This window comes from Pseudomonas sp. PS01298 (genome assembly GCF_029959745.1).
In the GTDB taxonomy this organism is placed as follows: domain Bacteria; phylum Pseudomonadota; class Gammaproteobacteria; order Pseudomonadales; family Pseudomonadaceae; genus Aquipseudomonas; species Aquipseudomonas aylmerensis.
On record NZ_JASCPP010000022.1, the window covers coordinates 1 to 57671 of the forward strand.

Annotated in this window: 47 protein-coding genes (1 of these 47 running past the window's edge); 17 read left to right on the forward strand and 30 right to left on the reverse strand. The window is 61.7% G+C overall.

The genetic code is table 11. The annotated features are described in order from the left end of the window. Positions 1 to 187: 187 nt before the first annotated feature. The gene (locus tag QMX97_RS10810) at positions 188 to 2563 is read right to left on the reverse strand and encodes an RND family transporter (RefSeq protein WP_065907861.1); all 2376 of its coding nucleotides are present in this window, start codon (positions 2561 to 2563) and stop codon (positions 188 to 190) included. A 16-nt stretch (positions 2564 to 2579) separates the two neighbouring features. Further along, on the reverse strand, positions 2580 to 3608 hold the full coding sequence (locus tag QMX97_RS10815; protein ID WP_177343960.1) for a YCF48-related protein: 1029 nt from the start codon (positions 3606 to 3608) through the stop codon (positions 2580 to 2582). Positions 3609 to 3999: 391 nt separating this feature from the next. On the opposite strand from QMX97_RS10815, the gene QMX97_RS10820 reads away from it, so the two are divergent. Beyond that, entirely contained in the window at positions 4000 to 5115 is a 1116-nt protein-coding gene (locus tag QMX97_RS10820) for a Gfo/Idh/MocA family oxidoreductase (RefSeq protein WP_065907858.1), read from the forward strand. A gap of 574 nt (positions 5116 to 5689) precedes the next feature. On the opposite strand, the gene QMX97_RS10825 is transcribed toward QMX97_RS10820, so the two are convergent. The 10 genes from QMX97_RS10825 to QMX97_RS10870 all read right to left on the reverse strand — a co-directional run bounded on the left by QMX97_RS10825 (position 5690) and on the right by QMX97_RS10870 (position 19362). Further along, positions 5690 to 7396, reverse strand: coding sequence for an AMP-binding protein (locus QMX97_RS10825; RefSeq protein ID WP_065907856.1), 1707 nt, complete (start codon positions 7394 to 7396; stop codon positions 5690 to 5692). Between the two features lie 31 nt (positions 7397 to 7427). Next, positions 7428 to 8726 carry an acetyl-CoA C-acetyltransferase gene (locus QMX97_RS10830; RefSeq protein ID WP_282396901.1) on the reverse strand — a complete coding sequence of 433 codons (1299 nt, stop codon included), beginning with the start codon at positions 8724 to 8726 and terminating at the stop codon, positions 7428 to 7430. Further along, the gene (locus tag QMX97_RS10835; protein WP_282396902.1) at positions 8719 to 9609 is read right to left on the reverse strand and encodes a MaoC/PaaZ C-terminal domain-containing protein; all 891 of its coding nucleotides are present in this window, start codon (positions 9607 to 9609) and stop codon (positions 8719 to 8721) included. Before QMX97_RS10835 ends, QMX97_RS10830 begins: the two co-directional genes overlap by 8 nt. A gap of 3 nt (positions 9610 to 9612) precedes the next feature. Next, positions 9613 to 10956 carry a 3-oxoacyl-ACP reductase gene (locus tag QMX97_RS10840; protein ID WP_282396903.1) on the reverse strand — a complete coding sequence of 448 codons (1344 nt, stop codon included), beginning with the start codon at positions 10954 to 10956 and terminating at the stop codon, positions 9613 to 9615. A gap of 157 nt (positions 10957 to 11113) precedes the next feature. Continuing rightward, positions 11114 to 13639 (reverse strand): acyl-CoA dehydrogenase, encoded by a 2526-nt coding sequence (locus QMX97_RS10845; RefSeq protein ID WP_282396904.1) that lies wholly within the window; start codon positions 13637 to 13639, stop codon positions 11114 to 11116. A gap of 281 nt (positions 13640 to 13920) precedes the next feature. Continuing rightward, positions 13921 to 15360, reverse strand: coding sequence for an outer membrane protein transport protein (locus QMX97_RS10850; protein ID WP_282396905.1), 1440 nt, complete (start codon positions 15358 to 15360; stop codon positions 13921 to 13923). Between the two features lie 126 nt (positions 15361 to 15486). Continuing rightward, positions 15487 to 16014 (reverse strand): alkane oxidation protein activator PraB, encoded by a 528-nt coding sequence (gene praB, locus QMX97_RS10855; protein WP_282396906.1) that lies wholly within the window; start codon positions 16012 to 16014, stop codon positions 15487 to 15489. A gap of 134 nt (positions 16015 to 16148) precedes the next feature. Then, positions 16149 to 16643, reverse strand: a complete 495-nt coding sequence (gene praA, locus QMX97_RS10860; protein ID WP_065907845.1) for an alkane oxidation protein activator PraA — start codon at positions 16641 to 16643, stop codon at positions 16149 to 16151. Between the two features lie 133 nt (positions 16644 to 16776). After that, complete coding sequence (locus QMX97_RS10865) at positions 16777 to 18057, reverse strand: alkane 1-monooxygenase (protein ID WP_282396907.1); 1281 nt, start codon at positions 18055 to 18057, stop codon at positions 16777 to 16779. Positions 18058 to 18363: 306 nt separating this feature from the next. Continuing rightward, positions 18364 to 19362, reverse strand: coding sequence for an alpha/beta hydrolase (locus QMX97_RS10870; protein WP_065907841.1), 999 nt, complete (start codon positions 19360 to 19362; stop codon positions 18364 to 18366). A gap of 275 nt (positions 19363 to 19637) precedes the next feature. On the opposite strand from QMX97_RS10870, the gene QMX97_RS10875 reads away from it, so the two are divergent. The 3 genes from QMX97_RS10875 to QMX97_RS10885 are packed head-to-tail and all read left to right on the forward strand — an operon-like array spanning position 19638 to position 22912. Then, a complete protein-coding gene (locus QMX97_RS10875) occupies positions 19638 to 21176 on the forward strand; it encodes an NAD(P)/FAD-dependent oxidoreductase (RefSeq protein ID WP_282396908.1) in 1539 nt (512 codons plus the stop codon). After that, the gene (locus QMX97_RS10880; protein WP_282396909.1) at positions 21173 to 22063 is read left to right on the forward strand and encodes an SDR family NAD(P)-dependent oxidoreductase; all 891 of its coding nucleotides are present in this window, start codon (positions 21173 to 21175) and stop codon (positions 22061 to 22063) included. The genes QMX97_RS10875 and QMX97_RS10880 overlap by 4 nt, the downstream gene beginning before the upstream one ends. 15 nt (positions 22064 to 22078) lie before the next feature. After that, positions 22079 to 22912: a metal-dependent hydrolase gene (locus tag QMX97_RS10885; protein ID WP_282396910.1), complete on the forward strand. Its 834-nt coding sequence runs from the start codon at positions 22079 to 22081 to the stop codon at positions 22910 to 22912. On the opposite strand, the gene QMX97_RS10890 is transcribed toward QMX97_RS10885, so the two are convergent. Continuing rightward, positions 22909 to 24984 carry an EAL domain-containing protein gene (locus tag QMX97_RS10890; protein WP_282396911.1) on the reverse strand — a complete coding sequence of 692 codons (2076 nt, stop codon included), beginning with the start codon at positions 24982 to 24984 and terminating at the stop codon, positions 22909 to 22911. The two genes, QMX97_RS10885 and QMX97_RS10890, sit on opposite strands and share 4 nt — an antisense overlap. A 247-nt stretch (positions 24985 to 25231) precedes the next feature. Here QMX97_RS10890 and QMX97_RS10895 point away from each other — a divergent pair, with 247 nt between their 5' ends. The 3 genes from QMX97_RS10895 to QMX97_RS10905 all read left to right on the forward strand — a co-directional run bounded on the left by QMX97_RS10895 (position 25232) and on the right by QMX97_RS10905 (position 27256). Continuing rightward, on the forward strand, positions 25232 to 26551 hold the full coding sequence (locus QMX97_RS10895) for a serine hydrolase (RefSeq protein ID WP_282396912.1): 1320 nt from the start codon (positions 25232 to 25234) through the stop codon (positions 26549 to 26551). A 95-nt stretch (positions 26552 to 26646) separates the two neighbouring features. Then, the gene (locus tag QMX97_RS10900) at positions 26647 to 26892 is read left to right on the forward strand and encodes a hypothetical protein (RefSeq protein ID WP_106803602.1); all 246 of its coding nucleotides are present in this window, start codon (positions 26647 to 26649) and stop codon (positions 26890 to 26892) included. Between the two features lie 28 nt (positions 26893 to 26920). Beyond that, a complete protein-coding gene (locus QMX97_RS10905; protein WP_282396913.1) occupies positions 26921 to 27256 on the forward strand; it encodes a DUF6388 family protein in 336 nt (111 codons plus the stop codon). Between the two features lies 1 nt (position 27257). Here QMX97_RS10905 and QMX97_RS10910 read toward each other — a convergent pair whose 3' ends face one another. From QMX97_RS10910 to tssA, 16 genes are read right to left on the reverse strand one after another with little or no spacing between them, the layout of a single operon-like run. Then, entirely contained in the window at positions 27258 to 28100 is an 843-nt protein-coding gene (locus QMX97_RS10910; protein WP_282396914.1) for a serine/threonine-protein kinase, read from the reverse strand. Beyond that, complete coding sequence (locus tag QMX97_RS10915; RefSeq protein WP_106803600.1) at positions 28097 to 28810, reverse strand: PP2C family serine/threonine-protein phosphatase; 714 nt, start codon at positions 28808 to 28810, stop codon at positions 28097 to 28099. Before QMX97_RS10915 ends, QMX97_RS10910 begins: the two co-directional genes overlap by 4 nt. Continuing rightward, entirely contained in the window at positions 28807 to 32169 is a 3363-nt protein-coding gene (tssM, locus tag QMX97_RS10920) for a type VI secretion system membrane subunit TssM (protein ID WP_282396915.1), read from the reverse strand. Before tssM ends, QMX97_RS10915 begins: the two co-directional genes overlap by 4 nt. A 15-nt stretch (positions 32170 to 32184) precedes the next feature. Beyond that, positions 32185 to 33048 carry a type IVB secretion system protein IcmH/DotU gene (gene icmH, locus QMX97_RS10925; protein ID WP_282396916.1) on the reverse strand — a complete coding sequence of 288 codons (864 nt, stop codon included), beginning with the start codon at positions 33046 to 33048 and terminating at the stop codon, positions 32185 to 32187. 5 nt (positions 33049 to 33053) lie between these two features. Further along, positions 33054 to 34382, reverse strand: coding sequence for a type VI secretion system baseplate subunit TssK (tssK, locus tag QMX97_RS10930; RefSeq protein WP_282396917.1), 1329 nt, complete (start codon positions 34380 to 34382; stop codon positions 33054 to 33056). A 1-nt stretch (position 34383) separates the two neighbouring features. Beyond that, positions 34384 to 34863: a type VI secretion system lipoprotein TssJ gene (gene tssJ / locus QMX97_RS10935; RefSeq protein WP_282396918.1), complete on the reverse strand. Its 480-nt coding sequence runs from the start codon at positions 34861 to 34863 to the stop codon at positions 34384 to 34386. 5 nt (positions 34864 to 34868) lie between these two features. Next, positions 34869 to 36038, reverse strand: coding sequence for a type VI secretion system-associated FHA domain protein TagH (gene tagH / locus QMX97_RS10940; RefSeq protein WP_282396919.1), 1170 nt, complete (start codon positions 36036 to 36038; stop codon positions 34869 to 34871). 16 nt (positions 36039 to 36054) lie between these two features. Continuing rightward, positions 36055 to 36186, reverse strand: a complete 132-nt coding sequence (locus QMX97_RS10945) for a type VI secretion protein (RefSeq protein ID WP_242485911.1) — start codon at positions 36184 to 36186, stop codon at positions 36055 to 36057. 41 nt (positions 36187 to 36227) lie between these two features. Beyond that, positions 36228 to 37760 (reverse strand): sigma 54-interacting transcriptional regulator, encoded by a 1533-nt coding sequence (locus tag QMX97_RS10950; protein ID WP_282396920.1) that lies wholly within the window; start codon positions 37758 to 37760, stop codon positions 36228 to 36230. Further along, a complete protein-coding gene (locus tag QMX97_RS10955; protein WP_282396921.1) occupies positions 37757 to 40189 on the reverse strand; it encodes an AAA family ATPase in 2433 nt (810 codons plus the stop codon). Before QMX97_RS10955 ends, QMX97_RS10950 begins: the two co-directional genes overlap by 4 nt. Positions 40190 to 40201: 12 nt before the next feature. Beyond that, on the reverse strand, positions 40202 to 41209 hold the full coding sequence (tssG, locus tag QMX97_RS10960; RefSeq protein ID WP_282396922.1) for a type VI secretion system baseplate subunit TssG: 1008 nt from the start codon (positions 41207 to 41209) through the stop codon (positions 40202 to 40204). Next, positions 41173 to 42960, reverse strand: coding sequence for a type VI secretion system baseplate subunit TssF (gene tssF / locus QMX97_RS10965; RefSeq protein ID WP_282396923.1), 1788 nt, complete (start codon positions 42958 to 42960; stop codon positions 41173 to 41175). The genes tssG and tssF overlap by 37 nt, the downstream gene beginning before the upstream one ends. After that, a complete protein-coding gene (gene tssE / locus QMX97_RS10970; protein ID WP_282396924.1) occupies positions 42950 to 43351 on the reverse strand; it encodes a type VI secretion system baseplate subunit TssE in 402 nt (133 codons plus the stop codon). The genes tssF and tssE overlap by 11 nt, the downstream gene beginning before the upstream one ends. Positions 43352 to 43365: 14 nt before the next feature. Continuing rightward, positions 43366 to 44841 carry a type VI secretion system contractile sheath large subunit gene (gene tssC, locus QMX97_RS10975; protein ID WP_065907797.1) on the reverse strand — a complete coding sequence of 492 codons (1476 nt, stop codon included), beginning with the start codon at positions 44839 to 44841 and terminating at the stop codon, positions 43366 to 43368. Positions 44842 to 44869: 28 nt separating this feature from the next. Next, complete coding sequence (gene tssB, locus QMX97_RS10980; protein WP_065907795.1) at positions 44870 to 45367, reverse strand: type VI secretion system contractile sheath small subunit; 498 nt, start codon at positions 45365 to 45367, stop codon at positions 44870 to 44872. 32 nt (positions 45368 to 45399) lie between these two features. After that, the gene (gene tssA, locus QMX97_RS10985) at positions 45400 to 46953 is read right to left on the reverse strand and encodes a type VI secretion system protein TssA (protein ID WP_120448849.1); all 1554 of its coding nucleotides are present in this window, start codon (positions 46951 to 46953) and stop codon (positions 45400 to 45402) included. A gap of 477 nt (positions 46954 to 47430) precedes the next feature. Here tssA and QMX97_RS10990 point away from each other — a divergent pair, with 477 nt between their 5' ends. Beyond that, positions 47431 to 47946, forward strand: a complete 516-nt coding sequence (locus QMX97_RS10990; protein ID WP_106803590.1) for an Hcp family type VI secretion system effector — start codon at positions 47431 to 47433, stop codon at positions 47944 to 47946. Between the two features lie 52 nt (positions 47947 to 47998). On the opposite strand, the gene QMX97_RS10995 is transcribed toward QMX97_RS10990, so the two are convergent. Then, positions 47999 to 48820: an aldo/keto reductase gene (locus tag QMX97_RS10995; RefSeq protein ID WP_282396925.1), complete on the reverse strand. Its 822-nt coding sequence runs from the start codon at positions 48818 to 48820 to the stop codon at positions 47999 to 48001. A 106-nt stretch (positions 48821 to 48926) separates the two neighbouring features. On the opposite strand from QMX97_RS10995, the gene QMX97_RS11000 reads away from it, so the two are divergent. The 9 genes from QMX97_RS11000 to QMX97_RS11040 form a co-directional block, all read left to right on the forward strand. Next, positions 48927 to 49421, forward strand: coding sequence for a DUF1543 domain-containing protein (locus tag QMX97_RS11000; protein WP_065907782.1), 495 nt, complete (start codon positions 48927 to 48929; stop codon positions 49419 to 49421). 104 nt (positions 49422 to 49525) lie between these two features. Further along, positions 49526 to 50626 carry a polyamine ABC transporter substrate-binding protein gene (locus tag QMX97_RS11005; protein WP_282396926.1) on the forward strand — a complete coding sequence of 367 codons (1101 nt, stop codon included), beginning with the start codon at positions 49526 to 49528 and terminating at the stop codon, positions 50624 to 50626. Between the two features lie 25 nt (positions 50627 to 50651). Continuing rightward, complete coding sequence (locus QMX97_RS11010) at positions 50652 to 52070, forward strand: aminotransferase (protein ID WP_106803587.1); 1419 nt, start codon at positions 50652 to 50654, stop codon at positions 52068 to 52070. Between the two features lie 64 nt (positions 52071 to 52134). After that, positions 52135 to 52980 carry a helix-turn-helix transcriptional regulator gene (locus QMX97_RS11015; RefSeq protein ID WP_065907777.1) on the forward strand — a complete coding sequence of 282 codons (846 nt, stop codon included), beginning with the start codon at positions 52135 to 52137 and terminating at the stop codon, positions 52978 to 52980. Positions 52981 to 53067: 87 nt separating this feature from the next. Beyond that, a complete protein-coding gene (locus tag QMX97_RS11020; RefSeq protein ID WP_065887453.1) occupies positions 53068 to 53349 on the forward strand; it encodes a peptidylprolyl isomerase in 282 nt (93 codons plus the stop codon). 130 nt (positions 53350 to 53479) lie between these two features. Beyond that, the gene (locus QMX97_RS11025; protein WP_282396927.1) at positions 53480 to 55339 is read left to right on the forward strand and encodes an extracellular solute-binding protein; all 1860 of its coding nucleotides are present in this window, start codon (positions 53480 to 53482) and stop codon (positions 55337 to 55339) included. Further along, positions 55339 to 56400, forward strand: coding sequence for a microcin C ABC transporter permease YejB (gene yejB, locus QMX97_RS11030; protein ID WP_282396928.1), 1062 nt, complete (start codon positions 55339 to 55341; stop codon positions 56398 to 56400). Before QMX97_RS11025 ends, yejB begins: the two co-directional genes overlap by 1 nt. Further along, complete coding sequence (locus tag QMX97_RS11035) at positions 56400 to 57422, forward strand: ABC transporter permease (protein WP_065907762.1); 1023 nt, start codon at positions 56400 to 56402, stop codon at positions 57420 to 57422. The genes yejB and QMX97_RS11035 overlap by 1 nt, the downstream gene beginning before the upstream one ends. Before the next feature lie 10 nt (positions 57423 to 57432). Then, a protein-coding gene (locus QMX97_RS11040; protein ID WP_282396929.1) for an ABC transporter ATP-binding protein crosses the window boundary here: on the forward strand, positions 57433 to 57671 show its 5' end (the start). The gene runs 1333 nt beyond the window's last position; only the first 239 of its 1572 coding nucleotides appear in the window; it begins with the start codon at positions 57433 to 57435; the stop codon falls past the right edge of the window.

Sequence of the window (57671 nt, forward strand, 5' to 3'; positions counted from 1 at the left end):
GGCTTGCCCCGCGTTGGGGTGCGCAGCGCCCCCACTACATCCGCCGCGTTGGTTCAGGCAAACCGCAGTGTGTGGGGATGGGGCTGCTACGCAGCCCAACGCGGGGCAAGCCCGCTCGCCACATGAAGCCCACTAGCCACAACCAATCCCACTTTCCACAAGAACCCCACTAGCCCCAAGTCCTACCTCAATGGGCAAACAGCGAGTTGCCCTTCTGCCCCGCGAGCTTCTCGGGCTTGATCAGGAAGCGCGCCAGTGCTGGCAGGAGCCACAGCGCACCGAACATGTTCCACAGCAGCATGAAGGTCAGCATCAGGCCCATGTCGGCCTGGAACTTGATCGCCGAGAAGATCCAGGTGCACACGCCAATCGCCAGGCACAGGCCGGTGAACAACACGGCTTTACCGGTCGACTTGAGCGTCTGGTAATAGGCTTCCTGCAACGGCAACCCTGCGCGCAGGAAACTCTCCAGGCGGCTGTAGATGTAGATGCCGTAGTCCACGCCAATCCCCACGCCCAACGCTACCACCGGCAAGGTCGCGACCTTGACGCCGATGCCCATGAACGCCATCAGCGCGTTGCCCAGCACCGAGGTCAGCACCAGCGGCAGCACGATGCACAGGGTCGCCGCCCAGGAACGGAAGGTGATCATGCACATGGTCGCCACGCACAGGTAGACCAGGATCAGGATGGTCAGCTCGGCCTCCTTGATCACCTCGTTGGTGGCGGCCTCGATCCCGGCGTTACCGGCAGCGAGCAGGAATTCCAGCCCGTCCTTGTTGTTCTCCTTGGCGAAGTCCTGCACCGCATGCACGGCGCGGTCGAGGGTCGCGGCCTTGTGGTCGTTGAGGAACACCAGCACCGGGGCGAGCGAGCAATTGTTGTTGTACAGGCCATCGGCACGGGCGATGGAGTTGTTGAGCACGTCGGGGTTGCGCGACAGGGTTTCCCATTTCAGGTTGCCCTCGTTCATGCCCTTGATCATCTGCTTGGACACGGTCACCAGCGAGATCGCCGATTGCACGCCTTCGGTGTTCTGCATCTTCCACATCAACTGGTCGATGGGATCCATGGCTTCGTAGCGCGAGCAGCCTTCGGCCTTGGTCTTGACCATCACCACCAGCACGTCGGAGCTGGTGGAGTAATTGTTGATGATGAAGTTGTTGTCCTTGTTGTAGCGCGAGTCCGGACGCAGTTCCGGGGCGCCCTGGTCCAGGTCGCCGATCTTCAGGTTCTGGCTGTACCACAGGCCGCCACCGAAGGCGATCAGCGCCAGTACGATGGACACCGGCGCGACCTTGGCGCTGGCGAAGTTCGACAGCAGGCGCCAGAACGGGTGATCGCGGTTGGCGTCCTTTTTGCTCTTGGCAATCGCGCGTTTGCTGATGCCGACATAGGAGATCGCCACCGGCAACAGGATCAGGTTGGTGAACACGATCACCGCCACGCCGATGGAGGCGCCGATGGCCAGTTCGCGGATCACGCCGATGTCGATGATCAGCAGCGTGATGAAGCCCACCGCGTCGGCGAGAATCGCGATCATGCCCGGCAGGAACAGTTGCCGGAAGGTGCGGCGTGCGGCCGTCAGCGCGTTGTCGGCCTCACTGGACTGCAGGGCGATACCGTTGATCTTCTGCACGCCATGGGAAATCCCGATGGCGAAAATCAGGAACGGCACCAGCATCGAATACGGGTCGAGGCCGAAACCGAAAAAGTGCATCAGCCCCAGTTGCCAGACCACCGCCACCAGCGTCGTGCTGAGCACCGCGATGGTACTGCGCAGGCAGTTGGTGAACCACAGCAGCAGGATCAGCGTGATGACAAAGGCCACGCCGAAGAACAGCACCACCATGATCAACCCGTCGATCAGGTCACCGACCTTCTTCGCGAAGCCGACGATGTGGATCTGCACGTTGGGGTTCTGTTCCTGGAACTTTGTGCGGATCTTGTCCTCAAGCTCGTGGGAAAACTTCTGGTAGTCCAGGGCCAGCAGCTTGCCCTGGTCCTGCGGGTCCGGGTAGGACTCCAGCAGCGGAATGTCGACAATGCTCGACTTGAAATCGTTGGCCACCAGGCGCCCGACCTGGCCGGACTTGAGCACGTTGTTGCGCAGCTGGTCGAGGCTTTCCGGCGAGCCGTTATAGCTCTGCGGGATCACTTCACCGCCGGCAAAACCTTCTTCGGTCACTTCGGTCCAGCGTACGCTGGGGCTCCACAGCGACTTGAGGCCCGAGCGGTCGACGCCGGAGATGTAGAACACCTCATCGTTGATCTGCCGCAGGGTCTCCATGTACTCCTTGGTGAAGATGTCACCGTCCTTGGCCTCCACCGAGATGCGCACGGTATTGCCCAGGTTGGCCAGGTCGTTGCGGTGCTCCATCATCTTTTCGATGAAGGGGTGCTTGAGGGGGATCATCTTTTCAAAGCTGGTGGACGGGCGAATCAGCGTCGCCTGCCAGAACAGGAAAATACTCACCAGCAGGCAGATCACGATCACTGCCGGACGGTTGTTGAAGATCAGGCGCTCAAGAAAGGTCGCTTTATCGTTGTGATGACTGCTCATTCTTTCCCCGCCTTTTTTATTGTTTTGCCAGTTCAGCGCCAGTCGCAGTGGCAACACGCACGCCACCCTGCCCGGCCAGAATCAAGTTGCCATTGCCTGCTGCCGTCACCGACGAGAGGGAAATGCGGTCCGGGCGATTGAACACGCTGAAGGTCTGGCCGTCATCATGGCTGACCACCACGCTGCCGCCATTGCCGACCACCACCAGCGATCCGTCGTCTAGCAAGGTCGCCCCCGACAGGCCAAACTCCAGGGCACCGCGTGCCGCCGGCAGTTCAACCTGCTCCCAGGTGCTGCCGAAATCGGTGGAGCGGTAGAGATTGCCGCGCAGGCCATAGGCCAACAGGGTCTGCGGCTGCGCCGTGCTGATCACGCCAAACAGCGAGCCCTCGTAGGGGCCTTCGAGCTTTTCCCAGGTCTGGCCGTCGTCGCTGGAGCGGAACATGCTGCCCTGCTCGCCGACGATAAACAGGCCGGCGTCCTTGATGTGCGCAATGGCGTTGAGGTGGAACTGGTCTTCGTTGTCGAGGCGGTCGCTGACGTCTGCCCAGGTCTTGCCGCCGTCGTCGGTCGCGATCAGCGCACCGTAGGCGCCCACGGCCAGGCCGTGCTCGGCATCCTTGAACCACACGTCGAGCAGTGGCGCTTCGCGCTTGAGGTCCTGGTATTGCTGGGTCCAGGTGGCACCACCGTCTGCACTGGCGAGGATCTGTGCATCATGGCCGACTGCCCAGCCGTGCTTGTCATCGACGAAAAACACCGCCGTGAGCAGCTGCCGGGTAGGCACTTTGGCTTGGGTCCAGGTACTGCCCTGGTCATCGGAATAGAGGATATGCCCGCGATCACCGACGGCCACCAGGCGCTTACCGGCGTGGACGACATCGATCATCAGGCCTTTGGCGGCCTTGGGGGATTCAATCGCAAAAGTGGTATCGCTGGCGGCCTGGACAACAGTCGGCAACGCGACTGCCCCAAACAGCGAGAGCGCTGCGGCCAGCAACGCAACCTTGCGTGCGGCGCGTGGGCGGCAAACAACCCAACCCATGACAGGCTCACTCATAGACCTTTCTCCCGATTTATTATTGTTAGGTCGTCTTGCCTTCCTGGCGCCTGAAACCTGCAATCTAGAGCGCCTGAAGGAAGCAGGGGCCATCCTATCGGGCTTTCGAATCGTCTGACAATCGGCGCTACGTTATCTTTTGTTAACTGGCGGCGTTTGGCCACGTGCTGAATATGGCGCCATCAGTCGCACTGATTGATCGTTTACCGCTGCCGAGGCGTGAGGAGTGACGCGGAGCGTCAAGGGCTGCATTCCCACGCAGAGCGTGGGAACGATCAACTACCCGCTCAATGAATTTTTATTCCATATCTTGAATTATGGGAATTTTTATTCCATTAATAGCCACCTGAAAACAATAAACCAAAGGACCACGGCTATGCGTGAACTCGGAATCGGCTTGATCGGCACAGGCTTCATGGGCCGCGCCCATGCCCTGGCATTCAATAACGCCCGGGCAGTATTTGACCTGCCGGTACACCTCAAGCTGGCCGCCCTGGCCGATGCCGATACCGAGCGCGCCCAGCGCTGCGCCAAGGCCTGGGGCTTTGCCCAGGCCCATGGCGACTGGCAGGCGCTGATCGATGATCCTGCCGTCGATGTCGTGGCCATCACCACCCCCAACCACCTGCATTACCCCATGGCCATGGCCGCAATTGCGGCCGGCAAGGCGGTGTACTGCGAAAAACCGCTGGCCGTCAGCCTCGAACAGGCCGACGCCATGCGCCGCGCCGCCCGTGCGGCCGGGGTGGTGACGCGGGTCGGCTACAACTATCAGCACAACCCGATGATCGGCCTGGCTCGGCAGATGATTGCCAACGGCGATCTCGGCGAAATCATCAGCTTCCAGGGCGAGTTCAGCGAAGACTTCATGGCCGACCCGGCGTCGCCGTGGTCATGGCGCTGCGAAGTGGCGCATGCCGGCGGCGCGCTGGCGGACCTGGGCAGCCACTTGCTGTCGATGGCGCACTATCTAGTGGGGGATGTCGCCAGCGTGTGCGCCGACACCCAGACCGTCCACGCCCAGCGCCCTGCGGTACACGGCAGCGATGAGCGCAAAGCCATCGCGGTGGACGACCAGGTGCATGCCCTGCTGCGCTTCGCCAATGGCGCGCGCGGCACGGTGAGCAGCAGTTGGCTCAAGCATGGCTACAAGAACCACCTGAGTTTCGAGATCAGCGGCACCCTGGGCACCTTGGCCTTCGACCAGGAGCGCTTGAACGAACTGCGCCTGTGCCGTGCCGGCCAGGACGGTTTCCAGCGCCTGCTGGCAGGCCCTGCCCTGCCCGGCTACGCAGCGTTCAGCCCGGCGGCCGGGCACCAATTGGGTTACAACGAACTGAAGACGCTGGAAGTCCAGGAGTTGATCATGGCCGTGGCGGGCCAGGGGGCGGACGGCACCGACTTTGACGCCGCGTGGGCAGTGGAGCGGCTGGCCACCGCGATTCGCGTAGCGGCCCGTGAAGAACGCTGGGTAACAGTGGACACGGTTTAAACATTGGAATACACCCCAAATGTGGGAGCGAGCTTGCTCGCGAAGGCGCTGGATCAGTCACCCTATTCATCGACTGACACACCGCTTTCGCGAGCAAGCCCGCTCCCACAGTTTGGTCACTGTTCGGACTTGGAATCCGGGGTGCTAAGCCCACATTTCCACCGACGGCACAACCCGGTTCCAACCTTGGAATGCAAGCCCGCTCCCACAGTTTTGATCGTCGTTCGGCTTGGGATTCGCGGTGCTGCGCACACATTTCCACCGACGGCACAACCCGGTTCCAACCTTGGAATACACGCCAAAAATGTGGGCGCGGGCTTGCGCGCGAAGGCGCTGGATCAGTCACCCTGTTCATCGACTGACACACCGCTTTCGCGGGCAAGCCCGCTCCCACAGTTTTGATCGTTGTTCGGACTTGGAATCCGGAGTGCTGCACTAACTTTTCTACCGACGGCACAACCCGGTTCCAACCTTGGAATACACCCCAAATGTGGGAGCTGGCTTGCCTGCGATAGCGGTGTGTCTGTCACCCCGCCATCGCGGGCAAGCCCGTTCCTACAGGGGGGCCAGACCTTCAGCTCCGCAAGGCGCGGCGCAGGACTTTGCCGACGGTGGTTTTCGGCAATTCCGTGGTTCGGAATTCCACATACTTCGGCATCTTGTAGCCCGTCAGGTATTCACGGCAATGGGCGAGGATCTGTTCCTGGGTCAGGTTCGGGTCCTTGCGCACCACGATGATCTTGACCTTCTCGCCGGTCACGCCATCTTCCACGCCAATCGCCGCGACTTCCCCGACGCCGGGGTGCAAGGCCACCACGTCCTCTATTTCATTCGGGTACACGTTGAAGCCCGAGACCAGGATCATGTCTTTCTTGCGGTCCACCAGGCGGATATAACCGCGCTCATCCATCACCCCGATATCACCGGTCGACAACCAGCCTTCGGCATCCAGCACCTCGGCGGTTTCCTTCGGCCGCTGCCAGTAACCCTGCATCACCTGCGGGCCGCGCACTTGCAGTTCGCCCTGCTCGCCGAGTTCGGCCAGCTCGCCGTCTTCGCGAACAAACCGCACCCAGGTCGACGGCAGCGGCACGCCAATGCTGCCGGTGAAGTCCATCTCGCGCATGCGGGCGATGTTGATCGGGCTGATGCTCACCACCGGCGAACACTCGGTCAGGCCGTAGCCTTCGATGATCGGCAGCCCGGTGACTTCCTTCCAGCGCTTGGCCACTGCCGTGTGCGTGGCCATGCCACCGGCGATCACCATGCGCAGGTCGGAAAAGTCCCGCGCGCAGAACTCCGGGTTTTCCAGCAAGCCATTGAACAGCGTATTGACCCCGGCAATCCCGTTGAAGCGCTCCTTGCGCAGGATCATCTGCACGCGCTTCACATCCCGCGGGTTGGCGATGAGGATGTTGCGCCCGCCCAGGCACATGAACATCAGGCAGTTCACCGTCAGCGAAAAGATGTGGTACAGCGGCAGCAGGGTGACGTTGGTTTCCTGCTTGTCCTGGTCCAGTTGATCGCCGACCCAGGCCTTGGCCTGCAGCAGGTTGGCAATGATATTGCGGTGGCTGAGCATCACGCCCTTGGCGTCGCCCGTGGTGCCGCCGGTGTATTGCAGGAAAGCCAGGTCATCAAGGTGCATGCCTACCGGAAAATGGTTCAGCCCCCGGCCCTGCTTGAGCACCTGATTGAAACGCACCGCGCCGCGCAGGTTGAACGTGGGCACCTGCTTTTGCACGCGGCGCAGGATGAAGTTCATCGCCGCGCCCTTGAGCGTACCGAGCAAGTCGCCGATGGCCGCCACCACCACGCGCTTGACGCTGCTGCCGCCGATGACTTTTTCCAAGGTGTGGGCGAAGTTTTCGAAAATCACCACGGTTTCGGCGCCGCTGTCCTTGAGCAAATGCTTGAGCTCATGGGAGGTGTACAGCGGGTTGACGTTGACCACCACCGCGCCGGCCAGGATCGTGCCCAACAGGCAGATCGGGTACTGCAAGCAGTTTGGCATCATCAGCGCCACGCGGTCGCCCGGCTGTACGCCCTGGCCTTGCAGCCAGGCGGCAAAGGCAATGCCTTGCACGTGCCAGTCGGCGTAGGTCATTTCGGTGCCGATGCTGACGTAGGCGACCCGCTCGCGAAACTTCTCCAGGTGCTCCACGAACACCTCGCGCAACGACGGGTAGTCCTCGATAGCAGCATCGATGTCTGCCGGTACGCCGGGCAGGTAAGCGTTCAACCAGATCCGTTCGGTTTGTTCCTGGCTTACAGCGTTCATGGCAGTCTCCTTGTTGTTGTTTTTGATAGAGCTACTTTTCGACGATGGCAGTAATGCCCAACCCGCCCGCCGCGCAGATCGAAATCAGGCCGCGGCCGCCACCCCGCTCATGGATGGCCTTGGCCAGCGCCGCCAACTGCCGGCCACCGGTGGCGGCAAACGGGTGACCACAGCCCAGCGAGCCGCCGTTGACGTTCATTTTGCTGCGTTCGATCGGGCCGAGCGGAGTCTCCAAGCCTAGCCGCTCGCGGCAATAATCGGCGTCCTCCCAAGCCTTGAGCGTGCACAGCACCTGGGCGGCGAAGGCTTCGTGGATCTCGAAGAAGTCGAAGTCGGCAAAGCTCAGCCCTTCGCGCTTGAGCATGCGCGGCACTGCATAGGCCGGAGCCATCAGCAGGCCTTCGGTGCCGTCGACAAAATTCACCGCCGCCGTTTCGCCAGTGCGCAGGTAGGCCAGCACCGGCCAGCCGTTGGCCGCCGCCCACTCTTCACTGGCCAGCAACACCACCGAGGCGCCATCGGTGAGCGGCGTGGAGTTGCCCGCCGTGAGCGTGCCGTTCTGCCGGTCATAGGCCGGGGACAGGCCGGCGAGCTTCTCCAGGCTCGCGTCGGCACGCAGGTTATTGTCGCGGGCCAGGCCGCGATGGGGGCTGATCAGGTCGTCGAAAAAGCCGCGTTTATAGGCAGCGTCCAGACGCTGGTGGCTGGTCAGGGTCAGTTCGTCCTGCGCCAGGCGTTTGATCTGCCAGCGCTTGGCCATTTCTTCGCAGTGCTCGCCCATCGACAAGCCCGTGCGCGGCTCACCGTTGCGGGGCAGCAGCGGCTTGAACAACATCGACGGGCGCACTTTCAGCAATGCCTTGAGCTTGTCGCCTATGCCCTTGGCGCGATTGGCCGCCAAGAGCGTGTGGCGCAGGGATTCGTTGATGCCGATGGGCGCATCGGAGGTGGTGTCGGCGCCGCCGGCGATGCCCACTTCGATCTGGCCCAGGGCAATCTTATTCGCCACCAGCAGCGCCGCTTCCAGGCCGGTGCCGCAGGCTTGTTGCACGTCGTAGGCCGGGGTTTGCGGCGACAGCGTGGTGGACAGCAACGACTCGCGCGCCAGGTTGAAATCGCGCGAATGCTTGATCACCGCGCCGGCGGCGAACTCGCCCAGGCGCTGGCCGTGCAGGTTGTAGCGGTCGACCAGGCCTTGCAGCGCTGCCACCAGCAAATCCTGGTTGCTGTCATGGGCGTACACGGTGTTGGAGCGGGCAAACGGAATGCGGTTGCCGCCGATGATCGCCACGCGGCGGGTTGGGGCCGGGTTGAAGCTGTAGTCACTCATCTAAGGCTTTCCAAATAAAGAGCCCACGCATATGGGGTTTGTCGCCGGCAGCATTGCGCACCTCGAATGCACGGCGCGGGCCGGTCACGGGGTGGCTCCACAGGGCGACCTGGCCGGGCAGGTAGATCGGCAGTTTGAAATCGCAATGGGCTTCGGCCTGGTCCAGGCCTCCCGGCGGTTGCTGGGCGGCGAGCGCTCGGCCAAGGGTCCACATGCCATGGGCTATGGCGCGGCGAAAACCGAAGATTTTCGCGCCGATCACCGAGGTGTGGATCGGGTTGAAATCCCCCGACACCTTGGCGAAACGTCGGCCCAGGTCGGCCGGCAATACCCAGCGTTGCGTGCGCAAAAGGCCCTCTTCCGGCAACTCCAGCGACTCGCCCCACGGCTCGCCGAGCGGGTTCTTCACGTCGCGGCGCAGGTACAGGCTGTCGCTTTCCCACACCAGCGCATCGGCACTGTAGGCACGGGTGGCGATGCTCAATGCCTGGCCCTTGGGGTGCGCGACCCAGCGCTCGGCGAACACCTCGATGCGCAACGCCTGGCCTGGGTGCAACCGCTGGTGCTGCCGAATGCGGTTGGCCAGGTGCACCATGCCGCTGGCCGGGTACGGGAAGCTCGGCCGGGTCAACAGCATCAGGTGCAGCGGGAACGCCAACACATGCGGGTAGGACAACGGTACTCCCTGCTCGTGACGAAAGCCACACGCACGGCCATAGCCGGCAATGCCGGTGGCGCTCAGCTCCACCGCCGAGCGCACCAGGCGCTCCTTGGGCAGCACCGGCGCACCGTCGAGCTTGGGCTTGCGCAGGGCGCGCACGCCATCCAGCAGCAGGCGGGTGCGCGAGGGTGGCGGGTCGATGATCTGCGTCACGTAGTCCACGGCTCAGGCTCCCAGCAGGCTTTGCCCGCACACGCGTACGACCTGGCCATTGACGGCGCCGGATGCCGGGTGTGCCAGCCAGGCGATAGTCTCGGCCACATCGATCGGCTGGCCGCCCTGGGACATCGAGTTCATGCGCCGCCCCGCTTCGCGAATCATCAACGGGATTTTTGCGGTCATCTGGGTTTCGATAAACCCCGGCGCCACGGCATTCACCGTCACCTGTTGCGCCGCTGCCTGCCGGGCCAGGCCTTGCACCAGGCCAATCACGCCGGCCTTGGAGGTCGCGTAGTTGCTCTGCCCGAGGTTGCCGGCGATGCCGGAAATCGACGACACGCACACGATGCGCCCACCAGCGTTCAGGCCCTGGTGGTCGAGCAGCGCCTGGCTCAGTTGCAACGGCGCTTCGAGGTTGACCGCCAGCACACTGCGCCAGGCTGCCTCAGTCATCTTCGCGATGGTCTTGTCGCGGGTGATCCCGGCGTTGTGCACCACCACATCGAAGGCGCCGTATTGGCTGATATGCGTATGCAACAACGCGGTGGCATCGGCAGCGGTGATATCCAGCGGCAGGGCCGAGCCGCCGACACTGCTGGCGGCTTGCTGCAGCGCGTCGTGGGCCTGGGGCACGTCCACGCAGACCACATGGGCACCGTCACGCGCCAGCACTTGGGCGATGGCCAGGCCAATGCCACGCGACGCGCCCGTGACCAGCGCGCGGCGGCCGGCGAAGGGCTTGTCCCAATTGACCGTGACGTGACCGTCCACCGGGGCTTCCAGGCGCACCACTTGCCCGGACACATAGGCCGACCGGCGCGACAGGAAGAACCGCAGGCTGCTGTCCAGCGCCGCCTCGGCCCCCGGCGCCACGTACAGCAACTGCACAGTGATGGCCCGGCGCAACTCCTTGGCCAATGAGCGCACCAGGCCTTCGAGGGCGCGCTGCGCGATGGCCTGGGGCAAGTCGACGCAGTGTTCCGGCGCCGTGCCGAGCACCACCACGCGACCGTGCTGGCCGAGGCGCTTGGCGTTGGCGTGGAAGAATACATACAGCTCGTCGAGTTGCTGCAGGTCGGTCACGCCGCTGGCATCGAACACCGCGCCCTGCACTTTCACCGTGGACGGCGCCTTGAGCGTGGCCGCAGTGGCGGTGACCGTGTCGGTGTCGCCGAAAATGCGCTGCACTTCGCCGGCCAGGCGCCCTGCCCCGGCCAGGATCACCGGGTTGGCGAGGCCTTGCTGGCCGCTGCGATGGCGTTGCAACGGCAAGGGTTGGGGCAGACCGATGGCCCCGGCCAGGCGGCGGCCCCAAGGAGAACTGACGAACGCTAGATAGCTGTCACTCATAGATAGATCCACTCACAACACATTCCTGCCTTGTAAACCCGATCACTGTGGGAGCTGGCTTGCCTGCGATGGCAGCGGCCCGGCTTGACTGATAGACCGAGTCGCCTGCATCGCAGGCAAGCCAGCTCCCACACTGAGCGTGTTCATTCAGTACCACTCAATTGACCGAGGCGTTTTCACCCTGGCTGGACTTGCGCTTTGCCGGCGGTTCCAGCGCTTGCTTGCGCTGTTGCAACGCCTCCAGCAAGCCGAAGTCCTGCGGGAAGTCGTCCACCTGGATGCCGTGATCGGCGTATTCCACATAGCGCCCCAGCAAGCTGTCTTCGTCGTCGCTGATCAGGTCCAGCGCCCGCGCCTTGACGCGCCAGGCGTTGAAGGCCGTGGCCGAGATCGGCATCGGCTCGATCAGCCCCTGCTTGACCGCAGGCTTGAGGCGAGCATCGATCAGCTCGACTTGCGGCAACAGGCGGAAGCCAAGTTCGCCGTAGGCCAGCTTGTCGATTTCCGGACGCGGGATGTAGGAATTGGCCAGCAGACGGTCGCGGGTTTCGCCGGGGGTCTGCACCACATCGGCCACCTGGGCCAGCAGGCGATCCGAGGGTTTGCGCAGGGGAATGCCGAACGGGAAACTCAAGCCACGCACCACAGCTGCTGCGGCTTTCGACGGGTAGTTATCCAGCACTTCGGCCAGCGCTTCATGGGCGCGCAACAACGCGTCCTGCGCCGCCCAATGCACCAGCGGCAAATCCGCCTGGGGCCGACCGTCGTCCTCGAAGCGCTTGAGTACGCAGGACAGGATGTACAGCTGCGAGAGAATATCGCCCAGGCGCCCGGTAATACTTTCCTTGCGCTTGAGGGCACCGCCCAGCACGCCCATGGAAATATCCGAGATCAGCGCCAGTACCACCGACAGGCGATTGGCCTGGCGATAGTAGGACGCCAACGCCGGGTCGGTCTTGGCCGGGGCGGAAATCAGCCGCCCGCCCGTAAGGGAATGCACCGCCGCACGCACGGTATTGGCCAACACAAAGCTGATATGGCCGAACATCGCGCTGTCGAAATCTTCCAGGGCCTTGCGCCGGTCCGGGTGGCGCGCCGCTTCCATCTCGCGGAACACATAAGGATGGCAGCGGATAAGGCCCTGGCCAAAGATGATCAGGCAGCGCGTCATGATGTTCGCGCCCTCCACCGTGATGGCGATGGGGCTCTGCTGGTAGGCGCGCGCCAGGAAGTTATTGGGCCCCATGCAGATGCCCTTGCCGGCGACAATGTCCATGCCGTCGTTGACGATAATCCGCGCCCGTTCGGTGACGTGGTACTTGGCGATGGCCGAGATCACCGACGGTTTCTCACCGGCGTCCAGGGACGCCACCGAGACCTTGCGCACCGCATCGCAGGCATACAAGTGCCCGGCCATGCGCGCCAGCGGCGCCTGCACGCCTTCGAACTTGCCGATGGGCAGGCCGAACTGCTTGCGCATCGCCGCGTAGGCGGTGGTGCCGCGCACTGCGACCTTGCCCAGACCGACGTTGGCCGAAGGCAGGGAAATCGCGCGGCCGGCGGCCAGGCATTCCATCAACATGCGCCAGCCGTTACCGACTTGCTCGCGGCCACCGATCACCCATTCCAGTGGGATGAAAACATCCTTGCCGGTGGTAGGACCATTCTGGAACACCGCGTTGAGCGGCCAGTGGCGACGGCCACTATTGACGCCTGGGTGCGACGTCGGGATCAGCGCACAGGTGATGCCGAGCGAACCGGGAGCGCCTAACAGGCCTTCCGGGTCTTCGGCGCGAAACGCCAGGCCAAGCACCGTGGCAATCGGGCCCAGGGTGATGTAGCGCTTGTCCCAGGTCACGCGGAAACCCAGTACTTCCTGGCCTTCATGCGTGCCTTTGCAGACGATGCCCAGGTCGGGAATCGCCCCGGCGTCCGAGCCGGCATACGGGCTGGTCAGGGCAAAGCACGGGATGTCTTCACCCCGCGCCAGGCGCGGCAAGTAGTAGTTGCGCTGGGCATCGGTGCCGTAGTGCAACAGCAACTCGGCCGGACCGAGGGAGTTGGGCACCATCACCGAGATCGCCGCCGCCGAGCAGCGCGTCGACAGCTTCATCACCACCTGCGAGTGCGCATAGTGGGAGAAGCCTTTGCCACCGTACTGCTTGGGAATGATCATGCCGAGGAAGCCGGCGTCCTTGGTGTACTGCCAGCCTTCGGGCGACATGTCCTGCCAGACCTGGGTGGTTTCCCAGTCGTTGGCGATGTCACAGAGGGTTTCCACCTCATTGTCGAGGAAGGCTTGCTCCTCCGCGCTCAGGCTGGCCGGCGCAGCTTGCAGCAGGCGCTGCCAGTTGGGCTTGCCGCTGAACAGCTCGGCGTCCCACCACACGGTGCCTGACTCAATGGCCGCGCGTTCGGTGTCGGACATCGCCGGCATGATCGTACGAAACAGGCCGAGGGCCTTGCTGGTCAACAGCGTGCGGCGTAGCGGTTTGAGGGTCATCAGCAACGCCGGTAACACCACCAGCACCGCCGCGACGGTGGCGCCGAACGCCGCCACCACGTTGAACAGGTAACCAATCGCCAACCAGACCAGGCCAGCGCCCAACCACAGGGTGGCAGCGGCTTGTCGATACGCCAGGGCAATCGCAGCTGCGAAACCCACCAATAACCAGATAACCATGGGATACCTCGACTCGATTCAGGGCGTGGTTTACGTGCGGAAGGTCGGATTGACCTGCGGCGTAAAGCCACACTACAAACTTGGAAAGCTAAATTCAAATTTTGTTTTGAAATTTTTATTTAATGCTTGGGCGAAAAAATTGGCGGCTGAAAGGGTCAGCCTGATGGGTTGATGGGATCAGAAAATCGGAACGGGTCGCGTGGGCAACCCGTCGATGCGTCATCCATATGCAGCACAACAGAAAGATGCGCTAACTGCTGGCAAATATGAATGTGGCCGGATCAAAACTCGTAAGTTGCAGATACGCTAACCACATCACCACGCGCCTCTGACTTGCCATCGAGGCTGGCCCCTCCAAGACGATCCACGTTTTTAGTCCTCAGTTTGACGGTCTCTACGAATTGATGGGAATAAGCACCGTCGACGCTCAAGCCTGGTATTGCACGGACTTTGTAGCCCAAGCCCAGGGACACGAACGTGCGGTCACCGTCCGGAATACGCGGGTCACGGGTGGCGTCCGGCGTAGGCGTCTGGTCAAAAGAAACACCGCCACGCACGGTAAAGTCGTCAGTCAGTTTGTAGTCGGTGCCGTACGAGAATTGCCATGCATCTTTGTAGCGATAGGGAATCGAAACGATGGTGCTGCCTTCGGACTTGAGGGTCAGCGCTTTGAACGATGACCAATCCGTCCAGGTGGCGCTGAAGCCAACACCCCAACGATCATTGAATTGATGTACCCAATCGAAGGATGCGGTAGCCGGGATATCCAATTGGGTAGAGGCCTTCGCTCCATCGGGGTAGAGGTGCAGGCCTGGGTAGGCCATTTCCACCAGGGTTTTACCGTCCAGAACAGGCGTGGTCATGAGCAACCGAGATTGTTCGTCGGCGTAGATGTTGTATTTACCCTCTAGTTTATTCTTTATTTTCGCGTGGTAATTCAGGCCCAGCGTGTCCTGACTGGTCGGCTTCCAGGCGATACCGGCGAACCAGCCCAGCGATGTATTGTCGACTTTGACGCGCATCAACGAAAAGCCCTGACCCGCAGCAAAGGGCGTAAAACCGAAGTCCGCAGACTGTGCCGCTGCGGCATACAAGTCGACGTTCTGGCTTACAAAACCAGAGGTGTGCTGAAGAATTGCACCGCCCCCAACGGAGAATTCGTCTGTGACTTTAAACGACAGCGAGCCAGTCAGTGCAACCGTCTCGATCTTCGTATCAACCGCGAAGTCCCTGCCTTTCCAATCATTGTCGTAGCTTGTCCTCGCCCCCATGGGGACGACCTGACTCAGGCCGAAGTTCAGGCGATCATTAATTGGCATGACCATGAAGCCGGTAGGCACCCATGCCTCAAAACCCGCCTGGCCCCCATCTCCTGTTCTAGTGCTGTAGATCGGATTGAAGTCGGGATCCAAAACCGTGGCCGACGTAGGCCGACCAGAGTAGTCGTACGCGTTACCCTTATATTTGATATCGATATTTGCGTAGTTGAGCGTGAACTGGGAAATGTTCTTGTCGATAAATGCCATGGCAGCGGGGTTGTTATAGGCCGATGACGGGTCGTTCTTGAACAACGAACCACCACCAAATGCGCGCCCCCAGCCGGCGGCGTTTGTCGTCGGCGTCATGAACGCTCCCGCCTGGGCCGAACCGGCAGCCACCATGAATCCACTGAGCAATGCCAGGCTCAGGAATGTTTGTGCCTGTTGTTTCTTATTATTCATGCTCCACTCCTTATTGTTTTTATACCGCCCCAGCGGGTAAATACCGATGGTTTGTCGCAACAGATGCCTCTTGCGAGGCACCTGTATTTGCCGTGGGTGATCAGCCCAGAGTGCTCTGCGGGACGATTAAGGAACGATCTGCAGCAGCGGCGATGTGGTCACCGTTACACTCAGGCTTTGAAGGGTGCAGGACGAACCGAGAGGCTGGCTTGTCGGGCTGGTGGTCAACACGCCAGTGCTGTTGTTGTAGGCCACCGTAACGGTCGATGGACCGCAGTTGGACGCTGGATACAACACGGTGGCAGGAATGGTGTAACCGACGTTGGTGACATTCCCGCCGCCTGAAGTACCACTCAGCGATGTAGCCGTCAGTGTCCATGGCACACCCGTGATTTGAGGCAGCTTGCACAGGTTGTTGCTACCCGACACGGTGACCTTGGTGATACTCGCAATCCCCACATTGTTTACAGAACCATCAAACTTCACGTCACACGTAATAGGCAACTGAAAAGAGGATGGTGACTTCACAGTAAGTGAACCGGACGCGGAAAAATTACTGCTGATCGGAGCGATACTCACAGCATTGGCCATCGAAGCAGCACCCATGCAAACAGCCAAAGCAGACAACGACACGAGGGTTTTCAAACTTTTCATTGTTTTTCCTCACATGTTATGGCGAAGTCATTTCGCCAGGGGTAATGGCCATGAACGAGAGGTCACGGTGAAACAAAGCGGAACTTCCCTTTCCAGCCAAATCTCAATTCAATTACCGCTACAACAGTCCAGTGTTATTCCACAACTTTGAAGTTCGGCGGCATCTTGATCGACACCGTCTTGATCTTGCAGTCTTCGCCAATCGGTACATTGGCCGCCTCCAACTTGCCGGTAGCGTTATCCCAGGTGCCATCGGCGGTAGAAGGCCCGCACTTGCCGCCCAGGCCGAAGGCGTGGACATCTACGCTGATCTTCGACATGGAGCCACTCTTGGTGTCCTTGGCAATCAACACCCAGGGCAAGTTGGTGGCTTCGACACGGCTGCACTTGAGGCCGCCATCGAATTCAACTTTCTCGACATCCACCGATGACCCATCGGCCGCAACTTTGCCGGCCACCTTGATGGTGCAATCGGCGCTGATCAGCGCGCCCTTGGAAAAACTGATCGGGCCTTGGGCGGTAAATGCGCTGCCGGCTGGTTCGATGCGGGCGGCCTGGGCCTGGTGATAGGCGATAAGCCCCAGCGCGGCCAATACGATGTGGGTGGTGAACTTGGCAGGTGATTGCATGGTGTACGTCCTTCCCTTTAATTATTTTTGTTCGGGTCAAACAACTTACGTGCAACTCAATCGATAAACCTTGGGCGCAAGGGGCCTGCGCGGCACGCAGGCCCCGAGTACGCCAACAACATGTGACTTACACTTAGAACGGCGTAGCGCTGTTGCTGTACTTCTCCAGGTACTTCAACCGTTGTGAGGGCTGAAGGTTGGTCAGGAAAATATCCCCGGCGTAATGATTAAGTACGCGGTGGTCCATGCGACGGCGCCACAAGTACGGCACATACGCCCAGACAATCATGCTCGCATACCCATAGGGAAGTTGCGGCGACTCATCAAAGTGGCGCAACGACTGGTAACTGCGTGTCGGGTTGGCATGGTGATCAGAGTGCCGCTGAAGTTGGAACAGGAAGATATTGGTGACAATACGGTTACTGTTCCAGGAGTGCCGAGGCGAACAACGTTCATACCGGCCATTGGGCAACTTCTGGCGTTTAAGGCCGTAGTGTTCCACGTAGTTCACCACTTCCAGCAGGGAGAAGCCGTAGATGCCCTGGATGATCAGGAAGGGAATCACCGCCGCCCCGAGCCAGTAGATCATCGCCCCCCACAACACCACGCTGTACATCCAGGCACTGAGCACAGCGTTCTTCCAGTGCCAGGCCGGCAGGCCGAGTTTGCGCAGGCGCTCGCGCTCCAGGTTCCAGGCCGAGCGTGCGCTGAACCACACCGAGCGCGGCAGGAAGGCCCAGAAACTTTCACCCAGTCGCGAACTGGCCGGGTCTTCCGGTGTGGCGACACGCACGTGATGGCCACGGTTGTGTTCGGTGTAGAAGTGCCCGTAGAAGGTCGGCGCCAGGGTCACCTTGGCGAGAAACACCTCCAAAGCGTTGGGCTTGTGCCCCAGTTCATGGGCGGTATTGATCGCGATACCGGTTGCGGCACCGGTCGACATCGCCATGCCGAGGTAGGTGAACCAACTCGGCTCGCCATGCAACTGAGTGCGTGCGGTGATGTAGTGGGCAGCCTGCGACAGCCAGCTGGTCGGCTCCAGGTTCGCGGCGGCCTGCACCAGGCCACCCTGGATGATCCACTCGATACCGCCGGCGGCCAGCCACCCGGTGATCACCACCGAGGAGATCACGAACAGCACGCCCGTATAGACGATCCAACGGTAGTAGCTTTGGGATTCGAGGTGGCCAACGGCGGATTCGGGCGGGTTGCTGACGTCTTCACCGAGCAGGCCGTCGATCAGTGGGATCAGGCCGAAGATCACCAGCACGCCGACCCACCACAGTTGCTGGATACCGGTGGTGATCGCCAGGGCGCCAGACAACAGCGGAGTGGCCAGCGGCATGATCCCCAGCCACCACAGGTGACGCTTGCCGTCGGTCCATACGCTTGGGGCTGCCAGTGTCTGATTCATGGCAGCCTCCGGATGAGACGGGTTGGCAGGGTTACAAAAAACAGGTTCAGGGAGCGATGGATGCTCCGGGAATTCAACCATGCGATAAAAGACGTTTTTTTCATTTTTATTCGCTCTTAGGCATTTCAAAAATCATTTCAAAATAAATATTGAAATATTTTTTTAAATAAATAGCGCGGAATCGATAGGTCGTCAACTACTTTTTCGAGGCCTTTTTTACGTGACTGAGCAGTCTCTTTTTCAGCCGTTTGGTCAGGTCTCTAGAGCAGGCATTCCGGACGTTCGAACCCGCAACGTGAGGCATGACTATTTGCTCGCCAACGCAAAGGACGGCTGCAGAATCGTCGCGGTTTCGCCGGGGCGCACGCGCTTGGCCAGGTGCTGCACCGCTTCGACCACGCGCGCCGTGGCAGTGATCGGCAGCATATGGCCGCGGCCCTCCACCACCTGCATCTTCAAGCCCGGCACCTTGTCGGCGAGTGCCTGGCCGTGCTGGCGAAAGTCCAGCACCTTGTCCCGGGCCCCGTAGATCAGGCTGATGGGCAGCGTCAGCTGCGGGTAGCGCTTGACCATGCCTGGCAGGTAATCATTGACCAGCGCAATCTCGCTGGAGGCGGCGTAGAAATTGTCCGGGCGCATGCCCAGCAGCCCGCCGCCACGGGTGGCGAAATCCTCCGGGGCCGGGTCCGGCGCGAACACGCCCTTGACCACTGCACGGCGGGTCAGCAGGCCCATCGGCACGGTCAGCGTGTGCGACACCCAGCGACGCAGCCAGGCAGGGCGTACTGCCAGCGACCAGAACACCAGCGGCAAGGTCGGTTGGGGATGGGTCAGCGGCGCCACTAGGACCAGGCCTGATACGGCGTCGGGATGGTCGAGGGCCAGCGCCAGGGAAATCGCCCCGCCGAGGGAATGTCCCAGCACCAGGGGCTTATCCAGGCCCAGCGTGTTGATAAACGCCGCGACTTGTCGCGCCTGGGCCGGCAGGTCGGCAGCAGTGCCGGCATGACGGGTGGAATAACCTGACCCCGGACGATCGAGGGTGATCACCCGGAACTGCTCCCGCAACTGCCCGGACAAGGCATAGGTCAGGTTGCGACTGCTGCCCATCAGCCCGTGAATCATCACCAGCGGCGGGCCTTTACCCTCTTCTACATAATGAAAGCGCTCGCCGTTGACCTCCACGAAGCGCCCGTTGATCGGAACAGCGGCTTCAATACGCCGTGTCATCCAGGCACTGACGCCCCACAACAGCGCGCTCACGCCGATAAACACCGCCGCAGCAATCATCCATTCGACAGCCATAGCTCGGTCCTCTGCTTCCCTGCTGCCGGGAACCTGACCGGAATTGATCAGGCCTCGGCCTATCGTCCAACCCTGGACCTAAACTACGTGCAGACCCTGCTCGTCCGTCGGACAAGTCGCACATGAGGAGCCAGTGACTAGCGTAGGCGATATTTTCAGGTAGATTATTTAAAATCTTTTTTAAAATAAATAATTCAATTTTCCTTTGCAATGGTGTTCTATCTAAAAGACAAAACAAAAACAGGAGCACATCCGATGCCTACGAGGGCCTGCCTATGAATGCCCACAGTGATTTGATCGATATCGCCATCATCGGCTCAGGCTTTGCCGGCCTGTGCATGGCCATCAAGCTCAAGGAAGCCGGCTTCACCGACTTCTTTATCGCCGAGCAGGCCGAGACCCTCGGCGGCACCTGGCGAGACAACCACTACCCGGGCTGCGCCTGTGATGTGCAGTCGCACGTGTATTCGTTTTCGTTTGCGCCCAACCCGGACTGGACGCGGCAATTCGCGCCCCAAGCGGAAATCCGTGCTTACCTGGAACGCTGCGCCACGCGCTTCGAGCTCAAGCCCTACCTGCGCTTCGGCATGGGCCTGACACGCGCGGTCTTCGATGAACAGGAGCAACGCTGGCAACTGAGCTTCAACGATGGTCGCCAGGTGAGTGCGCGGGTGCTGGTGTCGGGGATGGGCGGCTTGTCGCGCCCGGCATTGCCGGATATTCCAGGGCTGGAGAACTTCAAGGGCAAACGCTTCCATTCCCAGCAGTGGGACCACGACTACTCGCTGAAAGGCAAGCGCGTGGCGGTGATCGGCACCGGGGCCAGTGCCATTCAGTTTGTGCCGCAGATCGCGCCACAGGTGGCTCACCTGGACCTGTTCCAGCGCACGCCGCCGTGGATCATGCCCAAGCCTGACCGCGCAATTACCCCGTCCGAACGCTGGCTGTTCAAGCACCTGCCCTTCACCCAGCGCCTGGTGCGCGGTGCGTTTTACTGGGCCCTGGAAGGCCGCGTGGTCGGCTTTGCGCTGCATCCGCGGCTGATGAAAATGGTGCAGAAAATCGCCCTGCGCCACCTGCACAAACAAGTCGCCCGCCCTTCCCTGCGCAAGACGTTGACGCCTGACTACACCATCGGCTGCAAGCGCGTGCTGATCTCCAATGACTACTACCCGGCGTTGTCGCGCAGCAATGTCGAGGTAGTGACCGACGCCGTGGCACGCATCGAAGCCGACGGCGTGATCACTGCCGACGGCATCAAGCACCCGGCCGACTGCCTGATTTTCGGCACCGGCTTCCAGGCCACCGATCCCCTGCCCCGCGACTGCATCATTGGGCGTAACGGCGTAGACCTGATGGACACCTGGCACGACGGCGCCCACGCCTACAAAGGCACCACCGTGCCGGGCTATCCCAATCTGTTCCTGATTGTCGGGCCCAATACCGGCCTGGGACACAACTCGATGATCCTGATGATCGAGGCCCAGGTCACTTACATCCTCGACGCGCTTCGGCAGATGCAGCGCCATCGCATTGCCAGTGTGGACGTCAAGCCAGCGGTGGAAAGCGCCTACAACCAGCAACTGCAGGACAAGCTCAAGCGCACCATCTGGAACACCGGCGGATGCCGCAGCTGGTACCTCGACCCGCGCACCGGCAAGAACACCACCTTGTGGCCGGGTTCGACCTGGCGCTTCAAGCAGGTGACCCGCCAGTTTGCGCTCAAGGACTACGTGGCCAGCCTGGTGCCGATCAATGCGCCGACGCGTGCCGTCCAAGCGCCTCACTCCACTGCAGAAGGGAGCCTGTCATGAAGACCTTCAATGGCCGCGTGGCGGCAATTACTGGCGCCGCGTCCGGCATGGGCCGCGCCCTGGCCTTGGCCCTCGCACGGGAAGGCTGCCACCTGGCGCTGTCGGACAAGAACAGCCAAGGGCTGGAGCAGACGCTGGAGATGATCAAGGCCTCGACCCTCTCACCCGTGCACATCACCCTGCAGGTGCTGGATGTTGCCGACCGCCAGGCCATGCAGGATTGGGCCGCGCGCTGTGTGGCCGAACACGGCCAGGTCAACCTGGTGTTCAACAATGCCGGGGTGGCCTTGTCGAGTACTGTCGAAGGCGTCGACTACGCCGACCTGGAGTGGATCGTCGGCATCAATTTCTGGGGCGTGGTCCATGGCACCAAGGCGTTCCTGCCGTATTTGAAAGCGTCCGGCGAGGGCCACGTGATCAACACGTCCAGCGTGTTCGGCCTTTTCGCGCAGCCCGGCATGAGCGGCTACAACGCCACCAAGTTCGCCGTGCGCGGCTTTACCGAATCCCTGCGCCAGGAGCTCGACCTGCAGCGCTGCGGCGTCTCGGCCACCTGCGTGCACCCGGGCGGTATTCGCACCGATATCTGCCGCAGCAGCCGAATCGACGCGAACATGACCGGCTTTCTGATCCACAGCGAACAGCAGGCCCGCGCCGACTTCGAAAAGCTCTTCATCACTGACGCCGACCAGGCCGCCAAGGTGATCCTGCACGGCGTGCGCAAAAACAAACGCCGCGTGCTGATTGGCCGCGACGCGTACTTTCTCGACCTGCTCGCCCGCTGCCTGCCGGCGGCGTACCAGGTGCTGGTGGTGTTCGCCAGCCGGCGCATGGCGCCCAAGCCGCGCACGCCAGTGTTTGAAACCAACGACGAGCCCAGACTCTGAACAGGAGCACGCACCATGTTGCCGATCCGTCGCGATATTCATTTCGACCTGCCTGCCGAGCGCATCACCAATTGGCACGAACAGGGCCCGTTCATCACGCATTTCTTCAACGCCCTGTCGCTGCTGTTTCCCCAGGGCGAGCTGTTTTTCATGGACAGCGTGCGCCATTACCGCCAGCGCATCGATGATCCGCACCTGAAGAAAGAGATCCAGGGATTTATCGGCCAGGAGGCCATGCACAGCCGTGAACACGTGGCCTACAACGACTTGTTGCAAGCAGCGGGCCTGCCCGCCCACACCCTGGACCGGCGCCTGAAATTCATCCTCGACCTGCAAAAGAAACACTTCGCGCCGTCGTTCAACCTGGCGATCACCATCGCGCTTGAACACTACACGGCGATGCTCGCGGAAATCCTGCTGAGCGACCCGTCACGCTTTGGCGACTCGCTCAAGGGCTACCAACAGATGTGGTACTGGCACGCGCTGGAAGAAACCGAGCACAAGGCCGTGGCCTTCGATGTGTGGAACCGCGTGATCAAGCCCGGCACCAAACGCTACCTGCTGCGCACCGGCACCATGCTGACCACCACGGTGTTCTTCTGGCTGGTGGTGCTGGATTTCCACGTGCGCCTGCTGATTGCCGACCGCCAGTCCGTGGGATTCCTCAAGGGGTTCTGGCGCATGCTGAAGTTTCTCTACGGACCCAAGGGGGTTTTCCCACGGATGCTGGTGCCCTGGCTGCACTACTTCAAACCCGGCTTCCATCCCTGGGACCACGACAACCGCGCGCGCCTGGCGGCGATCGACGGCCTGGTCGAGGACATCGAACAGACCCGGCGCAGCTATTAAACCTTCGCCAGGTCCGCGCGCTCGCGTACAAAGCCTTGCAACTGATCGCCGGGCAGCGCCTTGCTGAAATACCAGCCCTGGATAATCAATTCGGTGCCGCCGTTCAGGAAAGCCAACTGCTCGGCGGTTTCCACCCCCTCCACCACCACGCCCAGGTTCAGCGCCTCGCAAAAGCGCAGCATGCCGGTCATCACCTGGGCGCCCTTGGGGTCGTGCTGGGCGACCACGAAGCTGCGGTCGATCTTGATAAAGTCCACCGGGAACTGGTGCAGGTAGCTCAACGCCGAAAACCCGGTACCAAAGTCGTCGATATACACCTTGGCGCCAATGGCCTGCAGCTTCTGGATGATCTGGCGGGTAGCCTGGATGTCCGAGACCAGCGCATCTTCGGTGATCTCCACCGAGACCTGGCCATGGGCCTGGGCCAGGATCTCCACCAGACGCTCGCCATAGGCGGCGTCGGTCAGGGTGGCGCTGGAAATATTGATGGTCATCGGCAACCCGAAGCCCAGCTTCTGCCACTTCTGGTATTGGCGCACCGCCTGCGACGCCACCCACATATCCACGTCCGGCATCAGCCGCGCCTGGGCCAGCCATTGCAGGAACTCCCACGGCGAATGCACGGTGCCCTGGGCGTCGCGCGCGCGCATCAACGCCTCGCAACCGGTGCACAGCCCGGTCCGGGTCGAGACCTGGGGCTGGAATTCGAGGTAGAACTCATAGTCGCTGATCTGCTGGATATGGCTCAGCTCGCTGGCCTGGCGCGCCAGGGTCCGGTGGGACGCCAATACCGGGTCCAGTTCGCGCAGCCGGCCTTTTTCCTCCAGCCCACGGAAGGTCATGTCCAGGGACTTGAGGTAGACCGTGCCGCCTTCGGTGGCCTGGCGATGAATCGCCCGGACATACGGCGCATACACCAGCGTGCCCAAGGCCAGCAGCGCGATTTGCAGCGCGACGGCCGCGACATCGCCGTGGGTGCTGAGGTAGGCGTTGAGCAGCACCGGTGCGGTGAACGGCACGCTCGCCACAGCCGGCGACACCCAGCCCATTTGCACCACCGTCAGCGCCACCGTCGCATTCAGCGCGGGCACAATCAAAAAGGGTATGAACAGGCGTGGGTTGAGAATGATCGGCAAGCCGAACAGCAGCACCTCGCTGACGTTGAACAGCGACAGCGGCACACTCGCCATCGCCACCAGGCGCATGGACTGGCTCTTGGAAAACAGCAGGATCGCCACCAGCAGGCACAACGCGCCACCGGAGCCACCGATAAACGCAAAACAGCCCAGCAAGCCACCGTTCAGCACATACTTGATCGGCTCGCCCGCCACCAACGCCGCACCGTTGAGGGCCACCGCCTGGTCAAGCACATTGAACAGCGGCTGCATCGCGTACACGCCGTGAATCCCGAAAAACCACAACAGCGAGTTCATCAGGGTCACGAATAAACCACTGCCGTAGGGCGACTCCAGTGCATCCAGCACTTGCGGCCCCTGGATCTGCGCGACGTAAGGAACCTGCAACAACAAGGACAGCACCAGCACCAGCGCCAAGGCCGTGATCGCTCCGGGCAGCACCATGTTGATCGTGCCCCTGAGGTTGTGCCCGACCAGGTCTTCATTGACCAGGCGTGTCCAGCGGTACCGGTGCAGCCAGGCAATGGCCGGCACATTGAGCAGCGGCGAGGCGATGGCGATAAACAGCACGAACGTCGCCGAGGCCCGGGGGTATTCGCGCAGGATAAACGTCGCCACCACCACATGGGCGAGGCACAGGAATGCCACCGGCAATTGCGGCAGCCGATGCTGGATCGCCAACATGTAGCCGATGGACGCACCGACCAGCAGTGGAATCACCGAACTGATCTGGTTGTGCAGCGCGGCCAGGAACGCCACCACTTGTGGGTCGAAGCCCAGCACACGGGCGAACTCGGACAGGATCAGAAAAGCGGCCGAGACCAGCAGGCACGGCAGGATCCACAACAACCCTTCGCGGATCGCGCGCAGCGACTCGGTACTGGCCAAGGCGGCCAGACGTTGGGTAAAGAAAAGTTTGAACAGCGTTTGCGCCATGACCCGTCCCTCTGCCCATCGCACCCTGCCCGTGGCTGGCAGGCCTGAAAACCCTGCGTAACGCTACACGTCCTGATGCCGGGAGCGAAAGGCTTTTGCCGCGGCACACGCAACATTCCCCGCTCACGCTGTCCGTTGACGCTTGTCGGGTACGGTCAGTTAGCCCATCCTTTGCCGTGTCATTCTCGAACGGACTCGAGCCCAGGCCTTGCTCCGTGTGTCTTATCCACGATCAAGGTGCCTGTTGATGCGACGAATCCTGCCCCTCATGACCGGCGCGCTGCTGGGTCTTTCAACCACCGTGGCCAACGCTGCCGAAGCCAGCTTTGCCGACGCCCAAGCCAGTGACCCGGCCCGCCTCCAGTGGATGGTCGGTGCTCCGCCACCGCCGGAGCGAACCCTGCGATTTGAAGATGGCAGCTATTTTCGCTTCCCGGCCATGCGCTGGAGCGTGGCGAACTTTCGTCAATTGATGCCCACGATCAATGTGTCCCGTGGGCTCGGTGCGAGCACGGCGTTGCCCCGGCGTCTTGACCCGCGCATCGACGAACTGCGCGTCGTACCCAATGGCGCCAGCCAAGCGTTGACCTGGCGCCAGAGCCTGGATGCCACCTACACCGATGGCATTGTTGTACTGCACCGCGGGGCCGTGGTGTACGAGCGCTATTTCGGCGTGTTGAAAGAAGACGGGCAACATGCGGCAATGTCCGTGACCAAATCGGTGATCGGCACACTGGGCGCCATGCTCGTCGCCGAGGGCACCCTCGATGCGCAGGCAAAGGTCGCGACTTATGTGCCCGAACTGGCGAACTCCGCGTTCGGCAGTGCCACGCTAGAGCAGGTGCTGAACATGACTACGGCACTGGACTACAGCGAAGACTATGCCGACCCCACGGCAGAGGTCTGGGCCCATGCCCAGGCCGGCAATCCGCTGCCCAAGCCCAAGGACTACGTCGGGCCGCGCAGCTACTTCGAGTTCCTGCAAACCGTCAGGCAGCGCGGCGAACATGGACAGGCGTTCGGCTACAAGACCGTCAACACCGACGTGCTCGGTTGGGTGATCGCGCGTGCCACCGGCCGCAACGTTGCCCAACTGCTCAGCGAACGCATCTGGAGCCGCCTGGGCAGTGAACAGGATGCCTATTTCACCGTCGACTCCATCGGCACACCGTTCGCCGGTGGTGGCTTGAACGCCGGGCTGCGCGACATGGCGCGCTTTGGCGAGATGCTACGTAACAACGGGCGCTACAACGGCGAGCAAATCGTGCCCGAGGCGGTGCTGAAAACGATTCGCCAGGGCGGCGACAAACAGGCTTTTGCCCAGGCAGGCTATAGTCAATTGAAAGGCTGGAGCTACCGCGCCATGTGGTGGGTCACCCACAACCCGGATGGCGCCTTCATGGCGCGCGGGGTCCATGGCCAGAGTATCTATATCGATCCTGCGGCCGAGATGGTGATTGTGCGGTTCGCCTCCCATCCGATCGCGGCCAATGCGGCCAATGACGCCGTCACGTTGCCGGCATACGAGGCCATGGCGCGTTATCTGTTGGCACAGCCGGGGGCTTGATCTGCGCCAGTTCAGGGCTGCGGCGTAGGCGCTCCACTCGACGTGCTGTTCCTCCCGAAGGAGCGGGAGTCCGACATCAAGGAGGTTCGCTCATCATGCAAGACAAACTTTTGCGCCCGTTACTGTTCAACGCCGTGCTTTGGCTGTGCGGCATCACCCTATTGTTCACGGTCAGGGACATCATCGGACGGTTCAACGCCCCTATCGACGATGGCTTGCTGGACCTTGCCCTGGTGCTGGCCGCCTACGTGCTACTGTTTTTGCTGGAACCGATACGTTGCCGGATCAGCCGCCACATGCGAAAACACCTACAGCGCCGAGCCCGTCGTCACACGCACTAAACACTACCAGTCCCACAGGAGTACACCTTTGTCACCACCCGGCGATAACCACCAGCTTGCACTGGACAGATTCTTGAGCGAACACCCGGACGTGGCCATGCAACTGGACACCCTCAACCCCTTGGCCGCCCAGGCCAAGGGCGAAACCCTGGCACAGTACCGAGCCGAACGGCTGCATGAAGCGTTCGAAGCAGAAGCCGAAAACCAAGGCCTGTTCGCCTGGGAGCTGACCCTCAAACTCACCAGCGACTCCAGCGAGATCTTTGAAGCCCAGCGCCGCGAAGTGCACAAGGAGGTCGCGCAGATGGCCGGGCTGAGTTGGCACGAGTACTGCCAATTGCATGACTTTCCACCGGAGCCTTGAACTAGAGAAACCAGCGCCGCCGAGGGCCAGCCAGCGCCTCGCGCAACTCGGCGATGCTCACGTTCCGCTGCTCCGGATCGGCCGCCAGGGCTGAACGCAGCGCCGGCCAACAGTGCCTGGGCAAACGTCGTGGCCGTGGCAGCTGCAGATCAAGCTGGCGCCCGCCGAGGCGCTGCCCCTGGGCCAAGTCATACAGCACACACGCAGCGCCATACAGATCGGTACGGGCCGACAGTGCGCCACCGGCGATCAGTTCCGGTGCCGCATACGCCGGTGTCCAGGCGTTCAAGCGGCCCCGGCTCAAGCCCGGCAGCCCCGCCGCTTCCTGCGCTTCGGCGTAACCCAGGCCGAAATCGAACAAGCGCAGCCCCTGCTCTCCCAGCATGATATTGGCGGGTTTCACATCGCCATGCAGGATGCCTTGCCGATGGCTGCAGGCGAGCGCGTCGAGCAGTTGCAAGGCCAGGGGCTGCAGTTCATGCCACGGCAATCCTTGCAAGCAGCCCTTGAGCACCCGGTCCAGGGTCATGCCCTGCATCAGCTCCATGGTAAAGAATGCCAGCTGATGAACCGTATCGACCTCGAAAGCGAACGCCCGTACCACGTGGTCATGCCGCACGCTGCGGGTCAGGGCGAATTCGCTGTAGAGCAACACATGGGCATCGGAAGACGCGGACAATGTCTCGCCCAACACCTTCAGCGCGATGCCGGCGCTGGGCTCGCCAAACGCCTCATGCAGCAGGTCGCGGGCACGATAGACCACGCCCATGCCCCCACTGCCGAGTATGCGCTCCAGTTGATAACGCCCCGCCAGCAGATTCGGCAAGGCTGCAGCGACGCTCATGGCTGGATCACCACAGCGGTGAGGTCATCCCGCGCCGGCCCGCGCAACACTTCGCTGAACAAGCGCTCCACCACTTGCCAGGGTGCGTCCAGGCTCATGGCGCTGCCAAGTTGACCATGGCTGAGCCCTTGGTAGAGCCCATCGCTGCACAACAAAAACACATCGCCTGGGCGCGTGCGCAGTTCCAGGACCTCCAGGCTCAGCGGTCGGCGCGCGCCAATCGCACGGGTCAAGGCCCTGGCGCTCGGGTGGGCCTGGGCTTGCTCCAGGCTCAGTTGCTGCGTGTCCATCAGTTGCTGTTGCAGCGAATGGTCACGCGACAGTTGATACAGGCGCTGCCCACGCCACAGGTAGCAGCGGCTGTCCCCGGCCCAGATGCAGGCCGCACGGCTGGCTTCAAGCAGCAAGGCGACCACCGTACTGCCAACGATGCCCGGTTGCGCAAGCACCTGGCCCAACTGACTGTCGAGCCCGCGCAGGCAAACCCGGACCGCCTCGATGCGTTGCTCGAAAGAGCCACCCTCAGGCAACGCCGCCAGGCTACTGATCACCCGCTGGCTGGCCACGTCCCCCGACTGGTGGCCGCCCATTCCATCCGCCACCGCCCAACAACCGGCCTGCGGTGCATCGAGAAAAGCGTCCTCGTTGCGCGAGCGCGCCTTGCCTTGCAGGGTACGCCCGGCGCTGCGCCAGGCCGGTCGTTGGCTCACAACTGCTCCGGCAAGCGGAAGGTGCGCCAGGCCGCCATCTGGAACGGGCTGGGATTGCGCTGGCTGGTCAGCAGGTAATTGGCGCGCAGGCCGGCAAGGTCGGCCTTGATGATCTGCGCTTCCCTGCCGCTGGCCGGCTCACTCTGCATCAGATCGAACAGGCGAAACAGCGACCAGTCCCCGTTGTTCTTTTCAATCCCCAGTGGCCGTTGCGCACCGCGCTCCAGCACCAGGCTGCTGCGCCGGTTGTCCGCCTCGCCAGGCCATTGAAAGGCCATCGGCACGATCGGACCATGACGGTATTTTAACTGCTGCTCACCCACCTGCAGGATCGCCCGGCTCACCGCCTGGTCCAGGCTATAGGGCGCCAGGGTGAATCGAACCGCCCACTCCCCCTGCTCCTCGGTGAAAAAACCCTGGCGAATGATCTGGGCCTTGTTGAGTTGTTCCAGCAGTGAACGCGACATCGGCAGGCTGCGCCCATCCACGCTTCGCAAGCGAAAACGCGCACCCTCGACGCTGACGAAAGGCCGCAGGTAGCCCTCATGGAAGCGCGCCATTGCCCCCCGCGGTTTGAAAAACTCCTGGAAATCGCCCAAGGCAACATCACTGCCGGCATGCGCATTGAACGGGTATCGACGCTGGATCGCCTTGGCGTAAAAAGCGTAAACCTCACTGTGGTAACGCTGGTTCACGTGCCGATACGCGTCATCGAGCAGGTGACGCCAGGTCTGGTCAGCAATGCCTTCGACCCAGCCCTTGAGCGGCAACGGCAGGCGCGTAGCGGCATCGCGCAGGTTGCTCAACAGCGGCTGCTGCCCCTCCATGCGTTGCTTGGCCAGTTTGAACGCGGCCTGCTCCGGCGAGCTTTCCCGGTTCAGCGCCGACAGTTGCAGGTGTAATTCATCGAGCAGGCGCAATGCCTGTGTGAGCTTGGCGCCTGGATTTTGCGTTTCATCAAGCAGTTGATGCAAAGGCTCGAAGCGACGCTGTAGCGCGCGCCGGGCGGCATCGGGGACGACCTGCGCGAGCAAGGCGCCAGGCACTGCCACACCTGCTGCGCCCGCCTGCTGGCCGATCGCGTCAAGCCGTTCATGGATCGGCAACAGCTGAGTGTTTTCACGGACCTGCTGCAACAACTGGACCCATGCAGACTGGGCTGATGTGAGGCTTGCAAGCTGGTCGGCCACTTGCCTCAGGTCGTCGCTTTCCTGCAGCCGGATGCGGCTGAGGGCCTGGCTCCAGGCATCGGCATACTCACTGAAGTAGCGCTGCTCCAACGCCAGCATCAAGCTGCGCAAATCCATGGGACTGAGGTCGGTGCCCTCTCCGAGCACCCAGTTGTCCTGGGCGATTGCATTCACCAGTCGGGGGCCCTGCTTCTCGAAATACTGCAGGTATCTCTTGGTGTAGAAGCCGGGGATGGGCGGCTCCAGTGGGGAGAACACCGGACTCTCGGCCAACCGGTAAGGTTCGAGGTTGCTGGCCTGCTCGCGCAATGTCCGGTAGACCACGTCTGCCAGCGACTCACCGCGCAATACCTGGCGCGCCTGGGCCACGAGCGCCTTGTTCACGGGCACTGCGAACGCTTGCTCCAGCAACCGCGCAAAGTGCTCATTCAACCGCGTCTGCACTGACATATCCCCGGCATAACGCGCAGACCACAGGCCAGCCAGATGCTCGGTCAACCAGCGGGTGTCGCGCCGCTCGCGCAGATTGATCATCAGGTACGCGCGCAGGGTCTCCAGCAGTCGTTCACGCTCGCCAAGGCTGTTCTGCAACTGCTCCTCCAGCAGGCGGCTCACCTGCGGCAGCAGTTGCTGAAGCAGGGTTTCTTCATAGGCGTTGGCCAACACCGGCCGACTCACCTGCCCCTGGTACAACCCGGCCCGATCCACCCAGCGCACCTCTGCCAACGGGGCAAACACCCGCGTCGCCGCCAGGCGATTGTCCAGCAGCGCCAGCAATACCAGGGTCTCGTCTGCACCGGGTGGCGTGGGTGGCGCAGGCTTGAGCAGCTCCGGCAGTTGCGCCAGGCGTTGATGGTTGAACGAATAACTGTGCCCCCACAACACCGCCGCAGCGCCGAGGACCAACGCTGCCGTCAACGCCAGCAATCCTTGGCGTCGTCGCAGGCGATGCCGTTCCGGAGCCTGCAGCCCGGCAAGGTCGGCCCCGGCGAAAATCACGCGGTTGAACAGGGCTTGGACAAAATGCGCGCGCACCTCGCTCGTCTTCGCACAAGTCAGGTAGAACCCGTGCAACCCATTGATACGCTGGTAGCGATGAGCGGAAAACGCCGCCTCGACGAACAGGCACAAGCGCTCGCCGAGACGGGCAGCCTGCCGTGGGAAATCGAGAATCAGGCCACGTCGCTCGATGTTTCGCTCCTGGTGCAAACGCGGGATCAACTCCGCCCCAAGGCGTTGCAACAGTGCCTCGAACGCGGCTCTCACCTGGGCGATCTCCACGCCGGCACCGTCGGTCTCCAGGCGCCCGCCGAAGACGTCCTCCGGGCCGTCGCCTTGCAGCACATCAAAGAATTCGGCAAAGCCCGCCAACCGGTCGGCCTGGGTCAACACCAAGTAAACCGGCACATCCACGTGCAAACTTTGCTGGATGTCCTGCAGGCGGCTATGCACATGACGCGCCTGCATTTCCAGATCATGCTCATTGCTGCCCAGCAACGTGTCCACCGACAACGTCACCACCACGCCATTGAGCGGCCGCGCCCTGCGCCGTGCCTTCAGCAGACCCAGCAATGTCAACCATCCGGCCGCATCCACTGAAGGGTCAGGCTGAGTCAGGTAGCGGCCGGCAGTCTCCACCAGCACCGCTTCGTCGGCGAAATACCAATCACAGCAGGAGGTTGCCCCCAGAGCGGCGGGCCCGGTTCGATCAAGCGGACCTTGCAGACCACTGGCGGCCAGCAAGTGAGTCTTGCCGCTGCCCTGTTGCCCGATCAGCAAATACCAGGGCAACTCGCTGCGCCAACGCTCGCTGCGCTCACCGTAGCGGCGGGTGCTTTTCAGTGTCTGCAGCGCCTCCTTGAAGCGTCCGCGCACCTGCTGGCGTTCATTGCTGATCAGCCCTTGGTGCTGATGCTTCGCCTGGTGTTCCGGCTGGTTGAGCCGCGCTGACCGGCGTGCATCCACCAACACCATTGCCAGCCCCCACAGCAGGAACAAGCCACTGATGCTCAGCAGGCGCGCCGTCGCACTGTGCCAGAAACGATAGTCATCGACGGCCAGCAATGGCCCGAAGCACCACACCAGCAGCGCGCCGGCGAACACCAGCAACAGGCTCCAGACCCAGATTTTGCGCAGCACCCTGCCCGCGCCCTTGAAGAATGCGTTCATTCCTTGCTCCCAGCGTTACAAGGGCGTTCGAGCCTGAGCCGACGCCAACAGTTGAAGAGGTTGCAGCACCGTCATGCGTTCCTTGCCCAGTACCCAGGCAAAACCCAGGTACATCGCCAGCACAGCGGCCAACCCTACAGCCACGACCGCAGGGGTAGAGAGCATGCGTATTCGAGAATGGCGGCCCTGCGCTGCACCGGACGGTGCGGCCATCGAGGGACGATCACCCCGCACATGCTTGATCTGTCGGTACAAGGCATCCCTCACCGAATCGAGCTGGGCCCCGCCTCGCTCCATGACACGGTATTTGCCTTCAAAGCCGATCGACAGGCAGAGGTACATCAACTCCAGCAGCGCCACGTGCTTGAAGGGATCACGCGACAGCCGCTCAAGCAGCTGGAAAAATTTCTCGCCGCCAAACGTTTCATTGTGAAAGCGACTCAACAGGCTTATCCGCGGCCACTCACTGCGACTGCCCCACGCCGTGGTGACCACCGCCTCGTCAATCACACTGCACAACACATAACGCGCCGACATCACCTGGCCCGCCTCGCCGCCCTGTTGCAAGGCATGCGCCTCAAACATCGCCACGCCGGATGACAGCCGCTCATTGAGGGCCTGCAGGTTTTCACGCCCGGCGCTGGCCTTGAGCTGTACCACCTGCGACAGCAGTTCCCACGCCGCCGCCAACAACGCATTGGGGCCCATATTGAAGCGCTGGGCCTCCTGCAGGCGGGCGGTGTAGATCATCCGGTCTTCCAGTTGCTCGAAGCGCGGTGGCGAGGGAGCGTCCGTCAACGGCCCCTGCGCCGGTCCGACCCCATCGCGATCAAGCAGCACGGTTTTCTCATCCTGTGCGTATTCACTTTCCCTGTTCATGGCAGTCAGTTCCTAATGGCCCAGAAGTTGAGTTCCAGCTCGGCGAACTCGCCGCTGGCATGGAAGGCAAAACCACCCGATTGCTCCAACTGCGTGATGTCACGGGCACTGAGTTCGAGCATGAAATAGGTCTTGTTGGCGTGAAACGGAATTTGTCGCGGCGCCACCGGCAGTGGCTTGACCTTGATACCGGCGAGATGCAGGTTGACCAGTTCGCGGATGCGCTCCACCGGGCCGATCTTCAGGTGGGCGGGCAGTCGATGGCGCAGCTCTTGCGCATCACACTGCGCGGCGGCTGCCAGGATAAACGTCGCCGTCCCGAGTAACTTGAGATCACTCACCGGGCAGACCAGCACCCCGTACTGGCGCGGTTGCAACACCAGCTCAATGGCATGCTGTTCGAGCACCGACGACAGCACGGCGCGCAAGCCGACCATCAAGCCGCGAAAGCTCGCACCCTGGTCGGCGTGCCGGTAATGCACGTCCCATTGCGCACGCTTGCTATCGGTCGCAAACGTCGATAGCTCGCCGAGTATCGAGAGCAACTCGCGGTACACCGCCTCTGGACGAACCTGGGTCTGGCCCAGGTCGTGACGCACAATCAGTTCGGCGCGATTGATCAGTTGCAGCATCAGAAAGTCGCCGACCTGTGCGCCTGCGGAGGTGCCATTACCCTGGACGCGCGCGGCGATCGCATCGCCACGGCTTGCAAGGAGACTGATCACCTCCTTGACGCACGACGAGACATAGCCGGCCTCCTGGAGATAGATGAACGTCGGGACGAAATCCGTGTCCAGCCGCACCCCGCCTTCGCGGGTCGAGTCCAGCAACTGGGCGACCTGCAGTTTCACGTAGCACGGGTCACTGGCCTGTTCTCCCAGGATCAGGCGCAGGTCCGGGCGTGCACAGTTGATCTGGCAGCGCGAGTCGACGCCGGCGTTGGAATCGCCAATCTCGGTTTCACAGGCCACATAGCGCGCCAGCACATCGATTTGCTCAGGGTTGCGCACTTCAATCTGATTCAAGGTCACCAAGGGCAAGGCCAGGTACACGGCTTGCGGGCCAGCGTCGGCGGGTACCTGCAACACCAGGGGTTGCATCGCGCCGCTCAGCTCGAACAGGCTGCCGTCCGGCAATACACCACTGGCCTGGTTGACCACCACCTTGCCCAGATTGAGGTACTGCAAGTCGACTTCCAGGGTGAGGAACCCCCAGGCATCACCGGCCAGTAACCGAGTGCGGTTGAGCTGCTGATGGTAGTAGCGATCGTTGTGCTGCAAATGCTGGGGCTTGAGCAGCATGCCTTCGCGCCAGATAACGTTATGCACCTGCATCTCAATCCTCCTGCCTGTCGGTGTGCGGGACGGCGAAACGAATACCGGTCTGGTCCAGCACCAGGTCGGCACGCGTCAGGTGCGCAGGCATGACCGGCAACACCAGCCGCCATTGCACCTGGGGCAAGTCGCGATAGGCCGCCAGGATGCCGACGTAACGACTGTTCGGCCCAACGCCAAGCTTGAGCGCCAACCGCTCCCCGGGCCGCAGTGTCAGTTCTTCGCTGCTGACCCAGTCTTTGGGCAGGGACTGTTCGGCCCGGCCATACAGGCTGAAAAAGTCGGCATGCTCGAATGCCACGGGATGCCGCAGCTCGAGCAAATGCACGACCACCGGCGAAGGACGGCCATGAAGATCGGGGTTGACCTCGTCGCTGGCCGTCAACGTCAGGTCCAGCTTGGTCAGGGTCGAAAAAGGCGACACGCTGCTGCAACCGACCAACAGGCCCAGCGCTACTACCATTGATGCAAATCGATACATGAACATCATCCCGGGTACGCCGCGTGCAGGGTGGAGATCAGGCGCACCTGCTCCGTGTAGGCTTTGGAAAAATCAATGCGCAATAGCGGCTCCTCCGGACAGGCCTCATCGCTCAACCGACGGTAGTGGCGTTGGTAAGCGCGCCAGTGCGCGCCATCGGTGAGCAAACGGCGCGGCTTACCCTCGCGTTCGAAACACAGCAGCAGATGGCCTGGCGCAAAGCGCGCGAATGCGCTGCGCACGGCGGTACGGCAAGCCACGACCAGGGCCAGTTGATGCACTTGCAATTCCTGCCACGCCTGGACGACCGACCGCTCGGCCTGGCATTGGCGCGGATCGCCACCACCCAACAGCGACGCGAGGGCCGTCTGGGGATCGCCGCAGTCTTTCAAGGGGTTCTGACGCATCACCGAAGTGCAGCCATCCAGGCCCATCTCGGTGTACAGCTCGTCGCGGGTTCGCAGGCCTTGCTGCAAACCATCGATGGTTTGCCTGAGCAACCCGGCGGCCTTGATCGCCAGGGCTTCGCGCTCGGGAATATCGAGCATATCCACCTGCATGCCCAACGCCTCGCCGAACTGCGCCCAGAAGGTCTCTGTGGTTGCCGGGGCAATCCTGTCGGGTTGTGGCGACTCAATCTCCCTGACCGGCTCAGCCCACTGAGGCACGACCAGGTGGTCATGGTCCACAGCCCGGTGATCCATCGAGTGACCGACCGCGTCTGTGCACGTGTCCAACGCGTCCAGCTCCGGCGCTGATTCGCCACCGCGTTGTTCACGCTCCAGCGCTTGGAGCGGGTCCAACCCTAGGAACGCATCGTCGGGAATGGGTTGCCCCTGGACGCCTGGATGGCGCTGATGTCCGATCAGCCGGGCTCGAATCTGCGTCGCGCCCAGTTGGTACACATCGCCCTCGTTGATCAACCGCGCCTGCCCCTTGCAGAGGCGCTCCACACTGCCGGACACACCGATACCGTTGCTGCTGATATCGGTGAGGAAGTAGCCACCATCACGGTAGCTGACCAGGCCATGGTGACTGGAAATCAACCGCGCGGTGTCCGGAATGATCCAGTCACACGCCTTGCCTCGACCGATCACGCCGCCGATGCCGTCAAACGTTTTGCGCGCCGGCAACTCACCCCTCGCGGCTTCACACACTTCAAGCACTAATTGCATTGCAGGACCTCCCTGTTCAATGGCCGCGACGGGCCGCCTGGGGATCACCCAACGGACGATAGTCAGCATCATCAAAGACATAATTGGCGTTGCAGCCACCCAGCAAACACAACACAAGCACCACGGCTTGCCACGGACGAAAAGGCATCAGGTTCCTCCCAGGGAAATCAGGTATGCGCACGCACTCATTCAGCCCTCCTCGCGGGCATCGCCCATGGGAATCTTCAGGCGGGCCAGCCGATAGAGCAGCGTGCGGCGCGCGACGCCCAGCTCGCGAGCGGTACGCGTGCGATTGCCACGGTTCTTGTGCAGGCAGTCGATCAGGAATACGCGCTCCACCCTCTCCAGGCGTTGGCGCAACGTGGTGTCGACGGGTTCATCGGTGGGAACCGCTGACAAGGACAGGTGCTCCGGCAGGATCACGCCGTCGTCACAGAGCAGCACCGCGCGCTCCACCAGGCACTTGAGTTCGCGCACATTGCCGGGAAAACCATGCCTGGAGAGCTGATCCAGCGCAGCACTCGACCACTCCACGGGCGCGCGCCCCAGGGCAGTGCAGGCCTGTTGCGTGAAATCACGCGCCAGCAGCAGTACATCCCCATCGCGTTCACGCAGGGCCGGCAGTTCAATCGGAAATTGCGCCAGCCGGTAGTACAGGTCTTCGCGAAAGGTCCCTTGTGCGACCATCGCAGCGAGGTCTCGATGGGTCGCGGCAATGATGCGTACATCGACTTTATGCGCCGCTGTGGACCCCAATGGGCGAATTTCACCTTCCTGCAATACCCGCAACAGTTTGGCCTGCAGCGACAGCGGCATATCGCCGATCTCGTCCAGGAGCAAAGTGCCACCGTGCGCCGTATCAAACAGCCCTGCGTGGTTGCGTTCGGCGCCTGTGAAGGCGCCCTTGCGGTAACCGAACAGTTCGCTTTCCAGCAGGCCTTCCGGAACGGCCGCGCAGTTTTGCACCACAAAAGCCTTGCTGCTGCGCGGCCCCGCGGCATGGATGGCGCGTGCCACCACCTCTTTGCCGGTACCGGTTTCGCCGCGCAGCAGCACCGTGTATGGGGTCCCCATCACCTTGGCGATCAGTCGACAGGTGGCATCCATGGCCGTGCTGTTGCCGATCAAGCCCAACGCCGCGCGAGGAACGGGCGCACAGTCCTGCGGCTGCGCGACACTTTGCGCAGTGCGCATCCGTCGCAGCAACGCCAGTTGCATCAAGGCGAAGCTCGCCAGATGGCCGAGGGAAACGCTGTAGTCCTGCAACGGTTTCGAGTGGTGGCTCGCACACAGCAATACGCCCGCGAGGGTCTTCTGCCGGTTGAACAGCGGCACGCACAACAATGAATGCCAAGGCGTCGCCATCGCGGGCAAGAACCCGGTGTCGTAGACGCTGGTCGGCAGGTCATCAATGCAAAGGCCCTTTCGCTGACTGAGCACATGCTGCAGCACTTGCTCACCCTGGGAGTCCGCGTTTAAAACCGGCCCGGCGGCCGGCAGTCCCGCAGGCAAATGCTCGGCAATCAGCCGCAGTCCGCCGGTTGTCTCGTTGCGCCAATACAATTGGCTGAGTTCGCACTGACTCAGTTGCGCGGCCGCCTCGACACACAGACCCGCCAACGTCGTCTCGTCGCCATCGATGCCCAGGCGCGCGAACCACGCCAGCAGCGCCTCGGCGTAGGCCACGGGATGGGTCAGCGGGTTCAAGCGGTCATCCCTCATTGGCTGAACTCGCAGCTGGGCTCGTCACGGCTGCCCAGGCCGGCATGCACCCGCGACAGGGGCTCGCCACTGGCCATGGCCTCCAGCAACCGATCCACCACCTGTGGCAGCAAGTGGATCTCGATCCATTGATCGATATACCGGGCACCGCTGTCACCATGGGTACACCGCTCAGCCATGTGCGCCACCAGCTCAGGCGTGTAGCTGAAGGCGAGCTTGCGCAGTTGCAGCCTTTGCCCGAGGCGCTCCAACTTGAGCCGGGCCATTTCATGCAGCAGCTCACCGGTGAGCGGGTAGTACGGCACCACCCGCATCCGCGCCAGCAGTGCAGGCTTGAAGTGGGCACGCAGCAGCGGTTCAAGCGCGTCTTGCAGCACCTGCACATCCGGGCGCCGGCCACCCGCGCACAAGTCGCCGACGGCCTCACTGCCGAGGTTGGAGGTCATCAGGAACAACGTGTTGCGAAAATCCACCTCCCGCCCTTCGCCGTCATTGGCCAGCCCCTTGTCGAAAATCTGATAGAACAGGTTCAACACGTCCGGGTCGGCTTTCTCCACCTCATCGAGCAGCACCACTGAATACGGACGTTGGCGTACGGCTTGCGTGAGCACCCCGCCCTCGCCATAGCCGATATAGCCAGGTGGTGCGCCAATCAGCCGCGACAGCGCATGTTTTTCCTGATACTCGGTCATGTTGAGGGTGGTGACGAAACGCTCGCCGCCGTACAGCAGGTCACCAAGGGCCAGGGCCGTCTCGGTCTTGCCCACGCCACTCGGGCCCACCAGCAGGAACACCCCGACGGGTGCGTCGACCTTGTTGAGCCCGGCGGCCACCGCGCGCAGGTTGCGATCAAGGGCCTGTACGGCTTGCTCCTGGCCAAGGAGGCGCGAACGCAGCGCGTCGGCAAACCCCATAACCCGCTCATTGGTCTCAAGGGCCAGCTGTTCAACGGGGATGCCGGTCCAGGCGCTGATGACCTGCGCGACCAGGCGCGGGCACACGTGTTGCGCAGACGCTTGCCGCTCCAGCCACTGTTGCTCCAGCGGCTGCCGCTCGCATTCCACTGCCGCCATGCGCAGGTTCAACCCCTGCCAGGCCTGTTCATCGACGACAAGCCCGGTGTCCCTGTCACGGCTCAACGCCTGGTGCTGCAGCGCACCTGCCGCCTGTTCGGCATACAGGCGTTGCAACACTTCGGGCGCGCTGTCCCGGCTGGTGCGCAAGCGTGCACAGGCGGTGTCCAGCACATCCACCGCCTTGTCCGGCAACTGACGCCCTGCCAGGTAACGGGCGCTCAACTGTGCAGCCGCAACGACGGCATCGTCACGAACGTAGACCCCATGGCTGCGCTCATACACCGGCACCAATCCGCGCAGGATCGAAATCGCCTGGTCGACACTCGGCTCACCGATGAGCACCGGCTGAAAACGCCGTGCCAGCGCAGGATCCTTTTCAAAGTACTGTTTGTATTCCCTCCACGTGGTCGCGGCGATGGTGCGCAACTCGCCACGCGCCAGGGCCGGCTTGAGCAGGTTGGCCGCGTCCGAGGACCCGGCCTGGGCGCCCGCCCCGACCAACGTATGAGCCTCGTCGATAAACAGGATCACCGGTTGCGCCGACGCGTTGATCTCATCGATCACACCCTTGAGGCGCCGTTCGAACTCACCCTTGATACTGGCACCGGCCTGGAGCAAGCCCAGGTCCAGCGTCAGCACTCGTACACCCTTGAGAGGTTCGGGCACCTGCGAGCTGACCACACGCAAGGCGAGGCCTTCGACAACTGCGGTTTTCCCCACCCCGGCTTCGCCGACAAGAATCGGGTTGTTCTTGCGCCGGCGCACAAGGATGTCGATCAGTTGCCGGATCTCGGCATCGCGACACAACACCGGGTCGATACGCCCGTCCTGGGCCTGCCGCGTCAAGTCGTGGGTAAAGCGTTCCAGCAAGGATTCGCCATTCGGTGCGCAGGGACGCCGAGGTGCCTGGGCCATCAGAAAATCCTGCACACGCCGCGTGTCCAATCGGCTCATCACCGCCTGATAGCCACTGCCCGCGTGCTCCAACGGATGGCGCAACAGCGCCAGCAACAAGGCGCCATGATCAACTTCGGTGTGTTTGAGCTCCAGGTGGGCAACCATCCAGGCTTGTTGCAGCCATTGCACCAGCGCCAGGGCAAATACCGGGTTGCGTGACGCGCTCGACTCGCCCTTGGGTTGCAAGGTGGCTCGCAGCTCGCCGGCGTCGATCCCTGCATCCGCCAACGCTTGCATCAGAAGGCCTTCGTGATCGTCCAGCAAGGCCAACAGCAAGTCTTCCACCAGCACTTGCGTGCCGCCGCGAGCCACACAACGCTCGGCTGAACGGGCAAGGTCCTGGCGGGCTTGGGCGTTCAACGTCTGGATCAGGTGTTGCAGGTCCACATTCATCATGATGATTCATCCCTAATTAGCGTTGCTGGCCACAATGACCACACCGTCAGCGCATTCATGCGTCAGCCAGCTGGTCCAACCGAGGTGGCAAACGTTCTGTTCGCCCAGGTGCAATGGCCTTATCGATTCCTTGGCCAGCACCAGGCGCAGGTCATATTCCAGAGGGTCCCGTGCGGTCAGTCGCACCAATGAACACAACAATGGATAGTCCGTGCCCGTGGGTAAAAACCCGTGAAAGCGCTGCCAGTCGAGACCTTGCACGTGCACCCTGAACTTGCCGCTGCGATCGGCAACCCGACTTCCCAGCACTTGGTCCACACCCAGCACACTGTTGGCAGTACCCAGGCGATTTCGCTGTGAATCGGCAATCACCACCGTGCGTTCAACCCATTGCTCGATGTGCACGCGACGGTGCTTGAAGTAGTAGCGCAGCACCGTTTCGATCAAGGCTGCCGAATGCGCGCGCAGGCTGAGCAAGCCCAGGTAGGGCAGCAGCCGCTTGCAGTTCAATGGCACAGCGTTGCGGATCTGCGGCCCCCGCAAGCCGATCAAGGCAAACATCTGCTCGGAAAAAGCATCTCGCGCCCCCGCCTGGAAACACGCCCGATAGCGATATTTGCGCCAGATAGGCAGCATCAGCCGCTGCAGGCGATGGTGAAACAGGTCGAGAAACTCGCGCGTCGTGTTGCCGCCTACGCCATCGGCAAACGCCTGCTCGCCATAAAACGCAGGCAGTGGCGAACCGGCACCGCACAGGCCCAGCACGTTAAGGCGCAGCCGCGCTCGCAACAGGCCGCGCTCAACGAAAAACTCCACCCGGTCAATATCGTGACCGGGAAACCCCAGGCCCGGGTTGGCCTGAAACTCCAACTGGTCATACAGCGCGTCGTCATCCAAGGTCGGATGGGCAACACGCAGACGCTTGATCACCTGCAGAACCGCCTGGAACAGCGAGTACTCACGGATGACGCAGGACAGCGCCGTCAAAGCAGGGATTGCTGGCCCATCCGGGGTGGCCATAGATACACGTCTCCTTGTGTGCTGATGACTCGTAGTTCGTGGAAGGCATTCAGGCTGGCGTAGAGTGCGAAGAACTCATTGAGTACCGACGCGAACACAAACACTTCGCCCTGGCCGAGAAAGCCTTGCGGATCGATCGTCAGGTCGATGCGTAGCCCTCGAAACGGCAGGCCACGCTGCAATCGGTCGACGGCCACATGCCTGACGGAGTGCAATGCGCCCAGCCGTCTCTCGCTGACCTTCTGCGCTTGCCGGTCGTGGTAGCGCGGCAAGTCATAGGTTTCGAGGATGACCCTCAGGGCATTGATGTCGCTCAGTGACAGGTAGTTGAGCGACAGGTTGCTGATAAGCCGCCAGAGAAAGTCCTGGTCCAGGGGCGGTGAGAAACTCGCCGTCGGTGCACTGATATTCCGAAACGACAACCCTTGTGGTGTCTGCTCGCATGGCTGGTTGATCATCCCGATCTGAAGCAACCTGGGCAGGTTGTGGTTGGTACAGGTCAACTCGATAGACAGCGTTTCCTGATCGTGCTCCGGCGCCCTGTCGAACCCCAGCCAGGTATCGAGCCCGGCGTGCTGTGCGGATGGGCGTTGGCGGATGCTGTAGCTGGGTGACGCCTTGGATGCCTCGGTCGCGCCGTCATGCTCGAAGGACTCGAACGGTACGTAGGTCCGATACCCCTGCCCGCCGGGCTGCCAACCGGTGATGCTGTCCACGGAAAACACACAGGCGTGTTCGCGCGAATATTCCCCCGGAATCAGCAGGTACTCGTCCTGTTTGCCGTCCAGGCGGATGGGCACCGCGTCATGCTTGAACAGGTTGACGATTGGCGTGCAGTACAGCTTCACATTCTCCAACGTGGGGTGCCGGGGCCCATGGCACGGATTGCGCAGCTCGAAACGCATCACCACCCCACGCACCTGTCTGAGCTGCTCTGGCGACAAGCTGCGCAGCGCATTCAGCCCACCGACGTCGACAAACAGGTATTTGTCAGGAAAGGCGAAGTACTCCTGCAAATGGCGATACCCGCGGAAGGTATTCATCGGGTAGGGAATCAACGCGTGCTCCTCGTTGAATCCCACCGGGCTCACCTGGTCGGCACCGAGCCGCAGCGCGAGCGCCTGGCCATCAACGCCGCAGACCGGCAAGCCATCGTGGCCGAAGGGCAACACCTCGATACCTTCGAGATGGCGCAACAGGTCCAGGTACAACCCTTGGCCGAGATAGCGATCGCCGGCCAGGTGCAGGCGCAATTGATCGAAGGTCCACTCACTGAAATTGCCTTCGGCACTCATCTCCAGGCGCAGGCTTAACCGGCCCTGCTGGCCCTGTAGGCTGTAGTCCACAGCGCTCAGTTGCAGCGGCAGGACCTGTGTGGCGTAACAGGTACGGAAGCGACAGCGCTCGCCGTTGATGGCCGCACTTTCCACCGGTGTATCCCGCGCAACACTCACACCCGGCCCCGCATGCTTCAACGGATCAAACTGCAGGATGCTGAAAGCAGGCATCGGCCGCATGTAGTTGGGCCACAACAAGTGCATGAGGGAATGGGTCAGCTCCGGCAACTCGTCGTCCAGTTTCTGCCGCAGGCGCCCCGTGAGAAACGCAAAGCCCTCCAGCAACCGCTCGACATCCGGATCCTGGCCGGGCTCGGCAAGAAACGGTGCGAGCGCCGGATTGCGTTCGGAGAAACGTCGCCCCAGTTGACGCAGCGCACTGAGCTCGCTCTGGTAATAGCGATTAAAGGACATCCGGCAAGACCTCGACCTGCCCGGCATCACGCAGCCGCGCGGTAAAAACCACCGGTTGCTTGCCCCCAGGGCCCGTCATCACCGCCTCAATGACAAATGCGAGTGCCAACGGGTCGTGATCCCGTGGCAGCGCGATGACCCGCACCTCCTTTAACCGCGGCTCATAAGCACGGATAAACCGCTCGATCAGCAGGCGCGACTGGCTCAATGACTCATGCAAGCTCTGGTTCATATCATTGAGGTCGGGCAACCCATAGTCCGCCAGTGTCAGAACGCTGCCCGCGCGGATGCTGAGCATTTTCCCCAGGTGGGCTGCTACAGACGTCACGCCGCAAACGGGCGCAGTTTCCGGGCGATCAAGGCGTTCGAACAGGCTTCGGTTGTGGGTCATCCCCTGCCCCCTGCTCATGCTTTATCGAGCTTGCCAACAAGCGACAGGGTGAAATCCGCCCCCATGTACTTGAAGTGCGGTCGCACGCTGAGGTTCACGCGATACCAGCCAGGCTCACCGTCGACGTCACTGACAACGATGCGTGCCGCCCGCAATGGACGTCGTCCACGCACTTCGGCACTGGGGTTTTCCTGGTCGGCGACGTACTGGCGAATCCACTTGTTGAGCTCCAGTTCCAGGTCGGTGCGCTCCTTCCACGAACCCAGTTGCTCACGCTGCAAGACCTTCAGGTAATGGGCCAGGCGGTTGACCACCATCATGTAGGGCAGTTGGGTACCCAGGCGATAATTCAGTTCGGCGTCCTTGCCCTCGGCGCTGATACCGAACTGCTTGGGTTTCTGCACCGAGCTGGCGGAGAAGAACGCGGCGTTGTCGCTGCCCTTGCGCATCGTCAGGGCAATGAAGCCCTCTTGCGCCAGCTCGTATTCACGCCGGTCAGACACCAATACTTCGGTGGGAATCTTGGTTTCGATTTCACCCATGCTGTGGAAGTGATGCAACGGCAAGTCTTCCACGGCCCCTCCGCTTTGCGGCCCGATGATATTCGGGCACCAGCGAAAGCGCGCGAAGCTGTCGGTCAACCGGGTGGCGAAGGCATAGGCCGTATTGCCCCACAGATAGTGCTCGTGGCTGTTCACCACATTTTCCTGGTACCCGAAGGTCTTGACCGGGCATTCAAGGGGATCGTAAGGCGTACGCAGCAGAAAGCGCGGCACCGTCAACCCGATGTAGCGCGAGTCTTCGCTCTGGCGAAAACTTTGCCATTTGGCAAACTGCGGACCTTCGAAATGGTCTTTGAGATCCTTGAGGTCGGGCAGGCCGGTGAAGCTTTCCAGGCCAAAAAAGCCCGGCCCGGCGGCAGCGATAAAAGGCGCGTGGGCCATGCAGGCCACACTGGAAGCGTATTGCATCAGCTTCACGTCGGGCGCACTGGGGGAAAGAAAGTAGTTGGCGATCACCGCGCCCACCGGTTGACCACCAAACTGGCCGTATTCAGCGCTGTAGATATGCTTGTACAACCCCGACTGGGTGACTTCCGGTGAGTCTTCGAAATCATCCAGCAGGTCCTGCCGCGAGACGTTCAGCAGTTCGATCTTGATGTTTTCACGGAAGTCGGTGCGCTCGACCAGTAACTGCAAGCCACGCCAGGCGGCTTCCAGCGCCTGAAAATCCGGGTGGTGCAGGATCTCGTCCATTTGCTGGCTGAGCTTCGTGTCGATCTCGGCGATCATGCGGTCGACCAAACGTTTCTTGACCGGCTCGCCGCTGTTCTGCGGCTTGATCAGTTCTTCGATAAACGCCGAGACGCCCCGCTTGGCAATCCCGTACGCTTCGTCGTCGGCGCCGAGCAAAGTCTGGGCAATGATGTTGTCGAGGATGCTGTATTCATCCACGGCGTGTGCAGGCGTCGCGTTCTGTTGGGTGGTCATGCTGTCAGTGTCCTTTTAACTGAGAATGTCAGGCGGTAGGGCTGTTCAGCCCTAGCTCTGCCAATACCCTTGCGCGGGAAACGTCATCGGCCAGGGCCTGCTCGATGGCTTTGCGAAAGCTGGGTGTATTGCCCAGCGGTCCCTTGAGCGCCATGAGTGCCTCACGCAACGCCATCAACTTGTGCAGCTGGGGAATCTGCTCCACCAGGTTCGCAGGGTTGAAATCCTTCATGGTGTTGATACGCACCTGGATGGCCAACTCGGCGGCGTCGTCGCCTTCCTGAAGCCGGTTGGGAACATTCAGCGTCAGGCTCAGTGCCTGCTTGGCCAGCACCTCGTCGAGCGTGTTCTTGTCGAGTGCGACGGGCTTGCGGTCTTCAAGCTTGCGCAGGTCTTCACGCTGGGTGAAATCACCGAGGACCAGCAGCTTGAGCGGCAGCTCAACCTCTTCCTGCGCCCCACCGATAGCTGGCTTGAAGGTAATATTGATACGTTCCTTGGGTGCTACCGAACCGTCTTTGGCCATGGTGCTGCTCCGTTTTCAAGTGGCTCGAAAGCCTATTCAAGTACCGCTTCAAGATCGAAGAGGCACAGCCTGCGATGGGTGTCTTCCTTGCGCTCGCGCACGGCGTGGTTTTGTGGCATCAGGTCGCAGCAGCGGTGCAGCAGCTGGGCCACCTGCAGTGCCAACTGCGGCTCCCAGCGCTCAAGCGCCGACCGTTGCAACTCGTGATCGAGGTATTCGAGCTGGATCTTTGCCAGCTCATGCTTGCCCGCGTGTACACACACGCGAGCCTGTGCGAGACGCCAATGAAACCGGGCACGATCACTGTGGGCGCCGTGCATGCCCTGCTTGAACACAGGTATGACACTCTTGAGCCCGTCCTTGCGCAGCCTGGGCACCGCCTCCTGCAAGGCCTTCTCCCAAGGTTCGGCATCGACATCGGCCGCGACTGCCGGTGACTCAGGCCTGCGCAGGTGACGGGTTACCTGCAGTGCGATCCAATCGCGGGTTGCCGTGTCGGCGAACGGTGTGCCGTCGTGAAAGCGATACTCGGGCAGGTTGGGCAAGCGTTGCAGCAACAAGGCAAAAGACACTTCCAGCTCGGTCATGGCCTGATCCGCCTGCAGCGCCTCCAGGCATTGCCAGAGCCTATGCAGCCCGTCGAACCAGAACATGGCACCGGCGAGGCTGGCCTCAAGTTCGAGCATCAGGTCGGCGTGATGCCCTTGGGCAAAACGCTCCTGGAATCGTGTGAGTTTGTCGGGGGCCAGTCCGCGCAATGAGGTGACGTGCTGGTTGTCGGCGTCCGGATAACTGACCAGCGCCAGCCATGCCAAGGTTCGATTCAGGCGTAATGCCCGCAGGTCGGTGGCGCTCTGTCGCAACCACCAGGCACACAAGGGACGAGCTTGCTCCTGCAAGGTGCGCAACACTCTGTGCGCTTGTTTTTCGTTCTCCACCACCGCTTCGGGCTTCAGCAGTTGAGTGGTGGCCTGCTTGACCTGCGCAATCGCACCGCTCAACCCGGCAGGCGGCGGCTCATCGTGTGCAACGCGTTCCAATCGCTGCGTCAGTTGTCGGCGAATCGGCAGCAACAGCGGCGCGTCATCTCCCAGGTGTTCGGTCCACAGTTCATCGAGCCGCACCAATTGTTCGAGTACGCAGTGAAACAACGGCTGCTGGCTCTGTACCGATACACTCTGCGCAAACAACGGCTCAAGCCGTAATACCAACCAACGCAGCGCCGCGCTCCGGGTGCGCAGCTTTGCGGGATACAGCGCCGCCCAGTGCTGCTCGCAGAGATAACGCAACAACCCGAGGCCGGCCAGCAACCCGGGGAAGGAGTCACGCTGATGCAATGCCCAGGTCAACCAGACGCCTACGCGCAGATCCTTGGACTGGCGACACAACAGCGACTCACTGATTTCGAGGACCTTGTGCCAATCGGGCTGGCCGCTGCCGTGCAGCGATTGCGCCTTCTCCAACTCGGTCTCGAGCGCGTCATACTCATTCGAAAAGCGCATGTCGCTGCCAGCAAAACTTGTTTGCGAGCACGGCATTTTTGCGACTTCAAGATAATGATCACACAACTTGTCCGAATAAGACATTGAGCACCGCGCACAACTACCAAAGACAGAAAAGGCCAACTAAGCACATTAAATTCGTGCATCAGAATGCCACTTGACCTTCGCTCGATTCGCAACGAAGTTCGCAAACCTTAGCCACGCATTGAACATCCAGCAAGCGAGGGAAGTGCACTTAAGGAATTTCCTACAACCCTTGTAAATTGAGGCATGCGCAGCAGATTGCACAGGTAAACAAGCATCCAAGCCGGAACTTCCGCCCCTACCCAAATGCAGCTTATACAAAGCCTATGAGCAACTAATTGCGCACTTCTGCGCAACACACCTCACTTAAAACCGCTTTAAAAAACCCCTACTGACTCAATAGTTCGATCAAGAACCTGCCAGACCATTACTTTCATTGGCCCTCGCACTTTCCGGCACGCTTCTTGTTAAGGGTATGTCTCCGACCGGCGCACTTGCCCGTTGGAACTACCTCATCAATCAGGCAAGGAAACCGTCATGCCAACACCCGCGTATCTTTCCATCACCGGCGTCAAGCAAGGTTTGATAACGGCAGGTACATTCACCCAGGACTCGGTAGGCAATATTTATCAGGAAGGCCACGAGGACCAGATTCTGGTGCAGGCCTTTTCCCATCAGGTGATCATTCCCCGTGATCCGCAGTCCGGCCAGCCAACGGGCCAGAGGGTCCACAAGCCCCTGATGATCAGCAAGGTGTTCGATAAGTCCTCGCCACTGCTGTTCAGCGCGTTGACCAGCGGCGAGGAGGTCAAGTGCCGGCTGGAATGGCTGCGCACGTCCTCGGCCGGCACCCAGGAGCATTACTTCACCATCGAACTTGAAGGCGCGACGATCGTCGATATCCAGTCACGCATGCCCAATTGCCAGGACCCGGACAATGCCCACTTCACTCATCTTGAGGAGGTGTACTTCACCTATCGCAAGATCGTCTGGACGCACGAAGTCTCTGGCACGTCCGGGTCGGATGACTGGCGCAGCCCGGTAGCGGGCTGAGGCAACTCGTGCCGCAATGGCAGCCAGGGACGGCGCCGTTGCGGCCAGGTGGCTAGACCATGGCCAACGGGTGCTTGCGCTTGGGGGCGCCGAACACGCGGTCGATGGCGTCAAGGTCATGCTCGTCCAGCACCAGCTTGGCCGCAGCGGCGTTGAGCCGTACGTGCTCAGGGGTGACCGCCTTGGGGATGGCGATCACGCCGTCCTGGCGCAACACCCAGGCCAGGGCGACCTGGGCGGGTGAGACCTGATGACGGCGCGCAATCTGCTTGAGGGTCGTGCTGGACAACAACGCTCCGCCTTGGGCAATCGGACAGTACGCCATCAACGGCAAGTGATGTTGTTGCCACCACGGCAGCAGGTCGAATTCGATACCACGCTCTTCGATGTTGTAGAGCACCTGGTTGGTCGCGCAGGCCGGGGATGCAAGTTCCTGCAGGTCGGCCACGTCGAAATTGGAGACACCCCAGCGGCCGATCTTGCCCGCCTCGCGCAAACGTTCGAAGGCCTCGACGGTTTCTTCAAGCGGGTACTGGCCACGCCAGTGCAACAGATACAGATCGATATAGTCGGTACCCAGGCGCGCGAGACTGGCTTCGCACGCACGCGGGATACCCTTCTGGCTGGCATTGTGCGGGTAGACCTTGCTCACCAGGAACACCTGGTCACGCCGGCCGCGGATGGCCTCGCCGACCACCGTTTCGGCGCCGCCCTCGCCGTACATTTCGGCGGTATCGATCAGGGTCAGGCCCTCGTCGATACCCAGTTGCAACGCCGCGACTTCAGCGCGGTGCTGGTCTGGATCCTCGCCCATGCGCCAGGTGCCCTGGCCGACGACAGGGACGGGAACGCCCGCCAGATCAATGGTACGCATGACAATCTCCTGATGAGTGTGCGGATTAACAGTGTGGCATTGGCCGGACAAAAGGGTTCAATCGAAGTATGGTTGCGCTCTGCCAAGTCGCCAGGAAGGACCTGCAATGCTGTTTGTCGTGATGCTCGGGGGCAAGCACCCCAGGGCGAAAATTGAAGTGCATGATGTGGTGTTCGCTGCGGCGGATACGCTGGAAGCTACCTACCCGCAACTGCGCGACGGCTGGTTCGGCAGCCCCAAGGGCGTGCATATCGATTCGTGGATGGCAGTGGATGGCGTCGACGGCTGGAAGGTCGAACTCAGCCACCTGGCCCCCGAGGCGGGAGCGCATCACCTGTATTTCATCAACCTCGGCGGTTATGAAGCCAACAGCTTCGGCGAGGCCCATCATTACCTGCTGGTAGTCGCGCGCAACAAACAGGACGCCACCCGCCAGGGCAAGCAGCAGATGCTGCGCCATTGGTCCCAGGCCCACACCGACGGCGTGCTGGATATCGACGACTGCCTGCCCATCGACCTCGTGGACGGCCGCTACCTGCACCTGGTGCAGGGCCCGCACCGGCCGATCATCCAGCGCAACGACTATATCGTCCTGCCCTGAATCCGGCGCCCTACCCGAACGGGGTATGGCGCCCTGCCCGCTACCTGCCTGACAGTGCCATCAGTCCCTTCGCCTGATAACAGCACAACACAAGGTGGGTCCCCATGCATAAAGCCTTTATCGCCGTGTTCAGCGCCGTATTGCTGGCCTTGCCGGCCCTGAGCCAGGCCGCAGACGCCCCGGATAACACCCTGCGTATCTACAACTGGGCGGATTATATCGGCGAGACCACCCTGGCCGACTTCGAGAAGGCCACGGGGATCAAGGTGATCTACGACACCTACGATTCCTACGAGACCGTGCAGGGCAAGTTGCTCTCCGGACGTTCCGGTTATGACCTGGCCTTGCTCAACGCCTCGCTGGTGCCGCTGCTGATCCAGGGCAAGGTGTTCCAGCCACTGGACAAAACGCAACTGCCGGACTGGAAAAACCTCGACCCGTTGGTACTCAAGCACCTGGAAGCCCATGACCCGGGTGTCACCTATTCCGCGCCGTATACCTGGGGCAGCAATGGCGTGACCTATAACGTCGACATGATCAAGGCGCGCATGCCGGATGCGCCCATCGGTTCGCTGGCGATGATTTTCGATCCGAAGATCGTGTCGCGATTTGCCGACTGCGGCATCACCTTCATGGATTCGCCCACTGACATGATCCCGCTGGCCCTGACCTATCTGCACCTGGACCCGAACAGTGTCGCGCCCAAAGACCTCAAGGCGGCCCAGGCGGTGTTGATGGCCGTGCGACCGTACATTCGCAAATTCGACTCCAGCGGTTTCATCAACGGTCTGGCCAACGGCGATCTGTGCCTGGCCACCACCTGGTCCGGCGATTACGCCACCTCCCAGGCGCGCGCGACGGAGGCCGGGGCGAAGATCAACCTGGACTACTTCATTCCCCAGGAAGGCTCGCTGATCTGGTTCGATAACTTCTATATCCCGGCGGATGCGCCGCATGTCGCCAATGCCCACAAATTCATCGAATTCCTCCTGCAGCCCGCGACCATGGCCGGCGTGAGCAACACCATCCATTACGCCAACAGCAACCTGGCATCCAAGCCGCTGGTGAATGCCGATATCCGCGACAACCCGGCGATCTACCCCGACGCCGCGACCCTGCAGCGTCTGTTCACGCAAAAAAGCCAGCCACCGGCCGCCGTGCGCCTGATCACCCGTACCTGGAATGCCGTGAAGACCGGCAAGTGAAAACCAGCCATTGAAGGTAAATGCCATGACTCTGCCAAATCCTGCTTTCTTCGCCCAGTTCGACAATGCCAAGCTGGACGCCGCCGACAAAGCTCACTACATGCACGGTTTCCATATGTTCGACGAGCACCGTGAACAGGGCTCGCTGAATATTGCCGCCGGCGACGGGGCCTACATCTACGACACCCAGGGCAATCGCTACCTGGATGCGGTCGGCGGCATGTGGTGTACGAATATCGGCCTGGGCCGCGAGGAAATGGCCGAGGCCATCGCCAATCAGGTGCGTCAGCTGGCTTATTCCAACCCGTTCTGCGACATGGCCAATGTCACCGCCATCGAGCTGTGCGCCAAGCTTGCCAGCCTGGCGCCCGGCGACCTCGACCATGTGTTTCTGACCACCGGCGGTTCAACGGCGGTGGACACCGCCTACCGGCTGGTGCAGTTCTACCAGAACAGCCGTGGCAAGCCGGCCAAGAAACACATCATTTCGCGCTTCAGCGCATACCACGGCAGCACGTTCCTGACCATGTCGATCGGCAACAAGGCCGCCGACCGCGCGCCGGAATTCGATTTCATGAGCGACCTGTTCCACCACATCGCCTGCCCCAATTACTACCGGGCGCCACAGGGGATGAGCGAGGCGGAGTTTCTCGACAGCCTGGTCAACGAGTTCGAAGACAAGATCCTTACCCTGGGCGCGGACAACGTCGCAGCGTTCTTTGCCGAGCCGATCATGGGGTCGGGTGGCGTGATCATTCCACCCAAGGGCTACCACCGGCGCATGTGGGAAATCTGTCAGCGCTACGACTTGCTGTACGTGGCCGATGAGGTGGTGACGTCCTTCGGACGCCTCGGTGCGTTTTTTGCCTCCGAGGACGTGTTTGGCATGCAGCCGGACATCATCACCACCGCCAAGGGCCTGACCTCCGGCTACCTGCCATTGGGCGCGTGCATTTTCTCCGAGCGCATCTGGCAGGTGATCGGCGAGCCGGGCAAGGGCCGTTGCTTTACCCACGGTTTCACCTACAGCGGCCACCCGGTCAGTTGCGTGGCGGCGCTGAAGAATATCGAGATCATCGAGCGCGAAAACCTGCTGGCACATGTGGAAGATGTCGGGGTGTACCTGGAGCAACGCCTGCAAACCCTGGTCGATTTGCCACTGGTGGGCGATATCCGCTGCCAGCGCCTGATGGCCTGCATCGAGTTTGTCGCCGACAAGCGCACCAAGGCGCTGCTGCCGGACGCGGTCAATATCGGCGAAAAAATCCATCTTCGCGCCCAGGCCAAGGGCTTGCTGGTACGCCCCATCGGTCACTTGAATGTGATGTCACCGCCACTGATCATCACCCATGCCCAGGTCGACGAGGTGGTCGAGACCCTGCGCCAATGCATCCTCGACACCGCCGCCGAACTGCGCCAGACGGGCGAGTACCAGGGCCAATGAACCTCAACGCCGAGCCTGTCTCGGCGTTTTTGCCTGGGGGTTGGCCTGCGGTAGACTGGCCAGCATGACGACAGCTCCCGACCCGACCCTGCAGCAACTGGAAGCCTGGCACCGCGCCCTGGCCCAGGCACTGATCCATGTGGACGAGGCGTGCTTCCTCGAACACCTGGCCAGCGCGCTGTGTGTGCTCACGCCCATCGAATCGATGATGATCAGCCTGGAGCGCCAGGGCCTGGCCCCGCATCTGCTCTATCAGCAGGGTATTCCCCGCGCCTATCAGGACGAAATCATCCACCGCTACTTCTCGCGCGGCTACCTGCTGGACCCGTTCTGCCTGGCAGTCGACAAGGGCCTGGCCGAGGGCTTCTATCACTTGGCCCAGATCGCCCCGGACGATTTTTTCAACAGCGAGTACTACAAGACCTACTACCTGCGCAGCGGCGGTGCCCAGGAGAGTTACTACATTGTCGACCTGGGGCCACAGAGCAAGATCTCGCTGTGCATGTTCCAGGGCCTCAGCGCCGGGCAGTTCAGCGACGCGCAACTGGCGTTGCAGCAGGCCACCCAGGCCATGGTCCGCGAATTGCTGCGCCGCTTTGGCACCACCGGGGGCCTGGCCAAGGTGATCCGTGATGAAGGGTTTACCCAGACCCAGGCGCACCAGCAAATCGAGGCGGCGTTCATGGGGTTTGCCAGTGGCGTGCTGACCGTGCGCGAGCGCGAGATCGCGCACTTGATCCTGCGCGGCCACTCGGTGAAATCCACGGCCCAGGTGCTGGGGATCTCGCCGGAAACCGTGCGCATGCACCGCAAGAACCTGTACACCAAGCTCGCGATCAATTCCCAGGCCGAGCTGTTTGCGTTGTTTATCGAATGGTTGACCCGCAGCGGCGCCATGGCCCGCGCGTGAGCCACTGGGCATTTACCGGGAACTTTGCCAGGAAATAACCGCCTGAATCCGGTACGCTCACCGTTTTTACTCAAGGAGTTAATCCCCATGGCCAAAGCCACCGCCCGTCACATCCTCGTTTCCACTGAAGACAAGTGCAACGAACTCAAGGCCCAAATCGAAGGCGGCGCTGATTTCGCAGAAGTTGCCAAAGCCAACTCCAGCTGCCCATCCAGCCGCCAAGGCGGTGACTTGGGTTCGTTCGGTCCAGGCCAGATGGTCAAGGAATTCGACAGCGTCGTGTTCAGCGCCCCGGTCAACACCGTGCAAGGCCCGGTGAAAACCCAGTTTGGCTACCACCTGCTGGAAGTGACCAGCCGCCAGGACTGATCCAGTCTGCGCTGATGCTATAAACAACGGCCCGCCTTTTGGTGGGCCGTTGTGCATGTGGTGACTGGCGACGTTGATGCCGTTAGCGTACAAATCCCTAATCTTCTTCACCCGGCGTTCAAGGCTGACAATGCGATTGGCTTTTTCATCTCTGCTGAGTTCCACCCTGGCCTTGCTGATGGCCAGCACGGCCGTGATCGCGGCCCCGCAAACCTACCTGACGGTGTACGGCGAACCGGCCAAATACGCTGCCGGCTTTACCCATTTCGACTACGCCAATCCGAATGCGCCCAAGGGCGGCACGCTGCGGCGCTCGGCCCTGGAAATCGGGCGTTTCGACCACGTGTTGCCGTATATCGACAAAGGCATCGGCGTGTCCCAGGTCGACGGCTGGCTGTATGCCCCCCTCGCCCAGCGCTCCTTGGATGAACCCTACACGGTGTATGGCCTGGTGGCCGAGAAGATGGAACGCGCCGACGACGGCCTGTCCCTGCGTTTCTACCTCAACCCCAAGGCGCGTTTTGCCGATGGCAAGCCGATCACCGCCGAAGACGTGCGCTACAGCTTCGACCTGCTGATGACCCAGGGCAGCCTGCGCTTTCGCACACTGTTCGCCGACGTCAAGCACGTCGAGGTCGAAGGTCCGCGCCAGGTGCGCTTCGATTTTTCCAGCAACGAGAACCGCACCCTGCCGCTGGATATCGCCACCCTGCCGGTGTTCCCCGAGCACTGGTGGAAAACCCGCGACTTCGCCAACGGCGGCGGCTACGAAGCCCCGCTGGGCAGCGGCCCGTACAAGGTCAGCAAGATCGATTCGGGCAACACCATCACCTTTACCCGCGACCCGGACTGGTGGGGCAAGGACCTGCCCGTCAGCCGTGGCCTGTACAACTTCGATCACCTGAGCCTGGAATACTTCGGCGACACCGAAGTGGCCCGCCAGGTACTGCGCGGCGGCGCCTACGATTTCAACCGTGAATTCTCTGCCACCGGTTACTCCATCGGCTACAACGGCCCGGCACTCGACGATGGCCGCCTGCAACGCGCGCACTTGGCCAAAGCGATGTCGCAGCCGTCCCAGGGTTATGTGTTCAACGTGCAAAAACCGATGTTCAAGGACCGCCGTGTGCGCCAGGCGCTGGCGATGCTGTGGGATTTCGAATGGGCCAACCGGCAGATGATGCGCAATATGTACATCCGCCAGCAGAGCTACTTCTCCAACAGCCCATTGGCCGCGACCCAGTTGCCGACCCCGGAGGAACTGGCAATTCTCGAACCCTTGCGCGGCCAGGTGCCGGACGAGGTGTTCACCCAGGTGTTCAAGGCGCCGGTCACCGACGGCAGCGGCATGATCCGCGACAAGCAACTGCAAGCCCTGGCCCTGCTTGAAGAGGCCGGTTGGAAACCGCAGGGCGACAAGCTGGTCAACGCCGCGGGCGAGCCGCTGGAATTCACCTTCCTGAATGCCCAGAACGGCGTCGAGCGTTTGCTGTTGCCGTATAAACGCAACCTCGCGCAGATCGGCATCACCTTGAATATTCGCCGCATCGACTCCTCGCAATACGTGAACCGGCTGATGGCGCGCGACTACGACATGATCGTGACCGGCTTCCCGGTGACGACATCGCCCGGCATGGAGCTGTACAACTACTTCGGTTCGGCGGCCGCGTTTGATTCGGGCGCCAACAACTACATGGTGCTCAAGGACCCGGCCGTCGATACGCTGATCAAGGGCCTGGTCAAGGCCGATACCCAGGCGCAGATGCTCAACTACGCCCATGCCCTGGACCGCGTGCTGCAATGGAATTACCTGTGGATCCCCAATTACTACCCGCCCGGCACGTCCGCCGCGTGGTGGAACCGGTTCGGTCGCCCGGCCATCGAGGCGCAGAACGACGAGGCCCTGGAAACCTGGTGGGAGATCAGCCCGACGCCGCTGACCAATGAGCAAATGGACGCCGAGCTGAAAAAACGCGGAGGGACGCGCTGATGTTTGCCTATATCGTGCGGCGCCTGCTGCTGATCATCCCGACGCTGGTGATTATCCTGCTGGTCAATTTCGTCATCGTGCAGGCCGCGCCAGGCGGCCCGGTGGAACAAGCCATCGCCCACCTGCAAGGCATCGGCGGCAGCGCAATCGGCGGTTCATCCGGCGAGGGCATCAGCAGCGGCTCCCGCGCCAGCCGTGGCCTGGACCCGAAACTGATCAAGGACATCGAAAAACAGTACGGCTTCGACAAGCCCGCGCCGGAACGCCTGTGGCTGATGCTCAAGAGCTACGCCAAGCTGGATTTCGGCAACAGTTTCTTTCGCGGAGCCACGGTAACCGACCTGATCCTGGAGAAAATGCCAGTCACCGTATCTCTCGGCCTGTGGGCCACGCTGATCACCTACCTGGTGTCGATCCCCCTGGGAATTCGCAAGGCGGTGCGCCATGGCAGCAGCTTTGATGTGTGGAGCAGCACCGCCATCGTGATCGGTTATGCGATGCCGGCGTTCCTGTTCGCAATGTTCCTGATCGTGGTGTTCGCCGGCGGCACGTCGCTGAACTGGTTCCCGGTACGCGGGCTGGTCTCGGAGAATTTCGAAGAGCTGAGCACCGTGGGCAAGATTGCCGATTATTTCTGGCACCTGGTGCTGCCAGTGTCTGCATTGGTGATCGGCGGGTTCGCGACCCTGACCATCCTCACGAAGAATTCGTTTCTCAATGAAATCACGCGTCAATACGTGGTGACCGCGCGGGCCAAGGGCTTGAGCGAACGGCGAGTGCTGTACGGCCATGTGTTCCGCAATGCCATGCTGCTGGTGATTTCGGGGATTCCCCAGGCGTTTATCAGCGTGTTTTTTGCCGGTTCGCTGCTGATCGAGGTGATCTTCTCCCTCGATGGGCTCGGGCGCATGAGCTACGAAGCCGCCGTGTCGCGTGACTACCCGGTAGTGTTTGGCTCGCTGTTTATCTTCACCTTGTTTGGCCTGCTGATAAAACTCATCGGCGACCTCTGCTACACGCTGGTGGACCCGCGTATCGACTTCGCCGCGAGGAACGCCTGATGCTTAATCTGTCTCCGGTGGCCCGTCGGCGTTTCGAACGCTTCAAGAAGAACCGTCGCGGCTGGTGGTCGCTGTGGCTGTTCATCGGCCTGTTCATCCTGACCCTGGGCGGCGAGTTGATCGCCAATGACAAGCCCCTGGTGCTCAGCTTCAAGAACGAACTGTATTTCCCGGTGTTCAAGCGCTACACCGAACAGCAGTTCGGCGGGCAACTGCCGTTCCAGGCCGATTACCGCAGTGACTACGTGCAACAGCTGATCAAGCAGGACGGTGGCTGGATGCTGTTCCCGCCGATTGCGTTCAGCGAGGACACCCCCAACTACGAACTGACCCGCCCTGCCCCCAGCCCGCCCTCGGCGGTGAACTGGCTGGGCACCGACGATCAGTCGCGGGACGTGCTGGCGCGGGTGATCTTCGGCGCGCGGGTGTCGATCCTGTTTGCCCTGGCGCTCACCGCGATCAGTGCCGCCATCGGCATCGCCGCCGGTGCATTGCAGGGATACTACGGCGGCTGGGTGGATTTGCTTGGCCAGCGCATCCTGGAGGTGTGGTCCGGGTTGCCGGTACTGTATCTGCTGATCATCCTGTCGGGCTTTGTCGAGCCCAACTTCTGGTGGCTGCTGGGGATCATGGCGCTGTTCTCCTGGCTGGCCCTGGTGGACGTGGTGCGCGCCGAATTCCTGCGCGGCCGCAACCTGGAGTACGTCAAGGCGGCGCGGGCCTTGGGCTTGGGCGACGGCAAGATCATTCGCCGGCATATCCTGCCCAACGCCATGACCGCCACCTTGAGCTACCTGCCGTTTATTCTGACCGGGGCGATTTCGACCTTGAGCGCCCTGGATTTTCTCGGCTTCGGCATGCCGGCGGGCAGCGCGTCGCTGGGGGAACTGATCGCCCAGGGCAAGCAGAACCTGCAGGCGCCCTGGCTGGGTTTGACTGCGTTTTTCACCTTGGCGCTGATCCTGTCGCTGCTGGTCTTTATCGGCGAGGCGTTGCGTGACGCCTTCGACCCCCGCTCATGAGTAACTGCGTATGAACCTGATCGAGATCCGCGACCTCAGCGTCGCCTTCAGCGGCCAGACCGTGGTACGCAACCTGAGCCTGGATGTGCGCCCCGGCGAGTGCCTGGCGCTGGTCGGCGAGTCCGGCTCGGGCAAGTCGGTGACGGCCCATTCGATCCTGCAATTGCTGCCCGAGGCCGGTACTGCAACCACCGGCTCGGTGAAGTATCGCGGCCAGGAACTGGTCGGCGCCTCGGCCGCCACCCTGCA

Coding starts and splice junctions, on each gene's coding strand:
- QMX97_RS11005 (WP_282396926.1), top strand. CDS start 49,526: ATGCATAAAGCCTTTATCGCCGTGTTCAGCGCCGTATTGCTGGCCTTG.
- QMX97_RS11015 (WP_065907777.1), top strand. CDS start 52,135: ATGACGACAGCTCCCGACCCGACCCTGCAGCAACTGGAAGCCTGGCAC.
- tssC (WP_065907797.1), bottom strand. CDS start 44,841: ATGACCACCCAACAGAACGCGACGCCTGCACACGCCGTGGATGAATAC.
- tssF (WP_282396923.1), bottom strand. CDS start 42,960: ATGTCCTTTAATCGCTATTACCAGAGCGAGCTCAGTGCGCTGCGTCAA.
- tssG (WP_282396922.1), bottom strand. CDS start 41,209: ATGGCCACCCCGGATGGGCCAGCAATCCCTGCTTTGACGGCGCTGTCC.
- tssM (WP_282396915.1), bottom strand. CDS start 32,169: ATGAACGCATTCTTCAAGGGCGCGGGCAGGGTGCTGCGCAAAATCTGG.
- QMX97_RS11025 (WP_282396927.1), top strand. CDS start 53,480: ATGCGATTGGCTTTTTCATCTCTGCTGAGTTCCACCCTGGCCTTGCTG.
- QMX97_RS10815 (WP_177343960.1), bottom strand. CDS start 3,608: ATGGGTTGGGTTGTTTGCCGCCCACGCGCCGCACGCAAGGTTGCGTTG.
- icmH (WP_282396916.1), bottom strand. CDS start 33,048: ATGAACAGGGAAAGTGAATACGCACAGGATGAGAAAACCGTGCTGCTT.
- QMX97_RS10990 (WP_106803590.1), top strand. CDS start 47,431: ATGCCAACACCCGCGTATCTTTCCATCACCGGCGTCAAGCAAGGTTTG.
- QMX97_RS10885 (WP_282396910.1), top strand. CDS start 22,079: ATGTTGCCGATCCGTCGCGATATTCATTTCGACCTGCCTGCCGAGCGC.
- QMX97_RS10875 (WP_282396908.1), top strand. CDS start 19,638: ATGAATGCCCACAGTGATTTGATCGATATCGCCATCATCGGCTCAGGC.
- QMX97_RS11000 (WP_065907782.1), top strand. CDS start 48,927: ATGCTGTTTGTCGTGATGCTCGGGGGCAAGCACCCCAGGGCGAAAATT.
- QMX97_RS10955 (WP_282396921.1), bottom strand. CDS start 40,189: ATGATGAATGTGGACCTGCAACACCTGATCCAGACGTTGAACGCCCAA.
- tssA (WP_120448849.1), bottom strand. CDS start 46,953: ATGTCTTATTCGGACAAGTTGTGTGATCATTATCTTGAAGTCGCAAAA.
- QMX97_RS10865 (WP_282396907.1), bottom strand. CDS start 18,057: ATGAATCAGACACTGGCAGCCCCAAGCGTATGGACCGACGGCAAGCGT.
- QMX97_RS11010 (WP_106803587.1), top strand. CDS start 50,652: ATGACTCTGCCAAATCCTGCTTTCTTCGCCCAGTTCGACAATGCCAAG.
- QMX97_RS10850 (WP_282396905.1), bottom strand. CDS start 15,360: ATGAATAATAAGAAACAACAGGCACAAACATTCCTGAGCCTGGCATTG.
- QMX97_RS10825 (WP_065907856.1), bottom strand. CDS start 7,396: ATGAACGCTGTAAGCCAGGAACAAACCGAACGGATCTGGTTGAACGCT.
- QMX97_RS11035 (WP_065907762.1), top strand. CDS start 56,400: ATGCTTAATCTGTCTCCGGTGGCCCGTCGGCGTTTCGAACGCTTCAAG.
- praB (WP_282396906.1), bottom strand. CDS start 16,014: ATGAAAAGTTTGAAAACCCTCGTGTCGTTGTCTGCTTTGGCTGTTTGC.
- QMX97_RS10995 (WP_282396925.1), bottom strand. CDS start 48,820: ATGCGTACCATTGATCTGGCGGGCGTTCCCGTCCCTGTCGTCGGCCAG.
- yejB (WP_282396928.1), top strand. CDS start 55,339: ATGTTTGCCTATATCGTGCGGCGCCTGCTGCTGATCATCCCGACGCTG.
- tssB (WP_065907795.1), bottom strand. CDS start 45,367: ATGGCCAAAGACGGTTCGGTAGCACCCAAGGAACGTATCAATATTACC.
- QMX97_RS10830 (WP_282396901.1), bottom strand. CDS start 8,726: ATGAGTGACTACAGCTTCAACCCGGCCCCAACCCGCCGCGTGGCGATC.
- QMX97_RS10880 (WP_282396909.1), top strand. CDS start 21,173: ATGAAGACCTTCAATGGCCGCGTGGCGGCAATTACTGGCGCCGCGTCC.
- QMX97_RS10840 (WP_282396903.1), bottom strand. CDS start 10,956: ATGAGTGACAGCTATCTAGCGTTCGTCAGTTCTCCTTGGGGCCGCCGC.
- tssJ (WP_282396918.1), bottom strand. CDS start 34,863: ATGTATCGATTTGCATCAATGGTAGTAGCGCTGGGCCTGTTGGTCGGT.
- QMX97_RS10870 (WP_065907841.1), bottom strand. CDS start 19,362: ATGGCTGTCGAATGGATGATTGCTGCGGCGGTGTTTATCGGCGTGAGC.
- QMX97_RS10810 (WP_065907861.1), bottom strand. CDS start 2,563: ATGAGCAGTCATCACAACGATAAAGCGACCTTTCTTGAGCGCCTGATC.
- QMX97_RS10890 (WP_282396911.1), bottom strand. CDS start 24,984: ATGGCGCAAACGCTGTTCAAACTTTTCTTTACCCAACGTCTGGCCGCC.
- QMX97_RS10895 (WP_282396912.1), top strand. CDS start 25,232: ATGCGACGAATCCTGCCCCTCATGACCGGCGCGCTGCTGGGTCTTTCA.
- QMX97_RS10900 (WP_106803602.1), top strand. CDS start 26,647: ATGCAAGACAAACTTTTGCGCCCGTTACTGTTCAACGCCGTGCTTTGG.
- QMX97_RS10820 (WP_065907858.1), top strand. CDS start 4,000: ATGCGTGAACTCGGAATCGGCTTGATCGGCACAGGCTTCATGGGCCGC.
- QMX97_RS10910 (WP_282396914.1), bottom strand. CDS start 28,100: ATGAGCGTCGCTGCAGCCTTGCCGAATCTGCTGGCGGGGCGTTATCAA.
- tssK (WP_282396917.1), bottom strand. CDS start 34,382: ATGCAGGTGCATAACGTTATCTGGCGCGAAGGCATGCTGCTCAAGCCC.
- tagH (WP_282396919.1), bottom strand. CDS start 36,038: ATGCAATTAGTGCTTGAAGTGTGTGAAGCCGCGAGGGGTGAGTTGCCG.
- QMX97_RS10950 (WP_282396920.1), bottom strand. CDS start 37,760: ATGAGGGATGACCGCTTGAACCCGCTGACCCATCCCGTGGCCTACGCC.
- QMX97_RS10845 (WP_282396904.1), bottom strand. CDS start 13,639: ATGGTTATCTGGTTATTGGTGGGTTTCGCAGCTGCGATTGCCCTGGCG.
- tssE (WP_282396924.1), bottom strand. CDS start 43,351: ATGACCCACAACCGAAGCCTGTTCGAACGCCTTGATCGCCCGGAAACT.
- praA (WP_065907845.1), bottom strand. CDS start 16,643: ATGCAATCACCTGCCAAGTTCACCACCCACATCGTATTGGCCGCGCTG.
- QMX97_RS11020 (WP_065887453.1), top strand. CDS start 53,068: ATGGCCAAAGCCACCGCCCGTCACATCCTCGTTTCCACTGAAGACAAG.
- QMX97_RS10945 (WP_242485911.1), bottom strand. CDS start 36,186: ATGCCTTTTCGTCCGTGGCAAGCCGTGGTGCTTGTGTTGTGTTTGCTG.